Below are 56,223 nucleotides of genomic sequence, written 5' to 3'. Positions count from 1 at the left end.
CCCGGTGAAGTGGTCCGCCGTTACGTTTAGGAAACGGAGGACCGAAAATGGCAAACAAGCGACATAACGCGGAAGAGATTGTCTCGAAGTTGCGGCAGGTTGGGGTTCTGATGGGGAAAGGTTTGCCCTGTCTGGGCGCTATCAGGCGCATCGGCGTTGTCGAACAGACGTATTACCGCTGGCGCAAGCGATATGGCGGAATGGGCGTAGACCAGCTGAAAGAACTGAAGCACCTTCAGCAGGAGAATGAGCGGCTCAGGCGTGCTGTTTCGGATCTGACGCTGGACAAGCTGATCCTGACGGAAGCCGCGCGGGGACCCGTTCTGAACCGGAAGGGATTGCCTCATCCGGATCTGTCCTCGCCTGGTCAGGCCTGGGAAATCATCACATGCCGGATCGAGCTATCGGCATCCAGGCCGGAAACCGACATGTCGCAGCCATTGGCTTTCGTAACCCGATATCAGGATGATGTTTGAGAGCTGATCAGAAAGCCCCGATTTGTTTACTGCTCCGCTGGCGGAAGGTTGGCGCGCTTTTGCTGTGGCAGGCGAGATCTTTGATGGCCCGCAATCCCCGAATGATCTCTCCGGTGACCTGAGCAGCAATGAGTGACAGCGGATTACCCGGATTGTGGCCGGTGGAGGGGGCCGATGGCAGGAGGGTCAGCGGCAGGGGGCACATCCGCAGGCGAGAATAGTTGACTTTTTTACTGCGGTATCATCCAAGAGATGGGTCTCGCGAAAAGGATCAAGACTTGTACAGCTCCGGTTTCAGACGAACCCTCCTCGCCACGCTTTGCATCGCCACATTCAGTGCACCATCGCTGGTCCTTGCTGATGCGGGCTTTCCGACCCCCTTAGACTTCAAAGGCCGCATCCGGGCGGAAAGTGCTGTTCCCGGCATTCCGGTTCATGCCGGGGGCGAAGTCCGTATCTCGGCCGCGGGGCTCGCGCCGGGGCAGAAACTTGTTTTGCAGCGCGGCACAGAGGTTCTGTCCGATATGGCGCTGGTAGCAGATGAAAAGGGGAATGCCAGCCTGACCTTCACGCTGCCCTCCGATGCGGCCACTGGCCTGCATCCCCTGGTGGCGCTGCTGGAAGATCCGTCGATGACGACGACGGTCGACCTCAAGATTTCAAAGCCACTGGACTATCTGAACGAGAAGGACTGGACAGTCACGGCCGTGCAACCGGCGAAGGGACTGTATCAGTCCGCCTACAGCGCCCGCAGCGATGCGCTCTTTGTGACCGCGGCGGATTTCAATGCGGCGACCTCTGAACTGTTGCGTGTCGACCCGGAAACTCTTGAGGTGCTGGCCCGCGTCACGCCGGCGGATTTCCCCGAAGATCAGAAGCCGCCGGAAAAGGAGGGCGCTCCGAAGGGGCCGTTCAAACTGGCGCCTGCGGGTGTGTTCGGGCTTGGCCTTGACGAGGCTGCAGGCCGGATCTGGGTGACCAATACGCCGGACAATACGATTGCGGTCTACGCGCAGGATGACCTGTCGCTGGTGCATCAGTTCGCCCCCGGCACTGTTTACCATTCGCGCGATGTCATCATCGACCCCGTGCGCAAACGCGCCTTTGTCTCGTCTTCGGCCACCAGCAATGTCTATGTCTTTGACAGCGAAAGCTTTGCGCCGCTGGGTGTCATCGACATCCGTTCGGCTGAGCGCGGCGGTGACTTCTATGTCATGAGCCTTGCCATCGATCCGGCGAAAGGCGAGGTCTATGTGGTCAGCCGCGTCAGCAATGAACTGGCGGTCATTGACGCCGCCAGCCTCGAGGTAAAGAAGGTCTTCGCGCTTCCGGGGGCGAAGAATGCAACCGGGCTTGATGTCGACCCGGCGACCGGTCGCCTGTTTGTGGCCGCGCAGGACAGCAACAATCTGTTGGTGCTGAACCGCGAGACCGGAGACGTGCTTCATGATATCACTGTCGGCGCAGGCGCATTGAATGTTGTCTATGATGCGACCAGCGGGCTTGCCTGGGTTTCTTCGCGTGAGGCGGGCAGCCTGACTGCTGTGAACAATGACGGCGAGATTGTCGCGCATCTTGAGGGCGGCAGCTATGCCAACCATGTCGCGATTGATGGCAAAGGCGCGGTCTTTGCGGTCAATAAGTCGCTTGGCGCCGAGGATGCGAAAGGGGATTTCCTGCGCCGGATCACCCGCGCGAACTGATCCTTGCCAGACCAGATAAAAAAGCCCCGGATGCCATCGCATCCGGGGCTTTTTCTTTCAACTGAGCCTGGCTCAGAAGGTTTTCGAGAGGTTCAGGCGGAAGTTCCGGCCGGTTTCATTCACCCAGGGCTCACCGGGGCGTGGGCCGGTCGCGCCTTGCAGAGGCGTCATGGCATAGTGATAGGAGCGGTCGAAGACGTTCTCGACGCCGAAATCAATCACCATGCCTTCAAGATTGCCCTGCGGCACGGTGTAGCTGACTTTGAGATCATGCACGCCAAAACCGCCATGATGTGCGGTGCCGACAACAATGCCCTTCTGCGCCTCCATGCGCCAGGACACATCAATCCCGGACGCAAATTTATGGCCAACCGTCAGAGCGAGGGTGTCGCTCGGGCTGTAAGCGTCCAGATCCCAGACGCCCCCTGCCATCAGACGCTCATTCTTTGTCAGGTTCACGGTGCCGTTCAGATAGGTGCCGCTTGCCATGTTGTAATGCGCCGCGATCTCGACACCTTCACGCGTCAGCTGCCGGCCGGGAACGGAAAGGGCATACATCGTATTCCAGATTTCGCTGCGGTAAAGCGTGATCGAGCCGGTGAGCGTATCGCCCGCCGCCAGGAGATCGCTGCCCTCATAGCGAACGCCGCCTTCCCAGTTGCGCGACTGCTGCAGATTGTCGTCATAGGTGGCCAGCACGTCATAGGTCGGCAGCGCTTCGGTATAGGTGAACGAGCCAAAGACCTTCAGACCGTTGCCAAAGCCCTTTTCCAACCCGAGGCCAAGCGTGCGGGCCAGATTGTCATAGGGCCCACGCGGGGCGGTCGTGGCGCTGATCTTCTGATCTTCGAGACGCAGACCAAGGGTTGCAAGCAGCTCATTGCCGAAATCCATCGTGTCGATGGCGAAGAGGCTGAGACGCCGATCCTTGCCATTCGCGGGCGAGGTTTTCAGCCGGGTGCGATCTTCGTTTGACCATGCCAGACCTGCGCGCAGGCTGTGGCTGATGACGCCGGTGTCAAACCGCGCGGTATTGGTCAGCGTGACCCGGTCGGTTTTGGTGTTGAACAGGCCGGCCTGGGTCTGGGCAAAGCCGGGCGTCAGCGCCTCGATATTGTGATCCTGATCCGAATGCGAGTAGGTCAGTTCAAGATCAAGCAGATCATTGTCGGCAGGATTGTAGTTCCAGGTCAGCGCGGCCACATTCCCCTTGCGGTCGATATTCGCAAGGCCAAGCCCCCCGAAATCATTCAGCAGGTTCGAGAGGTTGACGTTGCTTTCCGAGCTTTCATAGCGGGTATAGCTGAGGGTGATGCTATTGGCGTCGTCCAGCCGGAACCGCGACTTGAACAGCATCGACGGCACGTTGAAACCGCGCGCGGTCTCATTGCCATCGGGATCTTCCTGGGCACCCTGTCCGCGCCGGGTATAGTTCAGCAGGAAGTCGACCGAGCTGTTCATCTGCCAGGCCAGCGTGGATGAGGTCACCCAGCCATCGCCATTGCTGTTGGCGCCGAGCATCTGGCGGATACGGAACCCGTCCTGGTCGCCGGTCAGGTCTGATCCGTTGATGGTGCGCGCGGTGACCGCACCGCCGGTAATCCCCGATCCATATTCCAGCGAGGCCAGCGGCCCGGTGGTCACATCGATCGAGCGCAACAAAGCGGGGTCTGAGATCGCGCCCGAGGAGCCCTGATAAAAGCGGCCCGGATTGTCAGCCACACCATCAACCACAATCTTTGTCGCCGGGTCGCCGGGATAATGGTGGTTGCCACCGAAACCGCGGATCGAAATGCCACCGGTCAGCAGATTGCCGCGGCGGGTGGTCGTGACCGAAGGCGCATCGCGCAACGCATCCTGCAAGGTGCTCGCCTGCGTGCGCGCGATACCCTCTGCATCGAGGCTGAAATTCGGCCCGGTTCCCGCAGTGACTGCGGGCGCGTCGGCATCAAGCACAATCACGCCCAGGTGGTTGGTGTCTGCTGTGTCGTTGTTGGTTGCTGTGGTCTGGGCAAAGAGCGCAAGCGGTGAAGTGGTGAGCGCAAGCGTTGCCGCGAATAGAAGTCTGGATCTGGCCATGCTGTCCTGCTGGAAACTGTCTGATTGGAAGCTTGGCTTGCGGACGCTGGCTTGCTTTATCCCCTAGTCCGAAAATTGACAGTTGTTGTCAACTTCTTACTGAGTACGCTCCGCCCCCCGTATCCGGCATCCATCACGCCCCGGATTGCGGCAGTTGCGGTTCGGGCATAGCGCGCCGCGCAACCGAATTGTGGCTGGCCCGGTTGCCAGAGCGACCCTCCGATTTGCCCTGGCTGGTGGCAGCAGATGGTTGCCGGGGCAAGTTTGCGCGGGATTCTCTGTTGCCGGATGGCAAAGATTGCCATACCTTGCGGGCAAGGAGAACGCCGATGAGCACGATGAACATTTCGCTGCCCGAGCCAATGAAGGCCTGGGTCGAAGATCAGGCGAAATCCGGGCGCTATGCCAATTCCAGCGATTATGTCCGCGACCTGATCCGGCGCGACCGGCAGCGGATCGAGGCGCGGGTGAGCTTGCAGGAGGCAGTGGATGCGGGGCTGGGCAGTGGCCCGGCCGAAGCCCTGGACAGGGCCGCTTTCAAGACTGCGATGCGGACCGGGCGCGACGGCTGAGATGCAGAGCGAACCGGGCTGGCTGCTGCGTCCGGCTGCACGGGCCGATCTGGCTGCGATCTGGCGCTACGGGGCCGAAAGCTCGGGGCCTGACCGGGCAGATCGCTATGCGGATGCCCTGTTCACACTCTTTGACCTTCTGGCGGATTTTCCCGATATGGCGCGTGAGCGGGCAGAGTTTACGCCGCCAGTGCGGATCCATCCCAGCGGCAGCCATCTGGTGATCTATCAGCAGGCCGGGCAGGGGATTGAGATCATCCGCCTGCTCTATGCGCATCAGAACCTGACCGATTATCTGGCGGAGGGGTGACTTTGTAACGGGCCTCGCCCGCCGGTCAGAATGGCAATGTCCCCGCCAGCCCTATCAGCGTCGGGACGCACTCCATGACCAAAGGGGCATGGCCAGCGCCGCCGCCTGCATCGAGGCGCCCGGCGCCACCCACCACTGGATGAACCTGCGCCGGCATATGGTGCCGGGCAGGAGGCCCTCATTCAGTTTGTCCCGCATCACGGACCGGAAGCCTTCGGAAAGAGCGGTTTCATTTTGTCCCCCGATCAACAGAAGCCGAAGGCCTGCGTTCCGAACCCGCCGCTGATGCCGTTTCCGTTGCTCAGTTGAATGCAGCGGGCGCCGTGACAGTGGGAAAGAACGTGACCACGGAATTCGCCTTCTTCTCACCTGGCCCGACCCGGAACGCTCATGACTGACGCGCATGCAGGAAGGGTCCTCCGGCGGATCGGCGGCCGCCGTGGCCTGCGGCTTCGTCGATATCGCCTTGGGGTCCCAGATGGTGGCCTCCTTCATTTGAACTCGCGGCTGAACTTCCGTCTCGTCATATCTGCATTCCGGTTCCCTGGGCGCGATCTTATCTTAGTGTACACCAAACCGGCAGCAGTTCACTGCCCCGGTCTTACGACCGGAGCAGTCTTTGCCTACCAGATCTGCGCAGGGGAAAGCGGGCTTGTTGTCATATTCAGCCCGCCGCGCACCCTGAGGCGCACATAGGCGGCCCGGGCCAGCGCATCACAGTCGTCAAGGCTGCGCTCCATCCAGCGCGTGCTGAAGTCCGACAGCAGGCGGCAGGCGAGACCGCGTTCTCCCGCTGCGCTCAACAGGCCCGAGGCCCGCAGCGTCTCAGGCAGATCGGCCCGGATCAGCGCCTCAAGATCGCGCCAGTGGCTGTAGATTTCGGGCAGCAGGGCCTCGCCATCCTGAAAGGCCAGATGCATGAGCTTGCGGAACTGATAGACCGCACCATCGGCGCTTTCGATCCCCTGCGGGATCCGTGACACCACCTCGGGTGATTTCGCTTCCTTGCGGCGATCGAGGAAACGGCCGCTTTCACCTTCGGTCAGATGGCGGTGCTGGCGATAGGCCGGCGGCACCTCATCCATGCCAAGGAAGACCGGCGTCAGTGGGGCGGCAACCGGGCCGATGGCGGCATGCCACATCATCCTTTGCTCGGGGAAGTCGGGTTCCGTCAGCGGCACGATCTGTCCATAACCGGCAGTATCCCCGGTCAGCTTTTCGGTCGCGATGGCCCAGACGATATCCTCGAGTCCCAGCTTTTCGGGGCGGGCGGCGCGGGACTGCATCTCAGCCTCGATCCAGGCCTGACCTTCCCAGCGACCCTTGCCATCGCCATAGACGGCATTGACGTCAAAGACACCTGCAGCCGGATCATACCAGCCCAGATCTATGGCAGTGCTGATGAAATGCTGCGGGAACAGGAAATCTTCGTCCGGCTCGGCCGGGATCTGCCCGATATAGCCCGGGCGGGAGACACGGATGCTGTGGTCCCCCAGCCGCTCGGCGACCCAGAGACGCCGTCCGCCGGCAAATTCAATCACCACCCAGGCTTCATTGCCATCCGCGATGATATGCGAATTCCCGCCATAGGTTGAATAGCCGTGGCTGGCGATCAGATCCCCTATGATCTGCACCCCTTCGCGGGCGGTGCGGGCGCGTTCCAGCACGATGCGCGCCAGATCCGAGTAATTTGGTCCGGTCTGATCCTTTGGCGTCATGGCAATCAGCCGCTCGGACGAGGTTGACCAGATATCGCGGACGGCCACCCCGTATTCGTTCAGTCCGCCATTGGTCAGCGGGCAGGGCACGCCAAGATAATGGCTGTAGCTGACCCGCATATGGCGAAATGTGCTGGCAGCCTGCGGAATCTCCGAAAGCAGGCCCGGCATCAGCGCAGCAGGCGTCACCCCAACGGTGATTGTCGCCTCGGGCGCATGGCTGGCGGCAGGAATGATCTCCAGCCAGTGGCTTGATGGCTCATCGCCATAGCCGGCCAGATAGGGAAGACCGTCGGCCGTATGGGCGCGGCCGATATAGATACCGTAACTCATGGAACGTCCTTGTCGTCTCTGCTGCTGTCCGGGGTCAGCCGGAAAGCGGGAAGTGGCAGGCAAAAACCCGGTCAGTGCCTTCGGCCTGATGGGCCGGCTTAAGCTGGTGGCATATTGGCTGGGCCAGCGGGCAGCGGGTCACGAAATCACAGCCCTTTGGCCGGTTCAGCAGGCTGGGCACCTCGCCCGCAAGACCCAGGCCGCTCTGACGCTGATCGGGATCGGGCTGCGCGATCCCCTTCAGCAGCGACGCGGTATAGGGATGGCGGCAGTCGCGGAAAATCGCGTCTGTCGGCCCTTCTTCCACGATACGGCCAAGATACATGATCGCGATGCGGTCGCTGATATGGCGGACCACCGGCAGATTGTGGGTGATGATAAGGTAACCGAGGTTATAGCTGCTCTGCAGCCCGGCCATCAGATTAAGCACCTCACCCTGCACCGAGACATCAAGCCCGGCGGTCGGTTCATCGGCCAGCAGAAGACGCGGGCTCAGTGCCAGCGCCCGTGCCACCCCGACGCGCCTCGCCTGGCCGCCCGACAGCTGATGCGGATGGCGCGACAACAATGCCCTTGGCAGCCGCACCATATCGGCAAGGCGTTCCACCTCGGCGTCAAGGCTGCGCCCTTCCTCACCATGAATCTGGAACGGCTCGGCGATCAGGGCGCGCACGGTTTTGCGCGGCGAGAGCGAGCCATTCGGGTCCTGGAACATCATCGCCATATTGCGGCGGAGGGGCTTGAAGGTGCGTTCGGGCATGTTCTGCACCTCGGTGCCGTCGAACAACACCTTGCCCGAGGTCACGGGCACCAGGTTCAGAATGGCCCTGCCAAGCGTGCTTTTGCCCGAGCCGCTTTCCCCGACAAGGCCCAGCGTCTCTCCCGCGCGAAGCCGCAGGCTGACATCGAGCACAGCATCCAGCCCGCGCGGGGCCCGCCGCGCAAGTTTTGCGGCGAGCTGGCTGCCGATCTGGAAGCGAACGCCCAGATCAGACACTTCCAGAAGCGGCGCTGCGCTGTCCTGCGCTGCTACCGGCGCGCGCGGCGGTGACGTGATGACAGCAGCCGGTACCGGTGCCGGTTGTTCACTGCGCCAGCAGCGCACCATTGCGGTCGCGTCGCGTCGCACTTCCGGCGGCGCGCTCTCACGACATTCCGCGACGGCCTGGCCGCAGCGGGGGGCAAAGATGCAGCCCGTTGGCAAGGCAATCAGATCGGGCAGATCGCCCGGAATGATCGGCAGCCGGCTGACCCGTTCGGGGATCCGCGCCGGATCGCATTCCAGCAATGCGCGTGTATAGGGATGCTGCGGCGCATGGAAAATCTGCGAAACGGTGCCGGTTTCGACCACTTCTCCCGCATACATCACCACAACATCGTCGCAAAGCTGCGCAATCAGACCCAGATTATGCGAGACCACCGCCATGGTGGTTTCGCTGTCCTGCTGCAGATTGCGCAAAAGCTCGATGATCTGCGCCTCCATCGTCACATCAAGCGCGGTGGTCGGCTCATCCGCCAGCAAAAGATTTGGCCCGGTGAGCAGCGCCATAGCGATGCCGGCCCGCTGCCGCATGCCACCGGAAAACTCATGCGGATAGCGGCCCAGCCGATATCCCGGATCCGGAATTCCCACCTTTCCCAGCATTTCCACAGCAGCCTTGCGCTTGGCGCTGCGGCTCATCCTGCGGCGCCGGTAAAGCAGGTCGCGCATCTGGGTGCCATAGGTCAGCAAGGGTGCCTGCGAGGTCATCGGGTCCTGGAAGACGACCGAGATTTCCTCTCCGCGCAGCGCGCGGCGCGCGCGCTCGGACAGGCGCAGAATGTCACGGCCCTCATAGCGGATCGTGCCGTCAGTGATCTCGGCATTAGCCGCAAGCAACCCCATGACAGACCACAGGACCGAGCTTTTTCCCGAGCCGCTTTCGCCGACAATGCCGGTGATGCGGCCCTTGCGCAGATCAAAGCTGATATTGCGCAGGGCCTTCATGCGGCCCTGGCTGGTCTGGAAATCGACCGAGAGCCCCCTGATCTCAAGCAGGTTTTCCATCGTCAGCGTGCCTTGTTCATGCGCGGATCGAAGGCATCCCGAAGGCCTTCGGCAAAGAATGTGAAGCCAAGCGTGGTCAGCACCAGCGGCAGGCCCGCCATCAGCACCATCCAGGGCGAGTCGCGGATCACCAGATAGCCGTCATTGAGCAGCGTTCCCCAGCTGGCCAGCGGCGGCCGCACCCCCAGTCCGAGGAAGGAAAGCCCCGCCTCCAGCGCAACCACCGCCGGCACATCCATGGCGGCAAGGATCAGAAGCGGCCCCATGATATTGGGCAGGATATGGTGCAGCATGATCCGGAGCGTCGATGCCCCCAGCGAGCGTTCAGCCATCACGAAATCGGTGCCGCGCAGCGCCAGCGCGGCTGTCCGCGTCACCCTGGCATATTGCGGGATCGAGGTCAGGATGACGATCGCCATCACCAGCGCAAGGCTTGGCCCGGTCAGTGCCACCATGGCAAGACCCAGAATGATGGTCGGGAAAGAGCGGATCGCGTCGAACAGCAACAGCAGCAGCTGATCGAGCCAGCGCGGTCCGAAGGCCGCCATCATGCCCAGCATCAGCCCCAGAACCAGCGAGATCGTCACGCCGACGGTTGCGATCAGCAAAGCAATGCGGCCGCCATAAAGAATGCGCGACAACGTATCGCGTCCCAGCTGGTCGGTGCCGGCAAGATGCTGCCAGCCGGGGGCGGACAGCCGGGCTGGAATATCCATCGCATTCGGATCATAGGGCGCAATCAGGGGCGCCAGCAGGGCGGAAAGGCAGAACAGCAGCACCAGCGCCAGCCCAATCATGGCCTGACGGTTTGACAGAAAGGCGGCAATCTGGCGGCGGCGCTCATTGCGGGCACCGCGCCCCGCAGCAAAGCCGGAATCAGAGCGAGTTTCGGACACGGGGGTCGATCCAGCTGATAAGAAGGTCTGAGATAAGCACGACCAGGATGTAAAGCGCGGTGGTCACCACCACGGTGCCCTGGACGATCGGAAAGTTTCGCGCCTGCACGGCGTCATAGAGCAGTTTGCCAATGCCCGGTCGGGCAAAAATCACCTCGGCGAAAACGGCGGAAGACACCAGGCCTCCGAAGCCCATGCCGATCAGGGTGATCGTGGGCAGAACGGCCACCGGCAGGGCATAGCCAAAAACGATGCGCAAAGGCCGCAGGCCGAAGGCACGGGCCGAACGGATATAGGGCTCGCCCATCACCTCCAGCATCGACGCGCGCACCATTCGCGCCAGATAGCCGACCCAGCCCACCCCGACCGCGAAAGCGGGCAGAATAAGATGACGCAGCTGGCTGGAGATATTGCCGGACTGGCCCGCGCTCATCGCCGGCAGCCAGTTCAGCTGAACCGAAAGGATCAGCAGCGACCAGATCGCCATCAGAAAGGAGGGGATTGCAATGGTTCCGACCGAAAGGACGCCGGTCACCCGGTCCAGCCAGCCGTTCGGCCGCACCGCAGCCAGACAGCCCAGCGGAATGCCGATCACAATGGCCCAGCCCATCGCACCGGCCATCAGGGCCAAAGTATAGCCGATCTGCTCGCCGATGATGGCCGAGACAGCCCGGCCCGAAAAGATATCCTCGCCCAGATCGCCGGAAAACAGGCTGCGCGCATAGGTGAGGAACTGCACCCAGACCGGCTGGTCGAGATTCATTTTGGCAGTATAGCGCGCAATGGCCTCGGGCGTCGCCTGGGGCCCGAGCGCAATCGTGACCGGATTGCCCTTTACCAGCCGCAGCAGGGCAAAGAGCGTGATCACAACCGTCGTCACAATGGCAAATGCCAACCCGACGCGCTTTATGAGATATGCAATCATCAGAGTTCCGTCGAATTCGCCTGCCCCCGCCGGAATGGCGGGGGCCACAGTCAGCTGTCATCGCCGCTCAGGCAGGCTGAAACAGCCGGTAGTCCTGCTGCCCCGAAGGGGAGATCCGCACTGCAACATCGGTTTTGTGGATGTAATAGCGCGGCTCATGGCAGAGCCAGACATAGGCACCAGTCTCTTCCATGAGATCCTGGAGCCGCAGATAGATGTCATTGCGGATCGCCGGGTCGGTTTCGGCAATCCCCTTCTCGACCAGGGTGTCATATTCCGGATTGGTCCAGCGTTCCCAGTTCCATTCGCCGACCTGAGACGAGACGAACCACTGCGTCGCTTCATAGGGATCGGGAACGCTGCCAAACCGCATGATCCACAGCTGCAGATCTTTCCAGGTGTCACCGGCAGATTCCATGCCCATTTCCCAGAAGCTGCCGCTGTCCATCGGGATGATTTCCAGCGTGATCCCGATCATCGCCAGATTGGCCTGGATGATCTGAGCCGCAAGCATCGGCTGCTGCTGGTTCAGCACTCTGAGGCTGAGCTGCAACGCGCTGACACCGGCTTCATCCAGCAGCGCCTGCGCTGCCGCGACGTCAAATGTGTAGAACTTTGTCTCGCTGCGATGGCCGATCAGCCCCGGGCAGACCACCCCATAGGACCGGCTCGCGACATTCGAATAGGCGGCCGCAATGATCGCGTCGCAATCCACCGCATGCTGGATCGCGCGGCGCACGCGAATATCCTGCAGAAGCGGATGTTCGGTGTTCATCCCCAGCCACATGAAATTCAGCTCGCCGGCCTTGGTCAGCGCCGAATTCTCCGGAACAGATGTCTGGTAGCGCGCGACGGCATCCGAAGCGATCTGCGTGATATCCAGCTCGCCGGCCTCATAGGCCAGTTCGGTCGCCTTGACCTGCGAGATGATGTAAGACTGCACCTCATCAAAGGCAGGCTTCGGCCCGGTCCAGTCAGGATTTGGCAGGAATTTGACCATCTGGCCGGGGATATTCTCGATCCGGTAGGGGCCGCAGATGGCGGGGAATTCGGTGGTGAAGCGCCCCCCCACATCCGCCATCGCCTTTTCGCACAGAATGGCCCCCGGTCCGTGGCAGAGCGTTACAAGGAAGAAGGGTGCGAAAGCGTTCTTCAGAACGATCGTCCCGGTACGCTCGCCGGTGACCTCGACATGGTCGAGCACCTCGAAGTAGCCGCCCCATTCGGAATCTTTCATCCGCTCATAAGAGAATTTGACATCCGAGGCGCGCAGCGGGCCATAGCCTCCAGACCAGTTCAGTCCCTCGGTCAGCTCAAAATCGATATGGGTCGGGTCACGCAGCTCCAGCCGGGTCACATAGTAGGTCGGCTCCCAGTCCAGCACACCGTCTCTGGTGACATATTGCGCGAGGAAGGGCAGACATTGCTTCTGCACCTCGATCTCGAGCCCGCCGGTCATATAGCCTGGATCAAGGATCTTGATATCCCCGTCCTGGCGTACCCGCAGCAGTGGGCGGGTCGAAGTGCCAGCCTCCTGAGCCATGGCATGCCGCATGGGCAGTCCGATGCCGGCAAGCGCGGAAAACGCAGTGCCCGTTGCGAGAAAGCCCCGCCGTGTAAAGCCGAAACGACTCATGATTCTCATTCCCTGGATATTATTTTTTAAGGAAACTCGCATCAGACCCTCCTCTTTTCCAGTCTGTTGTCCTTCGCGACTTGACGCGAATTACGCTTCAATGTGATGTAGAATCATGGAAGACGATTTCCCGCGAAACCTGTCACTGCTTTGCAGCTATCACCATTCGGTTGCGGAGGCTTGCCGTCGGTTGAAAATGAACCGGCAGCAGTTCAACAAATATCTCAACGGCCAAAGCCGGCCTTCGCGGCGCAACATGCGCCGGCTCTGCGATTTCTTCGGGGTAACCGAGACTGAGATCCTGATGGAGCCATCGCAGCTTGAGCAGATCATCTCGTTGCGGCGCGTACCCGATCCCCAGCCGCAACCGGGTGAAGCCAGCGCGCATGTCGAGGCGCTTTACCGTCACAGCCAGTCGCTCGAAAAATATGTCGGCTATTACTACAGGTATTTTTATTCTTTTGGCAACAATGGCTTAATCACGAAGTCTCTCGTCTCGGTCTATCGGCGCAATGACCGCTATTACTGGAAGAACATCGAGATCATGCGCGATCCGGTGACCGGGAAAGTCGTCGGGCTCAGCAAATACAGCGGTGTCCTGCTCTATCTCGCCGACCGTATCCATGTCATCGAATATGAGACGCTCGACTTTAAATCCCTGACCCAGGTCACGCTCTATCCCAGCTATCGTCACCAGCTGCTCCGGCTGATGGGCATCCAGACGGGTGGTCCAACCCGCCGCGGGCGCAAACCCGGGGCGTCAAAAGTGGCGCTTGATTACCTCGGTCGCAATATCGATCTGCGCAAGGCCCTGCGCGCGGTGGGCGTCTTCCCGCCGCAGGCCGCCGCATTGCCGGCCGATATCCCCGATCTGGTGATGAACCGGATCGAGCCAGGCACCTATGTGCTTGAAGTGGACGAACCCTGAGCCCCGCGATCAGCGCCGCGATCACGGCTTTTCGCGCGGAACGAAGTGCAGGTCATTGTGGCAGGCCACTTTCGGGCGCTGCGCGATCTGCCTCCGACTCGAGGCAGATGCACGCTCTGAACGGATCCGCGCAGCCAGGTTGGGTCAGGTCTTTGCGATGCAGCGATAGGTCACATCAAAGCCAAAGGTCGATTTCTGTTCCATTCCGGTCAGAACAGCATGCCTCCCTGAACGCGCACACTCGCTTTGTGCCAGCATGTCATAGCGCTCGGGCGGGCTCTTCCGCGTGGCGTCAATCAGCCCGTGCAGCACAACTCCATCGGTGGTGCTTCGCAGAATTCTCACCGGCTCTTCGGGCCTGGGGCCGCTGACGCAGGCCGCCTGTGTTGCGGCAAGCAACAAAATCAGCGGCAGTCGGGTCAGGGTCCTGGTCATCTGATACCTCTCTCATTCGGCAGGTTCGAAACGGAAAGGCTCTGCAGCGACAAATTCCGCCGAGACCTCGCCCGAGCGGATGCTGCCCATATCCACGCCCAGATCCAGCTGACGTACACCGCTGTCACTGTCAAAATCCAGCTGCTTCAGATCAACCCAGAACACATTGGGCGAGATCGCGGATTCGACGTAGAACAGCCGGTCCTTCTGATCCGCCACCACCCGCCAGCGTGTGGTCGAAAGGTTCGGCGCATCCGGCGTCGAAATCCCATAAGGCACCGAGGCATTGCGGATCACGCTGAAGGCCGCTGCCGCAGCCTCGCGCGGGTCATCCGATTGCACGACCATGTCGATATAGGTGCCGGCGCGCACGAAACGGTCAGCGGCGCGGGTGGTGCCGGGCAGCACCTCGCGCGGGTTGACACCCTTCCAGTAGGAGGCCAGCGCGAGTTGCTCATCATAAGGCGGGTCATTGGTCATGACGTTGAATTCTGGCCCGTGATGGATCACCAGTTCGCCATTGAGCCATTCCAGAATGGCACTGTCACCGCTCGCATCCGACAAAGACAGATGCACGGTCGTCAGCCGTCCCGGCTGCATCGGCACATCCCTGGTCAGGACATGAAAGGGCTGCGCCTCCAGATCCTTCACTGCCTCGGCAACGGTTGCGTAATTATCCATGAAATACTGCGCCCAGAGCGAAAGCGACATCTGCGGTGTCTGGCCATCATCCTCGGGATAGTCCGAGGCCACCAGCCAGAGCATATTGGCAACCAGCCCCGCCTCGTTCATGCCGTCGACGGTCGAGATGTCATAGCCTGAGACAATCAGGCTGCCATATTTCGAGGTCCATTCCAGCGAGCGTGGACCTGCCTCGCCGGTGCGGGTCATGCCGCGCGGAAAGACCCAGAGATTCGAGACCATCGGCAGGCTCCAGTCCATGGACCGTGCGGTCAGGACGCGGCCTTCGGGCCCGTGATAAACAACACGGGTGCAGGCCTCGGCAATCGGGGCTGCCGCGACTGCGAGCGCAAGCGCGAGGGTAAGGGATCTGATCATGTGTTTCTCCTCAGAATCGCCAGGTCGCGCCGAAAAGCGGCCCGCCCATGCGCACATCGACCGCTGTGCCGCCACTGCGGTAATCGACATTCAGCTGCCGGTAGCCGAAAGACAGCCAGAGATTGTCATTCACCTCATAATTAACCGTCGCAAGAATCTGGCTGGTGCTTTCCGAGCCAACTCCGAAGCCACCAAAATCGGCATAAACCACCGCAGACCATTGCGGGGCCAGCGCGATATTGGCGCGGGCCGCGAGGATCGGATCGACGAAATCCTTTCCCGGCGATGCCTGCATCATTCCGCCCGCAACGGTGACGCTGCTTTTGATGCTGAAGGCCCGGGCACCGCCCAGGAGGTCTAGGGTAAAGGCCTCATTCTGCACCGCCCGCCAGCCTGCCAGCAGGGTCAGAGAGCGTTGTGTCAGCTTGCCCTCGGCCGGCAGACCCGGCGGCACATGGCCGGATTTCGAACTTGAGGACCAGCTCAGATCCCCCGTGATCACCAGGCGGTCACGCCGCGCATAGCCCGAAAGAAAAAAGGCACCGTCAACATCTTCGATGACGTCGGAGAAACCCTTTTTGAAGGACAGCGTCGGTGCGCCCGTAAAGGGGGTGACATCGCCGCCAAACCCTGCGGCCCAGACATAGGGGGTGACCTGGCGTGACCAGCCCTCGGCCAGAGCCGCGGTTGATCCAAGGGCGAGAATGGCCATAGCCCCCAGCAGGTTGCGGATCATGTCATGCTCCTCACAAGGTATTTTTAAACAGGCGGCCATCCTTGAGGATGACCCTCAGATTGCTGCTGTCAGAAAGCCAGTCGAGCCCGGCTTCAGCATCGCCATCAACCACCAGAAGATCGGCCAGCACTGCCTCGGCGATCACGCCAAGCCGTCCGTCATAGGGCGCGCGTGCCCCCGACAGTGCCAGAAGATCACCCGCCGCCCCGGTTGCCCGGTGCAGCGCCGCCAGCGGCGACATGAAGCGGGCCAGCTTGGTCAGCTGCTTCGCCTGGGTTTCGCCGCCGCCGTAAAGGATATCTGTGCCGAACGCCCAGTTGACCTTGTGCTTGTCGGCCCATTCAAAGGCCCGCATCGTGCCTTCAGCGACCATTTTCTGCGCGGCGATGGCCTTGGGATCGGTGTATTTATTCGCATCTTCATCGGCGAGGAACGGCTGGATCGACCACCAGGTGCCATTATCCGCCATCATGCGGACGGTGTCCTCATCCGCCAGCTGGCCATGTTCGATCGATTTCACGCCTGCTTTGATACAGCGCTGGATGCCAGCCGAGGTATAGACATGGGCGCAGACATAGGTGCCCCAGTCGCTCGCGGCATCGACTGCGGCGCGCATCTCTTCCAGCGTGAACTGCAGCGATTCCAGCGGGTCATATTGTGAGGCGACGCCGCCGCCCGCCGCGATCTTGATCTGGCTCGCGCCCTTCATCAGCTGCTCGCGGGTGCGGCGCAGCACCTCGGGGACGCCGTCAGCCAGCGCCGACATGCCAGCTTTGGTCGCGTAATCGGGCTGGTCGACCGGCATCATCGGCAGCGTGTTCTGAAAGCGGAAATCGCCATGGCCCGAGGTCTGGCTGATGATCGCCCCGGCGGGGAAAATGCGCGGGCCGGTCACCACACCGCGATCCACCGCGGCCTGCAGGCCAAAGGCCGGTCCGCCGACATCGCGCACCGTGGTAAAGCCGCGCATCAGCGTCGCGCCCGCCTCTCTCCCCGCCATCAGATGCAGGAAGCCGATATCCTGGGTCATCGCGGCCAGCTGGCTGACCGAGGCAAGCGTCGTATGCCAATGGCTGTCGATCAGACCAGGAATGACAGTCCGCCCGCCGCAATCGATCCGTTCAGCCTCTGCCGGGCCCTGGCCCGCCGCCGGCAGCGCAGCAATCCGGCCGCCCTCAACCAGAATGTCGACGCCACTGTGAAGGTTCAGCCTTGTACCGTCGAAATATTTCAGATTGGTCAGCAAAAGAGGCGCGCCAGGCGTCTGCGCCCGCACCTCCTTTGGGGCAAGGCCAAAACCTGCGAACATCCCGACGACCGCTGACATCCCTCCGAGCATCTGACGACGCGAGATATCCGCCTCAATCCGGCGCATTGCGGCCAGGGTATCGGGGCTGCCGCAATGGCAAAAGTGCATTAGTCCTGTGTCGGCAAGAGATGCACAGCAGGTTTGACACATGCGATTGCTCCATGACGAAAAAAGGCAATAATTCAACGATCTGCAGAATCCCAAGCAGATCGCAACTCTGGAATGAAAGTCAACTGCCCATGCAAGCCTGAATTGAGATCTCCAGCACGAAGCGCCAGCATTCAGGATAACCGGCATCCTGTTATGGGCTGGCTCCACCGCGTCATTTGCTGCCCGCGATATGATAATGATAGTCAGCAGATCCCGCCAGAACGTGGTTAGGTCAGCAAACCACAGCAGATCCTCATTCCCTGCACCCTGAAAGATATGCGGCTGCCTGGGACCCCGTGTCGCTGGTCCAATCATAAGAGCCTCCGACATAGCCACCGACCGGCATCAGGGTCCTTTCGCGCTTCCATGCACCAGAGAAGGACGGCTCGCCTCTCGCATCCCCGATGCGGACGACTGATCGTCGCGGCCTTCCGGTCGGACAGCTCGCGCATATACCAGAAGTGGATCAGCCCCGAGTGGGCGAGGGGTGGCTGACCCGGATCGTCACCCTCACAGCATCGTCATGAACCCCGTGAGCTTGTCGCCCGTTATCTCTTCGGAAGGAGAACAATAATGGCAAACGCATCGCACAAAAAATTCGGCAAGGGTGTCCAGGGCAAAGGGGATGCCTCAGGCGCTATGACCATGTCCGACATCGACAGGATCCCGCCGAACGAAGTCTTGTCCAACCGCGATAAGCAGCAGGATCCGCGCAAGGGCGGGCATGACGGCAAACACGTGCAGACAGAGCAGTACGAGGATCACTCGGCAAACCGGATCCCGAAAGAAGAGTGACCGCCGGCGCCTCAGCCACCGTGATGTAACCCCCTGTTGCGCCCGCTGTAGTCATATGGCGGGCGTCAGCCTGTGAGAGAGAGGAGGGCGGCCAAGAGCTGTCGCGAAGTGAAGGCAGAACTTCGGGGATCCGGATGGCGCCGCCGGTGATTCCGGAGCGGTTCTGCGGACCATGCGTAAGGAAAATGGGGGCGTCAACGATGGGGGTGATGGGCGGTGGATCCGTTCATATTTCGCATTAGATCCTTGTTTTTAAATGGTAAAAACTCGACTCAATGCTGGCTAGCGGCAAAATAATGGGTGCAAGCGCAAAGTAATGATTCTGCTTAGACACCGACTTTGGCAACAACCCCAGGTGGCTCATAAGCATAATTATGTAACACAATATCGAAGCCGTGCCAGGCACGCGAGGTCATGTTGACAAATGGCGGAACCATATCCTGATGCAGGCGACGTGGACGAAGCCGAGAGAGTTTTCGGTGGTTTTGTCGTAGCGGTTTGCCAGCCGACGGCTGTTTTTTCAGCTTGTTGAAGCAACGCTCGCCTATCTTGCGCCGGGTGTAGATGGTTATGTCAACAGACTTGAGCACCCTTCGGTTCTTTCGCATCGGTATTATGGGCAGGGCGTTGAGGCACTTGATGTCTTCACGAATTTTATCAGACACGTAGCCCCTGTCGGCGACCGGAACGGTGGGCTGTGGCATATTGTCGGCCATCACCAGATCGTAGCCGGTGTAATCGGGATCCTGCCCAGGCGTGATCTCGGCCCTCATCGGGAGGCCTGCGCCGTTGACGAAGGACGACGGATCCTGGTCGAGAACCCAGCTCTCGAACGGCCAGGAGCCTCTTGTCAGCAGTCCCCTCTTGCGCCCGCCGCATGATGATGGGCACGGATCACAGTGCTATCAACCAGCTGGAGCTTGTCTGACGCGATCCCGGCGTGGTTCAGCGGAATAAGGATATCCTCCCACAGCCCAGCCAAAGTCCAGCGTCGGAACAGACGGCAGACCGAGGACCACTTGCCGAACTCTTCTTGCAGATCACGCCATGGCGAACCACTCCTTGCGATCCAGAAACTTCCATTCACAAAAAGACGAGGTCCGCAGGTTTCTGCCCGTTCGGGTGCCGGATGGCACGAATGAAGCCCTGGAAGAAGGTCCACTCATCGTCGGATATCAGGCTGCGCGCCAAGTTCATCTGCCACGCCGCGATGAGCTTGAAGCATAGGTCACAGAACAGTGGAATCCATTTTTTCAACACGCCTAGCGCGCCAAGGCCCGCGTCGACAGCCGATGCTGGCCGCCGGTCAGCTGATGGCCAGCATGGGCGGAATCCCCTGCGGGCCATCTGGTCAAAGGGCGACAGGCGGATCGAACCGTCCGCGAAAATCAAGCGCGGTGATGAACGTGGCACCGGCCTCCGGCAGGGCAATTCGGTCCGCTTCCGGAATGCCGTGAAGCGCCGTGGTGACAAGCATGTGACGCGCTTCTGGCCCAACGAAGGCCGGGCAGGTGACATTGGCGGCTGGTACAGAAAGTGAACCGATTTCCCGACCATTCGGCGTGTAGCCGTTCACCTTGCCAAGCCCATAAAAAGTCACCCAGATATTGCCATCTGCATCTGTGACAGCGCCATCAGGGCTGCCGGCGAGCGGGCCGAGAAAGGTCTCGGGCGCGGCCAGCGGGCGGCCATTCCGGGGATCGGTTGCAACCCGCATGATGGTGCGGCTGGGCGTGTCGCAATAATAGGCGATGGTTCCATCGGGCGAAAAACAGATCGCGTTCGGGATCGTGATTCCCGCCCACAGCCGCTCCAGGCGCCCCCTGAAATAGTGGTAGAAGCTGCCGACGCCTGGCTCGCATCTCCAGCCCATGGTGCTGATCCAGAAGGCCCCGGACGGGTGGACCCGCGCATCGTTCGAGCGGGTGACCGGATCATCCGCCTCGATGGCGAGATGCAGACTCAACGCGCCGGTCCGCGGATCACGCAGGTAAAGGCCCTTTTCAGCCAGCAACAGCTGCCGGCCATCTGTCGTCACCGCCATCGCGCTGGCTGAAAAGGGCAGTTCATGCACTTCGGTCTCGCCTCCGTCCATCTTGCGGGTGAAGAGGCGATTTCGTTCGATATCGAACCACCAGGCGAGATCGCGCGCCGGGTCGTAACCCGGGCCCTCGCCCAGCTCCAGCCGGTGGTTATCAAGCATTTGCATGGGGTGTTTCTCCTTTTGCGGGATAAGAACAGACGCATGGCCCGCCTGTTGAGAAGGCGGGGTAGAACGGGTTGTGCAACGCCTGCCCAAAGCCGCGAGCCAGGATCCCGTCTCGAAAGCTGAGTGCTGCCGGGCTGAGCTTATGCGCATGCACCTCGCATGGCTGGCAGAAGCAAATAGGTCTCTATTTGTGGTGGGCTGACGCAGCCGGATCGCTTCCAGAACCTCGCGATGTGTTCCCAGCTTTCCAGCGTAATTCTCCGAGGCCAGGTTGGGCATGCGGAACGCGGTTCGCCGTGCCGTACCAATCATCGCCCCGAATTTCGCCAGGAACGGATTGAGGCTTGCGCGAAGGACCACGGTAAGAAATGCGGCATCAGCGGCCACGCGGCTTTCTATATCGGAAACATCCGCGCAGCAGATTTCTTCACGCCAGCCCAGCGGCCAGGGGTCGAGGTGGATCCAGCTTTCAACCGGCAGGGTGACGGTGCCAGAACGGGTGCGGCATTTGATTGGCCCCTTGCCCGCCAGCGTCCGGATCGCCTCGCACAGCGCGGTGGGGCTGACGCCGGGACTGCCGCTCAGGTCGGCCTCGGTCGACACGCGGTCCCCGGGCTCAAGCGCATCCGAGAGGACCTGCCCTGCCAGCATCAATGTCACCTGATCACGCGGCTTCTCACGCGGGGTCTCAGCAGTAACAGTCCTCGCCCGGGCCATGGTCATCCGCTTCGATTAAGGCAGTATTCCGCCTGCAACACCGCCAGGATCAGACGGCTGCCTTTCGCCAGAACGTGACAGAAGGCGGCAAGTGGGGGCGGGAACATACCTTTCTTCAAAACGCCGATGACAGCCACACCGCGCAAAGCCCCAATCACCGTGCCACGCCCGCCCTGCAGTGAAAAGCCGCCAGGGAAGGTCGCCGTGATTGCCTCAGGCTCAATCCCCTGGCCTTCCTTGCGGCTGTGGTGCGTGTCATCGTACCCGAGGTTCTGTTGTGGCGCAGGCGCGCCGGTACATGCCTGATCGCCACCATATTCCGCGAGGATGCCGCTCTTGTTGCCGGGATTGCCACCGGCAGGGTTCGCTTCTTCGCCTATCTGTCTCGCGGCTTCATGGCCGGGATCGCGGGTTTTCTGGTTGGCGGCGCCGTCGTTGGTGTCTTCTTCGCGGCCTGCCTGCGGATGATCCTCCAGAATGCAATGAGCCACCTGCAGGTTTCGGTCTATTGGCAGAATAACTTCACCGGCTTTCGGACCCTGATCGCGACCGGAGGTTATGCCAACGCGGCTCGGTTGCGGCGGGATGGCCCGCGCTCTGATTGCGCATAAGGAAACAGCTGTTTCCGGCGCCTCCCCCCAAAACAGCTGACCTGTCTGGCGGAGCGACATTGGCGCAATGCCGCAAAAGGGCCGCATGCGGTCAGGCAGGATCAGACCTTTCGCGCCCGGTCATAAGCCTCGACCAGCGCGCGCGCCCTGGCGCGGACCTGATCCGCGCTGTCGCCGGGGCGGTAGACGGCAGTGCCGAGACCAAAGGTCACTACGCCCGCCCTGATGTAATCCCCCATATTCTCGGGGGTGACACCGCCCACCGCGCCAAGAACCGTGCCTTTGGGCAGCACGGCCATCAGCGCTGCGATGCCACCCGGCCCCATCAGCGAGGCGGGGAAAAACTTCAGCCCGGCGGCGCCCGCCTCCAGTGCGTCGAAAGCCTCGGTCGGGGTCAGCACGCCGGGCATTGTCACCATGCCGCGCGCAACCGCATGGGCGATCACCGCAGGGCGCATATTAGGGCTCACCATCAGCCGCCCGCCCTGCTCCGCCACCTGATCGACATGCGCGACCGTCAGCATGGTACCGCCGCCGATGAGCGTGGTCTTCCCGTGGCGGCGCACCATCGCCGCGATGGAGTTCAGCGGATCGGGCGAGTTCAGCGGCACTTCCAGCGCCTCGAACCCTTCCTCGACCAGCACGTCCGAGACGGCATCGGCCTCGTGCGGGGTGATGCCGCGCAGAATGGCGACAAGACCGCGTTTCTGCGCGGGCCAGCGGATGGCTTCAGTCATGTCAGGCTCCAGATTTCTGTTGCGGCGGCCAGAAGACCGGCACGGGTGGCGGTTTCCGCATCGGCAAGGCGCGGCTCGATCCCGGCGCGGCGCAAAGCGGCCAGGTAAAGCGCGCCGAGGCCCTGTTGCCCCAGAAGGGTGACGCCTTCGGTGCCGGCTTTCGGCACCATGCGGCCGATCTCGGCCCCGATCACCAGACCAGAGAGACGGGCGCGGGCGGCTTCCGGGCTGGCAAAGCCCAGCAGGCCACTGGCCCGGATCCCGAACAGCGCCTCGAACAGCAGGCCCGGATCGGCCAGCGCCGCCTCTGCCGCCTGCAGGAAGGCGGGGTCATCAGGCGTGGGATTGCCGGTGTCCGGCAGGCCAAGCCGCAGAATGCTGTTTTTTGACAGGAGCTGATACAGCTCGCCGGTCAGGAAGCTCTGGAAATCGCTGACGGCACCCTGCTCCAGCCGGGCCCATTTGCAATGGGTGCCCGGCATGCAGACCAGCCCCTGATAGCCAAGCTGCGCCAGACCCAGCAGCTGGGTCTCTTCGCCGCGCATTACATCGGGGCGGGCGGGATCGCGCCGGGCCAGACCCGGCAGGATCCGGATGTCACGCGTCCCGGCCTTTTCCGGCGGCAGGCGCAGGGCTTGTGCCGCCAGCGCGGCTACCGGTGCGGGCAGATCGGCATAGGGCGCCTCGGCCCAGCCCTGCCTGGCCCCCGCCATGCCACAGATCAGCACAGGCCAGCCGGCAGGAGCCGTGGCAGCGGCCAGATGCGCGTCCAGCACCGGCGCGAAGCCTGCGGTGACGCAATGCGACATGCCTTCCGGCCCCCGGCTTTCGCCCAGCACCGTGCCGGCTGCATCCACCACCCAGAGGCGGAAGCTTGATGTGCCCCAGTCGACAAGGATCGCGCCGCTCATGCGTGTTGCCGCACGCTCAGGCCGCCATCCACCGTCAGGCAGGTGGCGGTCATGAAGGGGCATTCGTCCGAAATCATGAAGACCGCCGCCCGGGCGATTTCCTCGGGTGTGGCAATGCGACCCTGCGGGTGCAGCGCCATGGTTTCGGCGCGCGCCGCTGCAGGGTCGGCATGTTCGTCCCACCAGTCCAGCACTTTCTTTGTCCTGACATAGCCGGGGGCCAGCGCATTCACCCGCACGCCTTCGCCGGCATATTCCAGCGCCAGCGATTTCGTCAGACCCAGAAGCGCGTGTTTCGCCACCGGATAAGGGAAGGTTCCTGGGATGATCGTGAAGGAATGGGTCGAGGCGATGTTCAGGATCACCCCGTGTCCGGCCGCAATCATCCCCGGCAGAACCGCACGGGCGCAGGCCCATGCGCCATCCAGATTGATCGCGAAGGCCCGGCGCCATTCGGCCTCGGTTGTGTCCAGCGGTGTGTGGAAGACATTGACGCCCGCATTGTTCACCAGCCCATCGAGGCTGCGGCCGGCCTGTGCCGCCGCATCGGCAAAAACCTCCGCGACCCGGCCGGGATCGGCGATATCGGCCGCCGCCTGCAGAATGCAGCCGCCGGGGGTGGCGAGCAGATCCGCCACCGTTGCCGCCAGCAGATCCGCATCCAGATCCAGTAAGAAGAGATCCGCGCCTTCGGCCCGGAAATCCGCAGCAATCGCCCGCCCGATGCCCTGTGCAGCGCCCGTTACCGCGATGAAACGCCCGCTCAGCCTGCCTGTCATCTCGTCACCACTCTGCCACGGAGCCGTCTTCATGACGCCAGACCGGGTTGCGCCAGCGATGCCCGATCCGGGCCGCCTCGATCACGGCCTCTTCATTCACCTCGATGCCCAGACCCACGCCCTGCGGGATCGTGACCATACCATCGGCATAGGTGAAAACATCGGGATCGACCAGATAATCCAGCAGATCGCGCCCGGGCCCGTTGTAATGGATGCCCAGCGACTGTTCCTGGATGAAAGCATTGTAGCTGACCGCATCGACCTGCAGGCAGGCTGCCAGTGCAATCGGCCCCAGCGGGCAATGCGGCGCAAGGGCAACGTCAAAGGCCTCGGCCATAGCTGCAATCTTGCGGCATTCGGTGATGCCCCCGGCATGGGAGAGGTCGGGCTGGATGATATCGACCACCCGGCTTTCCAGCACATGGCGGAAATCCCAGCGGGAATAGAGCCGTTCACCAAGCGCGATCGGGGTGCTCGAGCCCTTGGCAACCTCGCCGATCGCATCGAGATGTTCCGAAAGCAGCGGTTCCTCGATGAACATCAGCCGGAACTGTTCCAGCTCGCGGATCAGCGCCTTGGCCATCGGCCGGTGCACCCGGCCATGGAAGTCGACGCCAAGCCCGATATGCGGGCCGACGGCGGCACGCACCGTCGCCAGGGTCTCGACCACAGCGTCGATCTTGGCATGGCTGTCAACGATCTGCAGCTCTTCGGTACCGTTCATCTTCAGCGCCTGGAAGCCGCGCGCCACCGCCTGCTGCGCCGCCTTGGCCACATCCGAGGGGCGGTCGCCGCCAACCCAGGAATAGACCTTGATCCGGTCGCGGCACGGCCCGCCCAGCAACTGATGCACAGGCTGGCCGTAAGCGCGACCCTTGATGTCCCACAGGGCCTGATCGATACCCGCGATCGCGCTCATCAGGATCGGGCCGCCGCGATAAAAACCGCCGCGATACATCACCTGCCAGTGATCCTCGATCTTCAGCGGGTCCTGCCCGATCAGATAATCCGCCAGTTCCTGCACCGCCGCCTCGACGGTATGGGCGCGCCCCTCGACCACCGGCTCGCCCCAGCCCGAAATGCCCTCATCGGTTTCGATCTTCAGGAAGCACCAGCGCGGCGGCACGATGAAGGTTTTCAGCGCAGTGATCTTCACGACTTTTCTCCGGAAACGGCCCCGGCTGCGCCGGGCAGGGATGAGGGAACAAGGGTGATGCTGCCCGCAAGGCTTTCGCCGGGGGCAAGCGGGGTCAGGCCGCCGGGGCCGGTCCGCGACAGCGCGTCGGGCAGATGGCTCATCGGCTCGAAAGCGAAAGGGGCGCCGTCCTGCGGAGCGTAAAGCTGATAGCAGCCAAAGACCGGATCGGCGCTGATGCGCAGGGACAGGCCACGCTGCGGCCAGTCGATCCTGGCGTGACCGCTCCATCCATCAAAGGCATTGTTGATCCAGCGGCCGGGCAGCGGGCGCGGCTGCGCGAAATCCAGATCTTCGGGCAGGACGGTACGGCCATCCGGCAGATGGCCGGGGCCTTCGGTCCAGACCCCCTGTGCCGGCGCGGTCAGCACCGCCCCCGGCAGAAAAAACGGATGCCAGCCAATGCCGAAGGGCAAGGTGTCGGCCCCGATATTGGTCACCGACATTGTGATCGTCAGCGACCCGGGCGTCAGGGCAAAGCTTTGCACAGCCTCATATTGATGCGGGAGATCGGGGCCGTCATAGCGGTGGGTCAGCCGGGCCGAGCTCTGATCGGAGCCGGCCAGGTCCCAATCGGCCTGCCAGCCGGCACCATGCAGATGCAGCGGCTCGGGCAGGGCATTAGGGGTTACGCGGTAGGTCTTCCCGCCAAAGTCAAAGCGGTTGTCGCGGATGCGGTTGCCCAGCGGCACCAGCGGAAAGCAGGCGCTGTCGCCCGGGGCCGCGCCCTCTGGCGTGGGGCGCATCAGGGCCCCTGCCCCAAGGCGAAAGTCAAGGATCACCCCGCCCCGGCAGCCCAGCCGCAGCGCAAGATCCCCCGACCTCAGCGTGATGGTCTTTGTCATTGCAGCACCCCTTCGCTCAGCGACGAATGCCGCTGGAGCTGCGCAGATTGTCGAGCAGCACCGCGAAGAGCAGGATCAGGCCGCGCACGACATATTGGTAGAAGGCCTGGATGTTCAGCAGGTTCATCACGTTTTCTGCGATGCCAAGGATCAGCACCCCGACGATCACGCCGGTCATCGTCGCGCGCCCCCCGGCCAGCGACACCCCGCCCAGCACACAGGCAGAGATCGCCGACAGCTCCAGCCCGGTCGCGGCATTCGGCTGCCCCGAGGTGATCCGCGAGGCCAGCAGGATCCCGGCGATGGCACACATCACGCCCTGGATGGCGAAGATGGTCACCCGGGTCCAGACCACCTTGACCCCGGCCAGCCGCGCCGCATCCGGGTTGCCACCGATGGCCAGCGTATTGCGGCCAAAGACAGTGCGGTTCAGAACCACGCCGAAGATGATGAAGGCCAGCGCCAGCACGATGATCGGCGTCGGGATACCAAAGACACTGGACAGCGCGATATTGTAGAAGGCGGGTTCCTTAACCCCGACCGCGCGCCCGTCCGAAATGATAAGGCCAAAGCCGCGCACCAGCTGCATCGTCGCCAGCGTGGTGATCAGGGCGTTGATGCCGATCTTCGCGATGATCACCCCATTGACCAGACCGACCGCCGCGCCGGCGGCAATCGCGCCCAGGATGCCCAGCGGGATCGACCCGGTGGCATTGGTCACCATCACTGCCATCATGCCGGTAAAGGCCACGGTCGAGCCGACCGAAAGGTCGAAGTCGCGGGTGGCGAGGCACAGCATCATCGAACAGGCGACCAGCCCGACCGTGACCACCGCCTGCAACAGGCCGATCACATTGCGGGTGGACAGGAAGTTCGGCACGAAGACCGACACCAGCACCAGAGCGATGGCGAAGATCACCAAAAGCCCCTGTTCGCCGAGCAGGATTTTCTTCAACGTCGTTGTCATTGTCTGATCTCCGGGCCTCAGGCGGCGGTGGAATGGTCCTGCCCATCGGGCAGCGCGGCGGCCAGCAGAGCCTGCTCGCTGAAGGTCTCTCGGGTGAATTCGGCGCGGATGCGGTGCTGGCACATCACCAGCACCCGGTCGCAGATCCCCATCACCTCCGGCAGTTCCGAGGAAACGACAAGAATGGTCATTCCCTGTTCGGCCAGTTTGTAGAGCAGGTCGTAGATCTCGGACTTCGCTCCGACATCGATGCCGCGCGTCGGCTCGTCCACGATCAGCACGCGGATGCCCTCCTCGGCCAGCCATCGGCCAAGGATCACTTTCTGCTGGTTGCCGCCCGAGAGGTTCACGATGTCCTGGAACCGCGACGGGGTGCGCACCCGCAGCTGTCTGATCTGCTCTTCCGCCACCTGCGCCTCGCGCTTCAGGCGCAGGAAACCGCCCTTTGACCACAGGCGGCGCGCGGAAATGGTGATGTTTTCTTCGATCGAACGGCCATTGAGGATGCCGTCATGTTTGCGGTCTTCGGAACAGTACCCAATGCCGCGCCGGATCGACTGGCGCGGATCGGTGGCGGTATAGCTTTCGCCATCCAGCGTCACGCGCCCGGCCTTCGCAGGATCCGCACCATAGATCAGCCGCATCAGCTCGGAGCGGCCCGCCCCGATCAGGCCGAAAAAGCCAAGGATCTCGCCTTTTTTAGCGCTGAAACTGCCCGGGATGGACAGGCGCGCCCCGCTCAGGCCCTCGACCGTCAGCCGGGTCTCGCCCAGGGGGCGGCCACGCCAGTTCCAGATATCGGCAATCTCGCGCCCGACCATCTCCGAGACGATCTGCGCGCGGGTCACGCCTTCCAGCGTGTCATGATGTGCGGCCAGCCTGCCATCGCGCAGCACGGTCATGGAATCGCAGAGCTGGAAAATCTCATCCATGCGGTGCGAGACATAAAGGATCACTGTCCCTTCGGCCTTGAGCCGCGCGATCATGCGAAACAGCACCTCGCTTTCGCGCGAGGACAGCGACGAGGTCGGCTCGTCCAGCGCGATCACGCGGGCCCTGACCATGGCGGCCTTCGCCACCTCGACCATCTGGCGCGCGCCCAGAGGCAGGCTGGCCACGCGGGCGCCCGCATCGGCGTCGATGCCGTAATCATCCAGTACCGCCTGCACATCGGCGATCATCCGGCGGCGCGAGACGAACCCCGCGCGCGCCGGAAACCGGCCAAGGCAGAGGTTTTCGGCGACTGTCAGATCCGGCACCAGCTGCAATTCCTGATGCACCACCATGACCCCATTATCCGAGGCATCGCGCACTGAGGTGAAGTTCTGCTCCGCTCCGTCGATCAGGATCGTCCCGGCATTGGCCTGCTGGTCGCCCGAGAGGATGCGGATCAGCGTGGACTTGCCGGCGCCGTTCTCTCCCATCAACCCGTGGACTGCACCCCGGCGCACGCCGAAGCTGACATCCTCCAGCGCCCTGACACCGGGATAGGTCTTGGTGATGCCGCGATATTCGAAGAAGTAGCTCATGGTTGCGCCCATAGCTGATGCGGGAAAAGGATGGGCCGACCCGGAGGCCGGCCCGGGGTCAGGCATCAGTTGACGCCCAGATCGACCAGCACCTGCTTATAGTCGTCGCGCCTGGCCAGCGCGCCTGCGGTCAGGGTCAGCTTTTCCGGCTCGACGCCATTGGCAACCCATTCATACATGTTCAGCGCGGTTTCATAGCCGTGCCGCTTGGGCGAGATCACCACGGTGCCGAAGAAGCCGGTCGCATCGGGCTTTTCAAACTCGTTGATCGCCGAAGCCGCGCCGCCGATACCGACACCGATGATGTCAGCCGATTTGATGCCGACGCTTTCCGCTGCGCGCACCGCGCCCAGAACCGCCTCGTCATTCAGGCCAAAAGCGATCCAGTGCTTGACCTCTGGATGCTGGTTCAGCACCACGGTGGCCGCGTTCAGTGCCGCTTCGGTATCGGTGCGGGTTTGCGGCGCGTCATAGATATTGGCCTCGGGGAAGCCTGCCGCCTTCAGCGCATCCACTGCCCCGCCGGTACGATCAACCGCCGTCGGCAACTGGTCATAGGAGATTTTGAGCGCACCCACTTCGGCCGGGTTCCAGTCGCGCGCCTTGATCTCTGCCGCCAGCGCTTCACCGACGGTTTCGCCGATCTTGCGCGCAGAAATGCCCATATGCACGACCGAGTCGATTTCCGCACCCGATGCATCGACCAGACGGTCATCGACGGTCATCAGCTTCAGCCCGGCGGCTTCGGCGCGGGCCACAATGGCCGGGCCAAGGTTCACATCCGGCGTGCAGACGATGAAGCCTTGCGCACCCTGTGCCGCCAGATTGTCGATGGCCGCCATCAGCTGTTCGCCATCGGTGGCCCCAATTTTGACCACCTCGAAGCCTTTCTCGGCGCCGGCCTGATCTGCGAACTTCCATTCGTCCTGGAACCACGGCTCCTCGGGCTGCTTGACGATGAAGCCGATCTTTACCGTATCGGCCATGACCGAGGTGGCCAGACCAGCAATAGTGCTCAGCCCGAGGCCAGCAGCCAGGGCAATGGAATTCAGGAAACGCATGAGTCCTCCCACGGATCAAGGTCGATATGACCCCGACAGGCTAACACAAATATCAGTGCAGTCAATTCTGTGGTATGATAATTAAATTCACTGGCCAGACATGCGAAAATCGTGTTGATATATCGCAGCTTAATGCGGCGCCGGACATATTGCCGCCGCAAGGATGGACGGAAAACCGATGCAGGCCAGCAGCCCCAGGCGCCCCCGCGTGCGCAGCGACATTCAGGCCGATCTGGCAAGGCTGATCGCCTCCGGCGCCGTGATTCCTGGCCAGAATCTGCCATCCGAGGCCGAACTGTCGCTGCAATTCGGCGTCTCTCGCACCGTCGTGCGCGAGGCGATCAAGGGGCTCGAGGCAAAACATCTGGTCCGCTCCCGCCCGCGGGTGGGCACCATCGTGCTGCCGCGGGAAGACTGGGCCTTGCTGGATGCCGAGGTTCTCCACTGGGTGGCGGATTATCTGGATGTTGCAGAATTTGCCGATAGCGTGCTGGAAGCCCGCCGCGCCATCGAACCCGCAGCAGCGGAGCTGGCCTGCAAGCGCGCAAGTCTCGCCGACCTTTCCCATATAGAAGCCGCGGTGAATGACATGGCCAGGGCAGGAAACGACCCGGAGGCCTTTACACGCGCCGATCTCGCATTTCACGAGGCCCTGCTGCGCGCCAGCCATAACGCGGTCTTTCTGCAGTTCATCCATTCAATCCGGGCGGGGCTGAACCTGATGCTGCTGGCCTCGAACAAATCGGTCGATGATTTCTCCCGGACAGTAGCATCGCATCGCGCCCTGCTGGACGCCCTTGTCGCGCGGGATATAGATCGGTCGAGAGAGTGCAGTTTGACGCTCATTCAGCATGCGATGGACGATCTGGGAAGATCCGGAGCCACGTCTGGCCCGTAAGAAATCAGCGCAATCGAACCGAAGGGTTGCGATGGCGCGGATCGCCTGGTCTCCCCAGCCCCTCCGGCCGACCGGTCTGCCACTGGGCGAGAGTGACAGTGCCACCGTTTGAGCCGCCACTGGTCCATGCAGGTCTGGTGGCAATCGGCGCCTGCTCGCCGCAGTGGATCTGGCCGCAAAAATGCCTGGCGCGAAGCCCGGCAGCCAGTGGCTGCGGTGACTGGGATGGCCGAATTCTGGCGGAAAAAAGCAAGCTGAGCCCGGTGCACTTCGACAACCGTCAGGTGGTCAATCAGGCTCAGGAAGATACGGACGCGCTGACAAAGCGGGCAACGCACACAATAAATCTGCACTACTACCTTCAGCATATGCCCGATGCTGCGCCCTGCCCCACGTCCAAACAATTCTTCCGAAGAAACTAATCCCTTTCGCAGAGCAGCCTCGGAACAGGAAGGGTACGCCGGGGGTCGGATGGATCTCGGCCATATGTGGTTGCTCAGTGGACCCTCATAGGCTGCAACAAGTATTCAATGAGCGTCAGGGACTCTCGATGCTTCGCTTACGATCCATCGTCACTCCGTTTCCTCACATGCCGGGCCGGAGACCCGGGACGTGTTGACAAAAGGGATCCCCGCTTCCGATGCCCAGTCACTCAAGGTCATATCAATGTGGGAGATGACGCTGGCGCCCAATCTGACAGTTGTGCGAGGCCATGCCTGGCCCTCCAGGCCATGCCGGCGTTTCGTCGGCCCGGGCGATATTTTTGCGGTGATCTTCATGAAGGCGAGACAGGTCGCTGCGAGTTTGGCTTGCATCGAGGGTAGAATTCTTGTTTATGCACGTTTATGTCAGATACCGCACGAATCCCAAAGCATCGAAAGCACCTGATCCGTGATCGGCTCGACGCCGGGCACGCGGTCATATCAACCGATCTGGCCGCAGAATTCGGGGTCTCTGAAGATGCGATCCGCCGCGATCTGCGCACGCTCGCCGCCGAGGGCGTTTGTGAGCGTGTTTATGGGGGGGCATTGCCGCTCTCGCCAGCAATCGGGGCCCTGTCCGAGCGAGTGTTGCAGAACTCAGACGAGAAGACCGTGCTGGCACAGGCTGCTCTGCCCTTGATCCGGGCCGGCCAGACCGTGTTCCTGGATTCGTCCTCTGGCAATCTTGCACTGGCACGGATCCTTCCGGGCGGGGCGCAGTTGCATGTCATCACAAACTGCCTTGCCATCGCGTCAGAACTGCTCTCGCGCAGCGACATTGTCACATCCCTGCTCGGCGGACGTCTGTCCCCTGAAACAGGTGGCTGCGTGGATGCCAGGGCGATCAAGGATCTTCACGATTACAGCATTGATCTCGCCTTTGCCGGTGTCTGCGCCTTTGATCCTGTCGAAGGGCTGGCCGGCTATTTTGCCGATGACGTGCAGTTCAAGAAGGCGCTGATCCGTTCAGCGCGCGAAACAGCTGTGCTGCTGACCACAGATAAGATCGCCACAACCGCGCCCTATCGTATCTGCGCAAGTGACAGGATCACGACTTATGTCCTGACGCATCCGGCCACGGAACGCATTGGCCTGACGCTGCGTGAAGAAGGCCGCAACGTTCTGACAGCCCCCCCGTAACAAGCGCGACGCTCTTCCATCATGTCCGGCAATCTCCCCTCTGCACGCCTTGCAACCCGGCTCGCTTTTGTCGTCGCGGGCTTTTCCATCGCGGCCTGGGCCGCTACTGTGCCCTATGCAAAAGCCCGTGTGGGCGTGGACGAGGCCGGGCTGGGCATTCTGCTCCTCTGCCTTGGCGGCGGCTCTATCCTTATGATGCCCGCGACGGGCGGGCTTTGCGCCCGCTTCGGCAGCCGCAAAATCATCCTGGCAGGCGGGATCGGCGTTACGCTGTTCCTGCCCATGCTGGCACTTGCCGATACTCCGGCTTTGCTGGGCCTGTTCCTGGCCGCATTCGGCGCCTCGCTTGGCGCACTGGAAGTGGCGATGAACATTCACGCCAGCGAGGTTCAGAGCGATTCCCCGCACCCGCTGATGTCGGGCTTTCACGCGATGTTCAGCGTGGGCGGCTTTATCGGCGCAGGCGGGATGGCCCTGCTGCTCTCTTTCGGCCTTCAACCCGTAAAGGCCCTGATGATAGGCAGCCTTGGCATGGCGCTGGCCCTATTCATAGCCTCCCCCCGCCTGCTGGCCTCGCGTCAGGGGGAGCCCGTGCGCTTTGTGCTGCCGCGTGGCAGCATCCTGCTCTTCGCCTTCCTCGCCTGGATCGCCTTCCTGATGGAAGGTTCGCTGCTGGACTGGAGCGCGCTGCTGATCGTGCAGAAAGGGCTGGTCCCGGTGGAACAGGGGGGCGCCGGTTACATGGTCTTTGCCGTGGCAATGACGCTTGCCCGGCTGACCGGAGACCGCATCGTCGCAGCAGCCGGCCCGCGGCGGGTGCTGATCGCCGGGGGCAGCGTGGTCGTGCTTGGTGTCGCGCTTCTGGCGGCGGCCCCGGCGCTGTGGGTCGCGATGGTCGGGCTTGTCTTGCTGGGGCTTGGCGCGGCGAACATCGTGCCGGTGCTGGTCAGCCTCTCAGCGCAGGAAGGCACAATGGCGCCGGGGCTTGCCATAGCTGCCGTGACGACCGCGGGCTATGCGGGTGTGCTGCTTGGCCCTGCGCTGCTGGGTGGCCTTGCGCATCACAGCTCACTGCCTGTCGCTTTCGCGATCCTTGCCGCCATCATGGTTGCGATCCCGGTTGCCGCACTTGTCGCAATCCGGAGCAGCCGCTGAAACTCGCCCATATCGCTTTGCAGGCCCCCGATATTGAAGCAGATCCCGCCTTTTGGGCGCCACATTTTGCCGCAGAGATCGGGGAGCGCTATGCAAGCCGCACCCGCCCCGTTTTCGTCTCGCGGTTTGTAACGCTGCCAGAAAGTGGTCTGCGTCTGGAACTGATGCCCGCCCCCCCGTCGCCGCTCGTACCGCCGAAGCCACCGGATGGACCCGGATCCTCCTCTCGCCTGGTTCCGAGGCGCCGGTAAATGAAGTGGCCTCCCATTTTGACCGACTGAGGCTACTGGTCTCACAGTCCCGCATAACCCGGGACGGCTAATATGCGGTGGTCATCTCGACACCCGATCCCATGCTTGTCGAACCGCTCGCATAAACTGCCAGCCGCCAACGGCCTTGCCCCCGCCCGCAATCTCCGGATTGGAAAAGCCGCATCCGGCCTGGTTTAGAGTGCCAATCTTGATCTCGCCATTCCGGAGCCGAGGCGCACGGCAATAGGCATCCTCCATGAACTGAACGGATTGCCTCCTGGCAACTGTCTCTGTCAGGCCGCTGCAGAAGCCCAGTTCTGACGGTGCTTGCAGAGCACGTTTGCGATAGTGACCAGATTTCTGGCGACCGCGGTGAGGATGACCTTGTACGGTCCTCCGGCTTTGCTCCGGTGATCTGCGAAGGATGTCAGCCGCGGGCTGTGACGCGCCGCGGCCAGGGCCAATCCCTGGGACAGAGCGGAGAGGACAGGCGATCTCAGCCAAGTGTTCACCTCGCGCGATGGCGAGGGCAATGCGGTCTTCCGGTCCTTTGATCAGGCTGGCGTTCCGGCGCTTTAACCCGGTATCGTGACCCTCAAACATCGCGGTGGCTTTAGGTCCTTTTGCGAGGCGCAGTTTCATGGCGCTGCCTTTCTGGTTATGTGCTGGTGCCGGGACCGTCACGACGATGCGCGCCGCGCGGCCGATATTGGCTGCAAGGTGACGATGCATCTCTGTGGCATTACGACGGCGGTGCTGGCCGAAGTGACAGAGGGCGGCCGGAACATGCGCCAATGCGGGCGGCAGAAGCGGTCATGGCCGCGAACGGGAGAGGACAGAATGACTGAGAGGATCAGGCTTGAGAATGGCTCTGTGACGGCGGAAATCGCTGTTATGGGGGCCGAGCTGCGGTCGTTGAAACACGGCCCGCGCGAGGTCTTGTGGCAGGCCGACCCGGCATTCTGGGGCCAGTCGAGCCCGCTGCTCTTCCCGATCTGTGGCCGGGCCATCGACAATCGCGTCAGCGTTGACGGGGTCGATTACCCGATGACCATCCATGGCTTCGCGATGGAAAGCCGGTTCACGCTGGTTGAAAGCACTCCCGACAGCTGCACTTTCGCCCTCGTGGCCGATGAAACCAGCCGCCGTCTCTATCCTTTCGCGTTCCGGCTGGAGCAGAGCTACCGGCTGGAAGCCGACCGGCTTGACTGCCGGACACGGGTTGAAAACACCGGCACCCGGCCGATGCCCTTCAGCTTTGGCTATCACCCCGGCTTTGCCCTGCCCTTGCCGGGTGTGGCTGGCGCTCATGAGGTGCGGCTCCTGAACGGTGCCGCGCCCGCGCCTGCGGAACAGCGCGAGAATTTCCTGACCGGCGGTCAGATTGCCACACCATTTGACGCCGGGCGGCTCGAGATCCGGGACGAGACCTTCTTCCCGTCCTCCTCGATCATCCTCGCCCGGGGTGCAGGCGAGGGGCTGTTTTACGGCTCGGGCGACCGGGGGCTGGTGATCCGCTGGCAGGGCCTGGAGAATCTGGTCCTCTGGCGCCCGCAGCAGGCCGGGTTTCTCTGTGTTGAGCCCTGGCAGGGCCTGCCCGGCCAGATTGGCGCCGGGCCAGAGCTGGCAGCGCGGCCCTTCAGCCTTACCCTGGCCCAGGGTGAGACGCGCGAGTTCGGTCTTTCGGTCGAAATGGCGGCGCTTTAACGCCGGTCCTATCTGGCGCCACGCTCAAAGCTTTCGCCAAGGGCTGCGGGCAGGCTCGCCTTGCGGCCGGCGACCAGCAGCACCAGCATGACCATGGCGAAGGGCAGCATCTGGATCACATCGACCGGCACATTGACGCCCGCGACCTGCAGCGCGGTTGTCATCGAAAGGCTTGCGCCAAACAAGAGCGCGCCGCCCAGCACCCAGAGCGGGCGTCCCCGCGCCAGCATCGCAAGCACGATGGCGATGAACCCGTTGCCATGGCTCATGAAGGGAATGAAGACGCCCGCCACTGCAACTGACATGAAGGCCCCGCCAAGGCCGGCCAGTGCTCCGGTGGTCAGCACCGCCAGCGCGCGGGTGCGGATCACATCGACGCCAGCCGCATCCAGCGCGGCCGGCTTGTCGCCCGCCGCCTGCAAAGCCGATCCGAGATGGGTCATGCGGTAGATCCAGGCGAAAACCGCCACCAGGATCACCGCAAGATAAACCACCGGATTATGGCTGAAGAACATCGGCCCGAGGACCGGGATCTCAGCGAGGCCGGGGATGCGCCAGCTCTGCATCCCGTCAAGCCTGGGATAGGATCGCGAGAATTGCACGAAATGCAAAAGCGCGGTGAGGCCCTGGACCAGCAGCGTCAGCGCGATGCCGATCACGATCTGGTTCAGCCCCAGGATGACGCAAAACAGCACCATCAGGCTTGCCACCAGCGCCCCCGCCCCCGCACCGCCGGCAAAACCGAGGGCGGAGCTGCCGCTGGCCCAGGCAGTGAGGAACCCGGCATAGGCCCCGGCGAGGATCATGCCCTCAAGGCCGATATTCAGCACGCCCGCCTTTTCCGAAAGCTGCTCACCGAGGCCCGCAAGCAATAGCGGGATCCCCGCCATGACGGCGCCAAGGAAAAGCGTGATGAGGAAGGTTTCCGTAAACATCAGGTCCTCAGTCTCTGGCACGCGCGCGGCTGCGCTTGTCGGCATATTCGGCAAGGCCGAGGGTGATCAGCAACAGCGCCACGATGACGAGCGAGAAGAAGCTCGGGACACCGAGGCGGCGTGCCGCACTTTCGCCGCCGATGGTCAGGGCGGAAAAGAGGAAGACATAGGCGATGGATCCGAACCCGTTCAGCCGCGCCAGGAAGACCAGCGGCACCACGGTCAGGCTATAGGCCGGGTTCCAGTCGGCGCGCACATTGCCTTGCGTTCCAAGAATGTCGACCGCGCCCGACAGGCCCGCAAGCGCGGCGGAAATCGCAAAGACGGCGATGGTCAGTTTCGGAACCGACAGCCCGGCATGGATCGCCGCGCGCGGGTTCGCCCCCACGATCCGCAAGCGCATCCCGAAGGCCGTCCGCGTCATCATCAGATGCACGAGGATCACCACGACCAGCCCGATGATCAGCCCCGAAGAAACCGTCGTGTCTAAAAGACGCGGCAGCCGTGCCTCGACCGGCAGGGTGCGGGTCTGCGGCGTGGTGGTGGCGGGGTCGAGAAACGCAAGCTTCACCAGCACATTGGCGAAAGAGACGCCCAGAAAGCTCATCATCAGCGTGGTGATGATTTCATTGATGCCCTGACAGGCCTTGAGGATCGCCGGCAGCACCGACCAGGCGGCGCCAATCACCGCCCCGATGACAAGGCCCGTGGCCAGAACCAGCCAGACCGGCATACCGGCGGCAAACATCAGCGGCGTCAGCGCGGCGACCAGCACGGCGGCCAACAGAAACTGCCCGTCGCCGCCGAGATTCCAGATCCCGGCCCGGAAGGCAACGATCAGGCTCGCTGCAATCAGAAGCAGCGGCCCCATCCGGGTCAGTGTCGCTTCCAGCCCCGAGGGTCTGAAAATCGAGCGTTCTACCACAAAAGCGTAGTAATCCAGCGGGTTGACCCCCATCGCAATCAGGATCAGCGCGCCAAGCGCCAGCGCCGCCAGCAAAGGCCCGATCAAAAGGCTCAGCATCCAGAGCCAGTCGCGGCCCGCGCGCGCCGGCGTGGTCAGGCTTGTGTCGCTCATGCGCTGTCTCCCGCGCTCATCAGCCGGCCAATGGCGTCGCGCGCGCCGGGTCCGTTTTCCACAATGCCGCAGATGCGGCCCCGGTCGATCACCGCGATACGGTCGGCCAGCTCCAGCAGTTCATCGAGATCGGTCGAGATCAGCAGGACGGCCTTCCCCGCCTCGGCCGCGTCACGGATGCGGGCGCGGGTCGCGCGGATATTCTGCACATCAAGACCATAGGTTGGCTTGGCGAAAATCACCGCCTCGGCAGCACCCGTCAGCTCGCGCGCCAGAAGCACTTTCTGGATATTGCCGCCCGAGAGCTTGCCCACCGGGGTCTGAACGCCCGGGGTGCGGATGTCGAAGGCCCTCACATGGTCTTCGGCCTGGGCGCGGATCGCCTGCGGGTTCTCGACCCCTTTCTTCCAGAAGGGCGAAGACCCTATCTCTTTCAGAAGGAAATTCACCGCGACCGGGAAAGTGGCGACCGTGCCCTCGCCCAGCCGGTCATCGGTCACATAGCGCAGCCCTGCCGCGCGGCGCCCGCCGACGGTCAGCGCGCCGATCTCGCGCCCGTTCAGCCGCACCGACCCGCACGAGGGCACCTGGCCTGACAATGCCTCCGCCAGTTCTTTTTGCCCATTGCCGTCAATCCCCGCGATGCCGAAAATCTCGCCCTGATGCACCGCGAATGTCATATTTTGCAATGGGATACGGCAAGATCCGGCGGTCAGGCCTGCGACCTCCAGCACGACCGGCCCAGGCGTGCGCGGCGCGCGCAGCGCCGCCTCGCCCTGCTCCGCGCCGCTGCCGAACATCAGCGCGATGATCCGGGCCGTGTTTTCCGCATCCGTATGCGCGCGCAATTCCTCTGGCCCGATCTCGCCCGCATTTTTCCCCAGCCGCAGCACTGAAATCCGGTCACCATAGGCCAGCGCCTCATTCAGCTTATGGGTGATGAAGATGATCGCCAGCCCCTCTGCCACCAGACGGCGCATGAGTTCCCCCAGCGACACCGCCTCCTGCGGCGTCAGCATCGCAGTCGCCTCGTCAAGGATCAGACAGCGCGAACCCCGCATCAATGCGCGCAGGATCTCGACCTGCTGGCGTTCGCCAAGCGACAAAGTCGCGACCAGAGCGAAAGGATCGACCCGCAGGCCAAGCCGCGCGGCGGTCTCAAGGATGCGCGCCGCCTGGCCCTCGCGGTCGGGGCGCTTCCACCAGGCACCGCCAAGGGTGAAATTATCGACAACCGACAGCGACGGCACCAGCATCGAATGCTGAAACACCGTGCCGATGCCCAATGACAATGCATGGCGCGGCGAGGTTATGGTAACGCGCTTCGCCGCGATCTCGATATGCCCCTCATCGGGCTGTTGCAGCCCGGACAGCATGCCGACCAGGGTCGATTTCCCCGCTCCGTTTTCGCCAAGAAGAACATGGACCTCGCCTGCGTAAATACTGGCGCTGACATTGTTATTGGCGATCACGCCCGGATATCTTTTCGTCACGCCTTTCAGCGCAACAACCGGGCCGGGGGTTGCAGATGACGCATCCGCCATCGCCCCGACAGGTGCCTGCATGGAGTGATCCTTCATGAAAAACCCGCAGCCCCGATCTGGCCTCGCGGGGCATGTCGCTGGCGGACAGGGCCTGACCGGCCCCGTCCCTGCAGTCGCAGCTTACTCGACGGTTTTCACCAGGGCATGTACGCTTTCGGCATCATATTTGGCCTCAACCTTGATCGCGCCGGAAATGACCTCGGCTTTCAGCGCCTCGATTTCGGCCCAGACATCATCGGGGATATTCGCGGTCTTCAACAGCCGCAGACTGTCATCCGAGAGCTTGATGTCGTAATTCTTTTCGCCGTAAGTGCCCGCCTTCAGATCGGCGATCATCGCGGAATAGACCGGGGTCAGATCCCAGACCACCGAAGACAAGAGATGCCCTTTGTCGATCGAGGTTTTGTCGCCGATCACGTCGATGAAATAGGCTTTGCCGCCATCGGTCGCAGGGGTGGTTTCCACCGCCTGGAGCATCCCGAACGAAGATCCGTTACCCTGACCGAAGATGATATCAGCGCCAGAGGCGATCACGGTTTCCGTCACGCGCTTGCCGCCCGCCGCATCGGCGTAGGCTGCAGGCCCGATCACCGCATAGCGCACTTCGACCGCAGGCTTCTCGGCCTTGACGCCTTCGGCGAAGGCGATGGACATATTGTTCCAGGACGGCGGTTCGCCTGACACCACGATACCGACCACGCCGGTGCGGGTCATCTTGGCGGCCAGACGGCCGGCAAGATAGGCGCCATCAGAGCCGGTCGCAGTGTAATCGGCAACTTTGCCCTTCGAGAGCTTGTCGGGCATATCGACAATGGCCACCGGCACGCCCAGCTCTTCGCCGATCTCGGGCGCAGAGGTGTTATAGCCCGAAGCGTGCCCGATCAGAAGATCGGCGCCGTCTTCGGCCAGTTCACGCAACGTGGGGCGCACATCGCCATAGCCGAGGTTCTCGGCCACGATGACCTCGATCCCTGCCGCCGCAGCCGCGGCTTTGGCCGCATCGACCCCTTGCTGGTTCCAGCCCATATCGGTGCCCATCTCGGGCGCCAGAATTGCGATGGAATCAATCTCATCCGCCGAAGCAACAGCCCCCCAGCCCACAAGGGCGAGTGTAAGAACTGCGCGGCTGACAGTGCCGGTTATCGTCTTTTTCATCTCATCATTCCTTGTTGTCGTTTTACAGTTGACAGTCAGCCGCCGCCCGGATGCCATCCGGTCAGTTGAAACCCGAACACACGGCTTATGATGCAGTTGCCCCGCATTCGCTCTGTTACGACCCCTGCTCTGGCGTTTGTCACCAGTCTGGCCGGAGCGATGACTGCACCGGCATTTGCTGCGCAGCATAGTGTGGAAATCGCAATAACCAATACCGGAGATGCGGGCCTCGACTGCGGCGCCGCGCTTGCGCATTGGTTTTCCGAGGACCTGGGTCGTGTTGCGCCGGGCGAGACGCTGGAATTCAGCTTTGGATATGACCTTGCAACCGGCACGGTGTTTCGCCTGAACGATGTTGGCGATGAAATGGCGGTGCAACGGGTCTGGTGCGGGCTTGCGGGCAATGCCTGGCCCACCCGCGCCGAGATCCCGCTGGAGCGGCGGGCAGGCGAGTTCCCTGCCCCGGTCGCGCTGGACTGCGCGGCGGTGGAGGGCACGACCCGCTGTACGGCCAAAGCGGCTGAATGACCGCGCGCACCCGCATCTCTCGCCGCAAAGCTGTTCATCAGACCCCTTCCGCTTGAGGGACATCGTGGCAGGCATCGTTCAGGGGAACCCATCTGCCGGCTGCCTCAATCGAGGGAATTCTCCCCACGGCAGCACAAGAAACCAGGTCCCCGATTGACAGCACAAGAATACGATAACATTATCATACCGTAATACAATGTGAAAAAATCCTACACCTGCAGGCCTGGCTGAAATTTCCGTCACGAGACTGAAATTTCATCATATTCCCGGAGCGGGTGCCGCAAATTTATCCGGTCACGCCGGAGGAAACGGGAGAATGCCATGCGCAGCGCCATCGTCACCGGAGCAAGCCGGGGCCTCGGAAAAGCCTTTGCCATCGGCCTTGCCCGGGACGGATTCGCGCTGTCGCTCGCAGCGCGCGACGCGGCTGCGCTGGAGGAAACCGCGCGCGAGGCACGGGCCGCCGGGGCGCCGGAGGTGATCATCACCGCGACCGATCTCTCTGAGCCCGGCGCGGCAGGCGAGGTCGTGACGGCGACGCTTGCTCAGCTCGGCCGGATCGACGCATTGGTCAACAATGCGGGCGCCACCAAACGCGGCGATTTCCTCGCACTGACGGATGAGGATTTCCTCGAAGGCTTCGCGCTAAAATATCACGCAACCGTCCGGTTCTGCCGCGCGGCATGGGAGGCGCTGGAGGCGTCAAAAGGCGTGATCGTCAATATCTCGGGCGTCGGCGCTCATACGCCCGAACCCGATTTCACCATCGGCGGCTCGGTCAATTCGGCGCTGATCAATTTCACCAAGGCGCTCTCGAAACGGGCACAGGGTGCAGGCATCCGCATCAACACGCTCTGCCCCGGCCATATCGTCACCGACCGCCTCGCCCGCCGGATCGGGGCCCGGGCGGCGGAACGCGGCATCAGTTTCGCTGAAGCCCAAGAGGAAATGCGGGTCGAACATGGCATTGCCGCATACGGCCAGCCGGACGAGGTCACCAATGTGCTGCGCTTCCTGTGCAGCCCGGCCGCAAGTTATGTCCATGGCACGGTGATCAATGTCGATGGCGGGGCGACGCCCGGAATCTGACCGGGCGGGGTGACGCGCGGTCAGCCTTCAGCCGCTTCCTCGGCGAGGCGTTTCTTCAGGATCCCGATCGCCACCTTGCCGGCATTCATCACATGGCGCGCCGCGAGTTTACGCGCCTCTTTCCCGCGCCGCGCCGCGAGATGGTCGACCAGCTCTGCCAGTTCCAGCAGGCTTTCGGCGGTGCGGCCGGGAGCCGCCAGCGAAGTCGCGCGCAACACCATGACCCTCGCATTCAGCGAAGACAAAGTATGGCCAAGCGCCTCATTATGGGCGCCGAAGATCAGGCTCTCGTAGAAAGCGTTTTTCGCGGTCAGCCGCTCCAGCGGGTCGGTCATATTGCCGATGCCCTTGAGCACCTCGAACGAGGCTTTCAGCGCGGCGATATCTGCATCGGTCGCATTGCGTGTGAACAGCTCGCAGGCGAGGCCCTCCAGCTCGATCCGGACCTGGTAAATGCCCTCGGCCTGTTCCGGCGTCAGCACCGCCACGATCGGCCCGCGATGCGGCACGACCTGAACGAGGCCTTCGCTTTCCAGCTGGCGCAGGGCTTCGCGCACGGCGGTCCTGGACACGCCGGTCATCTCGCAAAGGTCACGTTCGGTAATACGCTGCCCGGCGGTGAAATAGCCAAGCGCGATCGAATTGCGGATGCTCTCGGTCACCGAATGGCGCACCGGGGCGGCGGCCTTGGTCACGCGAAATTCCAGCGGAAGGGCTTTGCCGTTCATTCCATACCATCATGATCGGGGCTGCAGTACGGTGTCGCGCCGCCAGCCATATGACAATGTTACTATACGACAATCGCCTCTGGTGAAAGGACCGACTCTCCGGTGGCGTCGATCACCGAAAGTGCCGCCGCAACTCCGGCGCCCGGGTCGATGCCTTTGACCCCCATCGCGCGCATCCCCCCCGCCATGGCCGCCACTGCGACCAGCGCATAGGTCGGTTCCGCGGTCGGCCCCATATGGCCGATCCGGGTCAGCCGGCCCAGCGTCTCGCCGCGTCCCGAAGACAGCATCACCCCGTAACGTGCCCGGATCAGGGCGCGCAGCGCCGCTTCATCGACGCCATCCGGCGTGGCCACGGCGGTACAGGTCGGCGAGGCGATCTCTTCGCGCGCCGGCCAAAGCCGCATGCCAGCGGCAATAATCCCGGCACGGCAGGCTTTCGCGGTCAGCGCATGACGCGCCCAGACGGCCTCTTCGCCCTCGGTCAGGTAGACATCCAGCGCGGCATCCAGCGCGTTGATCTCGGAGACGGACGGGGTGAAGGGAAAGCCCTGCCCCGCCAGATGCGCCTGCCGCCAGTCGGCAATCGAGAGGATCGAGTCTTTCGGTGCATCGGGATTGGCGGCGATCTTCGCCCAGCCGCGATCTGACACATGCAAAAGCGACAGACCCGGCGGGCAGCCGAGGCATTTATTCGGCCCGGTGATGAAAATATCCGCCCCGCAATCTTCGGGCAGCACCTTAACGCCGCCGAAGGCCGAAACCGAATCGACGATAAAGATCTTCCCCGCCGCCCGGACCACCGCGCCGATCTCATCAACCGGGTTCAGCGTGCCCGAAGGCGTGTCGTGATGGCACAGCGACACCACCGCCACATCGGGCCGGGCCGCCAGGGCATCCGCCACAGCCCCCGCCGTCAGCACCTCGTTATAAGGCACCTCAAGCTCGATCACCTCACCGGCATAACGCGCCGCCCAATAGCCAAAACCCTTGCCATAGACCCCCGAGACGAGGTTGAGCACCACATCGCCTTTGGCGATGACCGAGGCGGCGGCTGCCTCCAGCCCCAGCACCGGCTCGCCCTGCAGGATCACCGGCGGCGTCCCGGTATGGAAGGCGCGCTGGACCTTCGCATTGACGCTTTCATAGAAGTCCAGAAACGCCGGGTCGTAATCATAAAGCACCGGGCGCGAGAGGGCGCGCAGCACCTCGGGATAGGCATCGACCGGACCGGTGGTCAGGGTCATAACCGGCGGGGCAATCGGTTTTCTGGGCATTTCAGACTCCTTTTGGCGGGCGGGTCATGGCGAGGAAGGCGGCGGCATTGTCAGCCTCTTCGATGGCGGTCAGCGCATCAACCAGCGTGCCAGCATCCAGCGCGGCGCCGTTATGGCGGATCTGACCGGCGAGTTTTGCAGCAAGGTCTTCGTCGGACAACGGATATGCAAGCCCGCCTTTCGCGGCCTCGACGCGGCGGGTGAGACTGCGGCCATCGGCCAGGTCCAGCCTGACCTCCGCCGCCTCCAGCGAAAAGCCGGGATCATCGCAAAAGACCAGCCTGGCCCCAAAATCGCGCAAGACCGGGTCAGTCACCGCCGCATCGGAAAACGCCGCAAGCCCGGCCTCGCCACGGATCAGGCTCACCGCCACCGCATGCTGCGCCGAGACCTGGGCGAGCCGCCCCTTGGTCACGCCGGGCCGGTCGGTGCGCGCTCTGAGCAGCGGATGTCCGGTCAGGGTGACACGGGTGATCTGCGCCGCGTTCAGGTCGTGATGCAGCGCCAGACAGGCCTCGATCACCGGGTTCAGCACCACACCACAGGGATAGGGTTTGAACGTATTGTGCAAAACCTCCCACCGCTGGCCCAGATCTTCAAAAACGGTCAGATCTGGGGCATCCGAATGCAGCGCCAAAAACCCTTGCCGGCCCTCCAGCGGTGCCTCCGGGCCGGTAAACCCCCGCTGCGCCAGCAGCGCCCCCATCAAGCCCGCCCGCGCCGCCTGCCCGACCGAGAGGCTTTTTGACATGGTCCCCAGCGTCTCGACCGAGCCGGCATTCTGCGCCAGCGCGTGCCCCATCGCATCGACCATCTGCGCCCCGGTCAGCCCAAGGATCTGCCCCGCAGCCAGCGCCGCCCCGAACGTCCCGCAGGTCGAGGTGATATGCCAGCCGCGCGCGTAATGCACAGGATGCAGCGCGAGGCCAAGGCGGCAGGTCACCTCCATCCCCGTCACAAAGGCCCGGATCAGCGCCTGACCCGAAACCGGGCACCCCTGCCCCGCCAGGGTTTCCGCCAGCGCCAGCACCGCCGGCCCGACCGGCGCGGCAGGATGGATCACGGTCGGGATATGGGTGTCGTCATAATCGAAAATATTCGCCGCCGCCGCGTTGATATACGCGGCCCAGAGCATATCGGCGCGTTCCTCCCGCCCGATCAGACTGGCGGTGGCGGGGCCGGAAAATGCCGGCAGCAGCGCGGCCAGCCGGTCGATCGCGCCCTCGCGCGCGCCGCCGATCGCACAGCCGGTCATATTCAGGAACGCCCGCCGCCCCGCCGCCCGCACTGCCTCTGGCAGCGGGCCGGGATCAGTGGCAAAGGCGGCGATCCGGCGGCTGAGGGACATCAGCCAGCAGCCTTGCCGCGCAGTTCGGTGCCGGCCCAGGCCTCCAGCGGGCGGATGATCTCGGTCATATCGGCATCGGGGCCAAGCTGAGCTTTGGTGATGGAAAACAGCGTCCTGACCGCATTGCCGACCAGCATCTGACAGCCCAGACGTTCGGCCTCCTCAAGTGCGAGCCGGATGTCTTTCAGCGAGAGCGCAATCGCAAAACCGAAATCGAACCCGCGCGGCAGCACGAAACGCGGGATCTTGTCGGTGCTGGCCGAGGTCCGCCCGGATCCCGCATTCAGCACCTCGATCATCACATCAGCATCCAGCCCCGCCCTGGCGCCCATCACCATCGCCTCGCATGTGATCGCGAGCGAGGCGGCCGAGCAAATATTGTTGATCAGCTTCATCACCTGGGCCTTGCCCGGCTCATTGGCCACGCGAATGACCTTGCCCAAAGCCAGCAGCAGGGGTTCGACCCGTTCGAAATGCGGCGACGGCCCGGCGGCCATCAGCGCGAGCGTCCCTTTCTTCGCCCCCGCCACGCCGCCCGAAACCGGGCTGTCGATCAGCGCGATGCCGGAGGCCGCCAGCACCTCGGCCAGATCCATCTCGGCCTTGGGACCAGTGGTGGAAAGATCAACCACCCGCTTCACGCTACCGGGATGCGAGGCGATCTCACGGCCGACCGCCAGCACCACTTCCGGCGTCGGAAGCGAGAGGAAAACTGTCTCTGCGCGGGCGCAAAGTGCCTTGAGGGAACCGGCATCCTCTGCCCCCTGCGCAACCAGCGCAGCCACCGCGCCTGCATCGCGGTCATTCACCAGCAGCGATGCACCGGTGGCGATGATATTCGCGGCCATCGGCCGCCCCATATTGCCCAGGCCTACAAATCCAAGGCCCGCAAAACCCGTCTCAGCCATCTCGCTCTCCTGTTGCGGCCCCGCCTCTCAGGCAAAGGACCAGCCATTATCCACCGGGATCGCTGCCCCGTTGACCCCCGCGCTCGCGGTCCCGCAAAGGAACACCGCCAGCGCCGTCACCGTTTCCATCGGGATGAATTTGCCGCCCGGCTGCCGGGTCGAGAGAAAAACGCGCCCGGCCTCGGCCTGACTGATCCCGCGCGCCTCCGCCAGCGCGCTGATCCGTGCCAGCGCCGACTCTGTCGCCATCAGCCCGGGGCAGATCGCGTTGCAGGTGATCGCGGTATCGGCGAGTTCCAGCGCCACCGTCCGCGTCAGCCCGGTGATCGCGTGTTTCGTGGTGACGTAATCGGCCCGGCCCGGAGCGGCGATCAGACTATAGACCGAGCCCATATTGACGATCCGCCCCCAGCCCTTAGCCTTCATCCCCGGCAGGCAGGCTTTGATCAGCCGGAAGGGCGCCGAAAGATTGACCTCGAGCGCGAGGTCCCAGTCTGCATCGGGCAGATCCCCGACGCCGGCCATCCGCCGGATCACCGCATTGTTGATCAGGATATCGACGCCGCCAAGGTGATCCGCCGCCCGCGCGGCAAGGTCCGCCGCTGCCCCGGAAACCGCCAGATCGGTGATGAAACTGGCCGAACCGAGGCCCGCTGCCGCATCAGTGACGGCAGGGGAAATATCGGACAGAAACACCCGGTCGCCCGCAGCGGCAAAGGCCTTCGCCAGATCCAGCCCAAGGCCAAGCGCCGCACCGGTGATCAGTACACCCCGGCTCATGCGCAAAGCCCGGCAAAGGGGATCAGCGGCGCCACATCAAGGCGCACGGCGATACCGTCGAGCGCCTCCGACACGAGTGGATAGGCCCGCATCACAAGCGGATCATGACCGGGGACAATGTGATCCAGCGAGGGCGCGAGTGTCGCCAGGCGCTCAAACCCCCGGCGCAGCTGCGCCTCATCCCAGAGGATCGGGAAGGGATTGCGCCGCGCGAGATTGGCATAGAGATGCGTCGCATCCGAGGCGATCAGCACCCGCCCCCGCGCGGTCGGGACTGACACCGCCTGAAGCCCGGCGCTGTGGCCGGGTATTTCATGCAGGAGGAGGCCATTGCCCAGATCGTGATCCCCGCGATGAAACCGGATGCGCCCGGCGTAAAGGCTGCGGATGTAATCGACGATATTTTCCACATCAAACACACCCCGCGCGGCCGGGTCACAGATGCAGGGACCGGTGGCATAGGCCGCTTCGGCCTCTTGCAGATGGAAGGTCGCTGCCGGGAAATCGCCAAAGCCGCCCGCGTGATCGTAATGCAGATGCGTCAGGATCACCGTCTTCACCTGATGCGAATCGATGCCCATCAGCGCCAGCGCCTCGCGCGCGGTCCGGTGCAGGCGCCGCCCCCGCCGAACAGCGGCCTCCGGCCCGAATCCGGTATCGATCACGACGACCTCATGCCCGCGCCGCGCCAGCCAGATGAAGTAATCCAGGTTCGATCCCGCCTCATGCGGATCGGCGGAAACGGCGGCGGCATCCAGGAAATTCTCGCCCGACTGGCGGGCCGCATGTTCGGCATATCGCAGTGCAAAAAGCTCGAAAACCGCCGCCTCGGCCGGAGGTAAGTGCTGATCCTGCATCGCGGCCCCGCCTCCTCTTTGCGGCTGCCTTATTTGCGGGCAGCGGTGTTTTGTCTATCAGTATGACCGTAATCCTGTCATACAATCTGTTGACAGGTCAAGCGCGCCATGCCTAACCTGAGCGCAGTTCAGCAGGCCCGTCCAACCCGACTGTTTCGGCCCGCGCCCCATCCCCAGCGGAGAATGACATGACCCGTCCCGAATTCGAGGGTGAGCAGTTTCAAAAAGGGCTGCAGGTCCGCCGTGAGGTGCTGGGCGACGCCTATGTCGCGCCCTCCCTTGCCAATGCCGATGAGCTGACCGCGCCCTTGCAGAAACTCGTGACCGAATGGTGCTGGGGAGAAATCTGGACCCGTCCGGGGCTGGAGCGCAAGACCAGATCCTTTCTGAACCTTGGAATGCTGATCGCGCTGAACCGCCCGCATGAGGTCAGGCTGCATGTCCGCGGCGCGCTGAACAATGGCGTGACGGAAGCCGAGATCATCGAAGTGATCCTGCAGGCCGCGATCTATTGCGGCGTGCCGGCGGCGCTGGATGCGATGCGGTCGGCAACCGAGGTGATCCGCCAGATGCGCGATGAGAAATCCGCCGCCGAAAAGACCTGACCTGCTTTCGCCGCAGCCCCCGGCACGAGGGGCGCGGCATGTCATCCCAACAGGAGAACACCCCCGTGACACAGGGAAAACCAGATACGATCAACGGCAGGCCGCATCGGCTGAAGACCGGTGCGGAATACAAGGACTCGCTGAAAGACAACCGGCAGATCTGGGTCGGCGGTCGCAAACTGACCTCTGTCTATGACGAACCGGCGCTGGCGAAAGGCATCGATACGCTGGCCTTGATGTTCGACGATCAGTTCGACCCGGAATACCAGGACGCGACCACCTATTATGACGACAGGATCGGCGCCGTGATTTCCCGCGCCTGGCAGGTGCCGCGTTCGAAAGAAGACCTCGCCGCGCGGCGCAGGATGATCGAATATACCTCGCTGAAAACAGCTGGCACCTTCGGCCGCCCGCCGGATCTGTCGCCGGCGATTGTCGCCGGGCTTTACGCTTACCTCCCGACCTTCCGGCAGAAGAAATCGATGATCGACGGCATCGACCCCGATTTCGGCGCCAATATCGAAGCCTATATGGAATATGGTCAGAACAACAATCTGACCGCCTCGGAAAGCCTTGCCGGGCCACAGGCCGACCGCTCCTCGCCGAAAGCGTCCGAAGCCTCGATGCTCAAGGTGAAAAAGGTCACGAAAGACGGCGTCTATATTTACGGCGCCAAGACCGTGGGCTCGATCGCCGCCCAGGCCAATGACATCTTCTTCACCAATCTCGGCGGGCTGATGGAGACGCCGCCCGAGGCCTGTATCTGGGGCTCGGTGCCGATTGACACCGATGGCATCAAGATGATCTCGCGCGAGATGGTCTCGCAGCCGGAGGCGTCGAAATTCGACCATCCGGTGTCATCGCTGGGCGAGGAAGCCGACCAGTTCATCGTCTTCGACAATGTCTTCGTCCCGAAAGAGCGGCTCTTCAACCTGGGCGACCCGACCGGCATGTCCTGGTATGGCCCGGTCTGCGTCTATGCCCATTGGCATGTGCTGACCCGCCTTGCGGTCAAGGCTGAACTGTTTGTCGGCGCGGGGCAGATGGTGCTTGACTACCTTGGCACCGGCAAGATCCCGGCAGTGCAGATGATGCTGGGCCAGCTGGTGGAATATGCGCAGACGCTGCGCGCCTTTGTCACCGCAGCCGAGGCGCTGGCGGTCGAACTCGAAGGCGGCGTGGTGCGCCCCGATGTCGGCATGCTGACGGCAGGGCGGCTCTATTCCATCGAAAACTATCCGAAGATCATCCATATCCTGCAAGAGATGTGCGGCCAGGGTCTGGTGATGCGCTTCGGCAAGAGCGCTTTCGACAACCCCGAAGTTGGCCATTTCCTGCATGAGCTGCTGCCCGGCCATGGCGTTTCTGCCATGGTCAAGGAACAGCTGATGAACTTCATCTGGGATATGACCTCGGGTTCGCTCGCCGGTCGGGTGGCTTTGTTCGAAAACGTCAACGCGACGCCTGCGCCGGCCCTCCGCGCCCGTCTCTATAATGAGGTGAAGCGCGACACTTACGTCGCCCAGGTGAAGAAGATCGCCGGGATCGAGTGATCCCTGATTTCCCCGCCCGTTTCAGCCACGGGCGGGGCCATTCCGGATTCTGGCCCGGGTGCTGCCATGCAATACGTAGACCTGATCAACCGCTTTTACGCCGCCTATGCCGCGCACGACGCGCAGGGGGCTGCCGCGCTCTATGCGGCTGATGGCCGCCATGACGAAGTCGCCATGGGCAAATCGCGGCAGGGCCATGAGGCGCTGGCCCAGGGGCTGGAAGGCTTCTGGCGCATGTTTCCCGATGCCGCCTGGGTGCGGCGAGGACTTATCCGCGCGGGGGATCACGTCGCGGTGCCCTATCATATGACCGGCACCTTCACCGGCAAGGATGGCCGTCCCCGCCCCATTGCGCTTGACGGGCTGCATCTGTTTGAAATCCGGGATGGGGTCTTGCGGGTCACCAAAGACCTTTGGGACCTCGACCTCTTCAAAGCACAGATGGGCTGAGGCAATGCAGGAACTCTCCACTCTCGACGGCATCGCCACCGCAAAGCTGATCGACGATTTCGAGGTCACCCCCTCCGAGGTTCTGGAGGCTGCGATTGAACGGATCGAGCGGCTGAACCCAAAGCTGAATGCGGTCGTGCATGAGCATTTCGACCTCGCCCGCAGGCAGGTCGCTTCATATGCATCCGCCAAAGGCTTCCTGCCCGTCAGCCCGCTGGCCGGGGTACCGATGCTGTTGAAAAACACCGGGTTCGAAGCGGAGGGAATGCTGCTTTCCTCTGGCTCGGAGCTGTTGCGAGGCGTGGTCAGCCAGCGCGATTCCACCATCACCGCGCGTTACAAGGCCGCCGGAATGGTGATCCTCGGCAAATCCAACACGCCGGAATTTGCGCTTTCCTTCACCTCGGAACCCGAGGCCTTCGGCCCGACCCGCAACCCATGGGATCTGTCCCGCACGGCGGGCGGATCATCAGGCGGGTCCGCCGCTGCTGTCGCCTCTGGCATGGTGCCGCTCGCGAATGCGTCAGACGGCGCCGGATCAACCCGCCTCCCCGCCAGCCATTGCGGGCTTTTCGGGTTCAAACCCTCGCGCCTTGTGAACCCGGTGGGCCCCATGGCCGCCGAGGCCATTGGCGGCATGTCGACGCCGCATGCCGTGACCTGGTCGGTCCGCGACAGCGCGGCGATGCTTGATATCACCGCCGGGCCGGATATCGGCGACCCCTGGGCCTCGCCTGCGCGCCCGGGCTATCTTGCCGCGCTTATAGAGCCAACCGGGCATCTGAAGATCGCCCTCGTGACCAAAGCGCCCCTTGGCGAGATCATCGACCCCGAGATGATCCGTGTCACCAATGAGGCCGCGCGCTTCCTGAAAGACTGCAACCATACCATTATCCCGGTCCCCGATATGGGCTATGATGCGCTCGCGCTGAAGACCGCCTGGCGCCAGGTCGTCGGCACGAACGTGGCGCTTGGCGTGACCGGCGGCGACCCGAGTTCGCCCCGCCTCGCGCAGCTGGAAGAGGTCAACCGCGAATGGGTGCGCGAGGCGCTCTCGCTGCCCGCGACCACCTATCTTGCGGCGGTGCAGACCCTGCACGGCGCGGCCCGCGCGCTTGGCCGCTTCTTCGCACAATATGACGCTGTTCTGACCCCCGCCGCCGCTGAACCGGCACCGCCCATCGGAAAGCTTGCCGGCAGCGGTCAGAGCCTCGACGCCTTTTATGACCAGTTCTGGTCGCATTCCCCCTTTACCGCCGTCTTCAATGCCTCGGGCTGCCCCGCCATGTCGGTGCCCTTCGGCAAAAGCGGAAACGGGCTTCCGATCGGCATTCATATCGGCGCAGGCTTCGGCGAAGACCTGATGCTGCTGCAACTGGCGCATATGATCGAAGAAGCGCGGCCCTGGGCTGGCCGCCGCCCCGGTGTCTTCGGGTGAGCGCGATGAAACCAGAGACGATCCTTGCCCTTTCCGCCCGCGAGATCGCATCCCGCGTCGCTGCAGGCGAGCTGAAAGCGCGTCAGGTGACCGAGGCGCATCTTGAACAGATCGCCGCCACCGACAGCCCGGTCATGGCCTGGCAGCATCTCGACCCGGATCAGGCCCGCGCAAGCGCCGATGCGCTGGACCGGCGTGGCGCACAAGGCCCGCTCGCGGGTGTGCCGGTTGGCGTCAAGGATGTGATCGACACCGCAGATATGCCCACGGGATACGGCACGAAGATCTATGATGGTTTCCGCCCCCCCTGGGACGCGGCAGCGGTCTCGCTGACCCGATCCGCGGACGGGCTGGTCCTTGGCAAAACCGTCTCGACTGAACTCGCCATGGCGAGCCCGAACAAGACCCGAAACCCGCATAATCCGGCCCATACGCCAGGCGGCTCCTCTTCGGGATCCTGTGCCGCTGTCGCCGCCGGCCATGTGCCGCTGGCTTTTGGCACCCAGACCTCCGGCTCAGTGATCCGCCCGGCGAGCTATTGCGGCGTCACTGCGCTGAAACCCTCGTTCGGGCTGATCAATACGGTGGGGATCAAGGTGCTCTGCCACAGCCTCGACACGCTGGGGATCCTTGCACGCGGCATTGAAGACGCCGCGCATGCGGCCTCGGTGCTCTCGGGGTATAAGGCCCTCGCGACCCTTACCCCCCCTGCCCGCCCGCGCCTCGCGGTTCTGCCCGGCACGCGGCTTGAAAAGGCCGATCCGGCAAGCACAGAGACGGTTTTACGCCTCAAGGCCCGGGCAGAACAGGCCGGGGCCGAGGTCACCTTTCTCGACCCGCCCGCCTGGTATGACGGTATTTTCGACCTGCATGAAGCCGTGATGGGCTGGGAGGTGACGCATTCCCTCGCCCCCGAGATCCGCGACCACTGGCAGGGCCTGACCCCCGTCACCCGCGCCATGCTGGAAGATCAGGCCCGGGTGACGGAGCCGCGCTACCGCGCCGCGCGGGAACAGCTCCCCGCCCTTAGCACCCGGATGGACGATCTGCTGGCGCGGTTCGACGCCGTGCTCACCCTCGCAGCCCCAGGCGAGGCGCCGGAAGGCACCGCCACGGGTGATCCGATCTTCAACCGGCTCTGGAGCGTCTTGCAGGTGCCGCTGATCAACCTTCCCGGCGCGACCGGGCCCAGGGGCCTGCCGATCGGCGTGCAGCTTGTGGGCGCGCGCGGCGCCGATCACCGGCTGGCCTCTGCGGCGCTCTGGCTGGAACAGATGCAAAAGGCGCTTCCATGACCCAAGGCCCAGACCCGACCCATGGAACAGATCCGCTGCCAGACGATTTCCGCGCCGCGATGCGGCTGCTGGCGGCCACGGTCACCATAATCACCGCAGGCGAAGGCCCCGCCCGGCGCGGCCTCACCGCCACCGCCGTCTGTTCGATGTCGGTCACGCCGCCTTCGATGCTGGTCTGCGTCAACCGGGGCGGCGCGGCGCATCGCGCCATTTCAGACGCAGGCAGTTTCTGCGTCAATATCCTCGCCGATGACCAGCGCGAGGTGGCACAGCGCTTTGCCGGCCAGACCGGTGACCAGGGCGAGGACAGGTTCGCCCCGCATGGCTGGACGCATCTCGCCACCGGCGCACCTGCCCTCGACGGCGCGCTGGTCAATCTCGACTGCCAGATCGCAGGCGCGACCGAAACGGGCAGTCATTCGATCTTTATCGGCGAGGTCCGGGCCATCCGCTTTGGCGCCGCGCCGTCGCCTTTGCTGCATTTCAACCGCAGCTTCTTCACCCTCGCCCATACGACCGCGCTCTGACAGCGCCCCATCAGGAAGGATCCCCCCATGGCCATCAGCGACGCGCATTTCCTCAGGGGCTGGAAAGAGGTGCTGACCATGTGCAGGCTGAAACCCGGCGAGCAGGTGACGGTTCTTACCGGCGACGACAGCAACCGCCAGATTGCCTATATTGCCAAACTGGCAGCCTCGGATCTTGGCGCGGTGGTGACCGAGCTGAACCTGCCGGTGATGAATGGCGAGAAGGCTCTGTCGCCGGATAAATCCGGCTATGTCGGCAAAACCGCGCTGGAGCTGAACTCGGCCGCCCTCGCCTGCCTGAAGGCGTCCGACCTGGTGATCGACACGTTGCAACTCTTGTTTTCCAAAGAACAGGAAGAGGTGCTGAAAGGCGGCACCCGCATGTTGCTCGCGGTCGAGCCACCCGAGATCATGATGCGCCAGATCCCGCGCCCGGAAGATAAGCTGCGCGTGCTGGCGGCGGCAAAGAAGATCGGGCAGGCGAAAGAAATGCACGTGACATCCGCCGCAGGCACCGATTTCCGCTGCAGGCTGGGGCAATATCCGGTGCTGACGCAATATGGGCTCGCCGATGAGCCGGGCCGCTGGGATCACTGGCCGTCCTGCTTTTCGGCGCGCTGGCCCGATGAGGGCAGCGCCGAGGGCACCATCGTGATCGATGAGGGTGACATCATCCTGCCCTTCAAACATTACGCCCGCGAACAGGTTTTCGTGACCATTGAAAAGGGCATGATCGTCGATATCAAAGGCCGTACCGAGGCCGAATTCATGCGCAAGTTCATGGAAAGCTTCAATGATCCGCGTGCCTATGCCATGGCGCATGTCGGCTGGGGGCTGGAAAACCGCGCGCATTGGACGGTGCTGGGCCTTTACAACCCGCAATCGCAGCTCGGCATGGATGCGCGGTCTTTCGCAGGTAACTTCCTCTGGTCTTCCGGCCCGAATACCGAGGCCGGCGGCGACCGCGACACGCCCTGCCACCTCGATATTCCGCTCCGGAACTGCTCGGTTTCGCTGGATGGTGAGGCGATGACGATTGATGGCGTGGTGCAGCCACCGGACCAGAAGTAACCCATGCGCTTTGACCTCGCGATTGTCGGTGGCGGCTCTGCCGGCGCCCTGCTGGCGGCACGGTTGTCGGAAGACCCCACGCGGCAGGTGGTGCTGATCGAGGCCGGGGGCGAACCCACCGACCCCGACATCCTCAACCCGCAGATGTGGCCCGCGATCCAGCATCGCGACTATGACTGGGATTACCGCACCACGCCACAGCCAGGGCTTGCCGGGCGCGCTCTTTCCTGGGCACGCGGGCGGGGGCTTGGCGGCTCGTCGATGCTGCATGCGCTTGGCCATTTCCGGGGCTGCCGCGAGGATTTCGCCATCTGGGAGGAGGCGACCGGCGATCCCCGCTGGTCCTGGGAGGGTCTTATGCCTGCGTTTCTCGCCATCGAGGATCATAGCTATGGCGGGGATGGTATCCATGGCAAAGGCGGCCCGATGCCGGTCTGGCTGCCCGGCGACGAGGTCTCCCCCCTTGCCCGCGCCTTTATCGAGGCCGGGGCCGGACTGGGGCTGAAACGCCTGAAAGGGCATAACACCGGCGAGATGATCGGGGTCACGCCCAATTCGCTGATGATCCGCAACGGGAAACGCGTTACCACAGCCGAGGCCTGGCTGACACCTGCCGTTCGGGCGCGCACGAACCTGAGACTGCTCACCAGGACATTGGTGACCCGCCTTACCATAGCCGGATCGCGTATCACCGCACTGGAAACCTCTGCGGGCCGGATCGAGGCCGATCAGATCCTCCTCTCTGCAGGCGCGCTCGAAAGCCCGGCCCTTCTGATGCGTTCCGGCATCGGTCCGGAAGCGGTGCTTGCAGCTGCTGGGATCCCCTGCCAGCTGGCGGTGCCGGAGCTGGGGCGGAACCTGATGGACCACCTGCTTGGTGCTGGCAATCTCTATGCGGCAAAACGCCCTGTGGCGCCCTCAAGGCTCCAGCACTCCGAAAGCATGGCCTATATGCGGGCAGAGGGTTTCACCGCCACCGGCCAGCCAGAAATCGTGGTTGGCTGCGGCGTGGCGCCGATCACCTCCGAAATGTTCGACGCGCCTGCCCCAGGCACCGCCTACAGCCTGCTGTTCGGGGTCACCCATCCGACCAGCCGGGGCGAGATCCGCGTCACCGGCCCCTCGCCCGGCGATCCGCTGGTGATCGAGCCGCGCTATCTTTCAACCGGCAATGACCGTCGCCTCTTCCGCGCGGCGCTGAAAGCCGCCCGCGAGATCGGTGCCAGGCCCGAACTCGACGCCTGGCGCGATCACGAGATCCTGCCGGGCCCGGTATATACGGATGCGGATCTGGACGCCTTCATCGCGCAGGCCGCGATCACCCACCACCATCCATCCGGCACCTGCCGCATGGGGCGCGACGCGCGGGCGGTGACCACGCCCGATCTGAGGCTGATCGGCACCGATAATCTTGCGGTGGTCGATGCCTCGGTGCTGCCTGCCCTGACCGCCGGCCCGATCCATGCCGCCGTCCTGGCCATTGCTGAGAGCTTTGCGCGGGGCATCGCCGGAGCAGACTGAACTCGCGACCGACCACGATCCTTATCGCGGCATAGGCAACCAGCCCCACCAGACAAGCGCAAGCGGAGCATCCGGCGTCTTTTGACAGATCCTTTCGCCATCCGGGTCACCCCGCAAGGCGAACCAGGACCGGCGCCTTACAAAGAAGGTGCCTTACGAGCAATTGTGTCTATTGATTGAGCTGTTGACGCCATACCTCTCCTGTTTTCAGGATTGCATTTGCGATGGTGATCAG

The 56,223-nt window shown here is 63.1% G+C and carries 52 protein-coding genes and 3 pseudogenes; 22 read left to right on the top strand and 33 right to left on the bottom strand.

Annotated features, from left to right (window positions below; all coding sequences use genetic code 11):
- Positions 1–47: 47 nt before the first annotated feature.
- Positions 48–329, top strand: a pseudogene (locus AC4FS3_RS23900) (transposase); the annotation flags it as partial.
- Positions 330–754: 425 nt separating this feature from the next.
- Positions 755–2,179, top strand: a complete 1,425-nt coding sequence (locus AC4FS3_RS23895) for a YncE family protein (RefSeq protein WP_491022583.1) — start codon at positions 755–757, stop codon at positions 2,177–2,179.
- A 72-nt stretch (positions 2,180–2,251) separates the two neighbouring features.
- Here the strand turns inward: AC4FS3_RS23895 and AC4FS3_RS23890 are convergent, their stop codons facing one another.
- Positions 2,252–4,258, bottom strand: a complete 2,007-nt coding sequence (locus tag AC4FS3_RS23890) for a TonB-dependent receptor (protein ID WP_491022582.1) — start codon at positions 4,256–4,258, stop codon at positions 2,252–2,254.
- Positions 4,259–4,587: 329 nt separating this feature from the next.
- Between AC4FS3_RS23890 and AC4FS3_RS23885 the strand changes: the two genes are divergently transcribed.
- The 3 genes from AC4FS3_RS23885 (at position 4,588) to AC4FS3_RS23875 (ending at position 5,639) form a co-directional block, all read left to right on the top strand.
- Entirely contained in the window at positions 4,588–4,830 is a 243-nt protein-coding gene (locus AC4FS3_RS23885) for a type II toxin-antitoxin system ParD family antitoxin (RefSeq protein ID WP_283179838.1), read from the top strand.
- 1 nt (position 4,831) lies between these two features.
- Positions 4,832–5,140, top strand: a complete 309-nt coding sequence (locus tag AC4FS3_RS23880; RefSeq protein ID WP_491022581.1) for a type II toxin-antitoxin system RelE/ParE family toxin — start codon at positions 4,832–4,834, stop codon at positions 5,138–5,140.
- 403 nt (positions 5,141–5,543) lie between these two features.
- Positions 5,544–5,639, top strand: coding sequence for a hypothetical protein (locus AC4FS3_RS23875; protein WP_491022580.1), 96 nt, complete (start codon positions 5,544–5,546; stop codon positions 5,637–5,639).
- Between the two features lie 124 nt (positions 5,640–5,763).
- On the opposite strand, the gene AC4FS3_RS23870 is transcribed toward AC4FS3_RS23875, so the two are convergent.
- From AC4FS3_RS23870 to AC4FS3_RS23850, 5 genes are all read right to left on the bottom strand, one after another.
- A complete protein-coding gene (locus tag AC4FS3_RS23870) occupies positions 5,764–7,191 on the bottom strand; it encodes a C69 family dipeptidase (protein WP_283179836.1) in 1,428 nt (475 codons plus the stop codon).
- Between the two features lie 34 nt (positions 7,192–7,225).
- Positions 7,226–9,238 (bottom strand): dipeptide ABC transporter ATP-binding protein, encoded by a 2,013-nt coding sequence (locus AC4FS3_RS23865; RefSeq protein WP_491022579.1) that lies wholly within the window; start codon positions 9,236–9,238, stop codon positions 7,226–7,228.
- Between the two features lie 2 nt (positions 9,239–9,240).
- Positions 9,241–10,134: an ABC transporter permease gene (locus tag AC4FS3_RS23860; RefSeq protein WP_249499359.1), complete on the bottom strand. Its 894-nt coding sequence runs from the start codon at positions 10,132–10,134 to the stop codon at positions 9,241–9,243.
- On the bottom strand, positions 10,115–11,059 hold the full coding sequence (locus AC4FS3_RS23855; RefSeq protein WP_283179834.1) for an ABC transporter permease: 945 nt from the start codon (positions 11,057–11,059) through the stop codon (positions 10,115–10,117). Before AC4FS3_RS23855 ends, AC4FS3_RS23860 begins: the two co-directional genes overlap by 20 nt.
- 67 nt (positions 11,060–11,126) lie before the next feature.
- Positions 11,127–12,695, bottom strand: coding sequence for an ABC transporter substrate-binding protein (locus AC4FS3_RS23850; protein WP_491022578.1), 1,569 nt, complete (start codon positions 12,693–12,695; stop codon positions 11,127–11,129).
- Between the two features lie 115 nt (positions 12,696–12,810).
- Between AC4FS3_RS23850 and AC4FS3_RS23845 the strand changes: the two genes are divergently transcribed.
- Entirely contained in the window at positions 12,811–13,623 is an 813-nt protein-coding gene (locus AC4FS3_RS23845; protein WP_283179832.1) for a helix-turn-helix domain-containing protein, read from the top strand.
- A 144-nt stretch (positions 13,624–13,767) separates the two neighbouring features.
- On the opposite strand, the gene AC4FS3_RS23840 is transcribed toward AC4FS3_RS23845, so the two are convergent.
- The 5 genes and pseudogenes from AC4FS3_RS23840 to AC4FS3_RS23820 all read right to left on the bottom strand — a co-directional run.
- Entirely contained in the window at positions 13,768–14,058 is a 291-nt protein-coding gene (locus tag AC4FS3_RS23840; protein ID WP_283179831.1) for a hypothetical protein, read from the bottom strand.
- A gap of 12 nt (positions 14,059–14,070) precedes the next feature.
- The gene (locus tag AC4FS3_RS23835; RefSeq protein WP_491022577.1) at positions 14,071–15,117 is read right to left on the bottom strand and encodes a linear amide C-N hydrolase; all 1,047 of its coding nucleotides are present in this window, start codon (positions 15,115–15,117) and stop codon (positions 14,071–14,073) included.
- A gap of 10 nt (positions 15,118–15,127) precedes the next feature.
- On the bottom strand, positions 15,128–15,853 hold the full coding sequence (locus AC4FS3_RS23830) for a hypothetical protein (protein WP_491022576.1): 726 nt from the start codon (positions 15,851–15,853) through the stop codon (positions 15,128–15,130).
- Between the two features lie 10 nt (positions 15,854–15,863).
- Positions 15,864–17,180 carry a metal-dependent hydrolase family protein gene (locus tag AC4FS3_RS23825; RefSeq protein WP_491022605.1) on the bottom strand — a complete coding sequence of 439 codons (1,317 nt, stop codon included), beginning with the start codon at positions 17,178–17,180 and terminating at the stop codon, positions 15,864–15,866.
- A 270-nt stretch (positions 17,181–17,450) separates the two neighbouring features.
- Positions 17,451–17,627: pseudogene (locus AC4FS3_RS23820) on the bottom strand (SOS response-associated peptidase family protein); the annotation flags it as partial.
- 258 nt (positions 17,628–17,885) lie between these two features.
- Between AC4FS3_RS23820 and AC4FS3_RS23815 the strand changes: the two are divergent.
- A complete protein-coding gene (locus AC4FS3_RS23815; RefSeq protein ID WP_283179826.1) occupies positions 17,886–18,107 on the top strand; it encodes a hypothetical protein in 222 nt (73 codons plus the stop codon).
- A gap of 412 nt (positions 18,108–18,519) precedes the next feature.
- Here AC4FS3_RS23815 and AC4FS3_RS23810 read toward each other — a convergent pair.
- The 11 genes and pseudogenes from AC4FS3_RS23810 to AC4FS3_RS23760 all read right to left on the bottom strand — a co-directional run bounded on the left by AC4FS3_RS23810 (position 18,520) and on the right by AC4FS3_RS23760 (position 29,668).
- Positions 18,520–19,304, bottom strand: a pseudogene (locus AC4FS3_RS23810) (IS5 family transposase).
- 154 nt (positions 19,305–19,458) lie between these two features.
- Positions 19,459–21,033: an SMP-30/gluconolactonase/LRE family protein gene (locus AC4FS3_RS23805; protein ID WP_491022575.1), complete on the bottom strand. Its 1,575-nt coding sequence runs from the start codon at positions 21,031–21,033 to the stop codon at positions 19,459–19,461.
- Positions 21,034–21,035: 2 nt separating this feature from the next.
- The gene (locus AC4FS3_RS23800) at positions 21,036–21,704 is read right to left on the bottom strand and encodes a hypothetical protein (protein ID WP_491022574.1); all 669 of its coding nucleotides are present in this window, start codon (positions 21,702–21,704) and stop codon (positions 21,036–21,038) included.
- Positions 21,705–21,745: 41 nt separating this feature from the next.
- The gene (locus tag AC4FS3_RS23795) at positions 21,746–22,381 is read right to left on the bottom strand and encodes a 2-dehydro-3-deoxy-6-phosphogalactonate aldolase (RefSeq protein WP_491022573.1); all 636 of its coding nucleotides are present in this window, start codon (positions 22,379–22,381) and stop codon (positions 21,746–21,748) included.
- Entirely contained in the window at positions 22,378–23,292 is a 915-nt protein-coding gene (locus AC4FS3_RS23790; RefSeq protein ID WP_491022572.1) for a 2-dehydro-3-deoxygalactonokinase, read from the bottom strand. The genes AC4FS3_RS23795 and AC4FS3_RS23790 overlap by 4 nt, the downstream gene beginning before the upstream one ends.
- Positions 23,289–24,071, bottom strand: a complete 783-nt coding sequence (locus AC4FS3_RS23785) for an SDR family oxidoreductase (protein WP_491022571.1) — start codon at positions 24,069–24,071, stop codon at positions 23,289–23,291. Before AC4FS3_RS23785 ends, AC4FS3_RS23790 begins: the two co-directional genes overlap by 4 nt.
- Before the next feature lie 4 nt (positions 24,072–24,075).
- Entirely contained in the window at positions 24,076–25,227 is a 1,152-nt protein-coding gene (gene dgoD, locus AC4FS3_RS23780; protein WP_491022570.1) for a galactonate dehydratase, read from the bottom strand.
- Positions 25,224–26,111, bottom strand: coding sequence for an aldose 1-epimerase (locus tag AC4FS3_RS23775; RefSeq protein ID WP_491022569.1), 888 nt, complete (start codon positions 26,109–26,111; stop codon positions 25,224–25,226). Before AC4FS3_RS23775 ends, dgoD begins: the two co-directional genes overlap by 4 nt.
- A gap of 16 nt (positions 26,112–26,127) precedes the next feature.
- Entirely contained in the window at positions 26,128–27,078 is a 951-nt protein-coding gene (gene araH / locus AC4FS3_RS23770) for an L-arabinose ABC transporter permease AraH (RefSeq protein ID WP_491022568.1), read from the bottom strand.
- Positions 27,079–27,095: 17 nt separating this feature from the next.
- Positions 27,096–28,607, bottom strand: a complete 1,512-nt coding sequence (gene araG / locus AC4FS3_RS23765; RefSeq protein ID WP_491022567.1) for an L-arabinose ABC transporter ATP-binding protein AraG — start codon at positions 28,605–28,607, stop codon at positions 27,096–27,098.
- Positions 28,608–28,672: 65 nt separating this feature from the next.
- A complete protein-coding gene (locus AC4FS3_RS23760) occupies positions 28,673–29,668 on the bottom strand; it encodes an arabinose ABC transporter substrate-binding protein (protein WP_283179818.1) in 996 nt (331 codons plus the stop codon).
- A gap of 208 nt (positions 29,669–29,876) precedes the next feature.
- Between AC4FS3_RS23760 and AC4FS3_RS23755 the strand changes: the two genes are divergently transcribed.
- From AC4FS3_RS23755 to AC4FS3_RS23740, 4 genes are all read left to right on the top strand, one after another.
- Positions 29,877–30,566 carry a FadR/GntR family transcriptional regulator gene (locus AC4FS3_RS23755; RefSeq protein ID WP_491022566.1) on the top strand — a complete coding sequence of 230 codons (690 nt, stop codon included), beginning with the start codon at positions 29,877–29,879 and terminating at the stop codon, positions 30,564–30,566.
- Positions 30,567–30,703: 137 nt separating this feature from the next.
- Entirely contained in the window at positions 30,704–30,988 is a 285-nt protein-coding gene (locus AC4FS3_RS23750) for a hypothetical protein (RefSeq protein WP_491022565.1), read from the top strand.
- 423 nt (positions 30,989–31,411) lie between these two features.
- Positions 31,412–32,188, top strand: coding sequence for a DeoR/GlpR family DNA-binding transcription regulator (locus tag AC4FS3_RS23745; RefSeq protein WP_491022564.1), 777 nt, complete (start codon positions 31,412–31,414; stop codon positions 32,186–32,188).
- Positions 32,189–32,209: 21 nt separating this feature from the next.
- Entirely contained in the window at positions 32,210–33,343 is a 1,134-nt protein-coding gene (locus AC4FS3_RS23740; RefSeq protein ID WP_491022563.1) for an MFS transporter, read from the top strand.
- A 332-nt stretch (positions 33,344–33,675) separates the two neighbouring features.
- Here AC4FS3_RS23740 and AC4FS3_RS23735 read toward each other — a convergent pair whose 3' ends face one another.
- Positions 33,676–34,326, bottom strand: coding sequence for a hypothetical protein (locus AC4FS3_RS23735; protein ID WP_491022562.1), 651 nt, complete (start codon positions 34,324–34,326; stop codon positions 33,676–33,678).
- A gap of 108 nt (positions 34,327–34,434) precedes the next feature.
- On the opposite strand from AC4FS3_RS23735, the gene AC4FS3_RS23730 reads away from it, so the two are divergent.
- Positions 34,435–35,301 (top strand): aldose epimerase family protein, encoded by an 867-nt coding sequence (locus AC4FS3_RS23730; RefSeq protein WP_491022561.1) that lies wholly within the window; start codon positions 34,435–34,437, stop codon positions 35,299–35,301.
- 8 nt (positions 35,302–35,309) lie between these two features.
- Here the strand turns inward: AC4FS3_RS23730 and AC4FS3_RS23725 are convergent, their stop codons facing one another.
- The 4 genes from AC4FS3_RS23725 to AC4FS3_RS23710 all read right to left on the bottom strand — a co-directional run bounded on the left by AC4FS3_RS23725 (position 35,310) and on the right by AC4FS3_RS23710 (position 40,013).
- The gene (locus AC4FS3_RS23725; RefSeq protein ID WP_491022560.1) at positions 35,310–36,236 is read right to left on the bottom strand and encodes a putative B6 ABC transporter permease subunit 1; all 927 of its coding nucleotides are present in this window, start codon (positions 36,234–36,236) and stop codon (positions 35,310–35,312) included.
- A 7-nt stretch (positions 36,237–36,243) separates the two neighbouring features.
- Positions 36,244–37,314, bottom strand: coding sequence for a putative B6 ABC transporter permease subunit 2 (locus AC4FS3_RS23720; RefSeq protein ID WP_491022559.1), 1,071 nt, complete (start codon positions 37,312–37,314; stop codon positions 36,244–36,246).
- Positions 37,311–38,879 (bottom strand): putative B6 ABC transporter ATP-binding protein, encoded by a 1,569-nt coding sequence (locus AC4FS3_RS23715; protein ID WP_491022558.1) that lies wholly within the window; start codon positions 38,877–38,879, stop codon positions 37,311–37,313. Before AC4FS3_RS23715 ends, AC4FS3_RS23720 begins: the two co-directional genes overlap by 4 nt.
- 99 nt (positions 38,880–38,978) lie before the next feature.
- A complete protein-coding gene (locus AC4FS3_RS23710) occupies positions 38,979–40,013 on the bottom strand; it encodes a putative B6 ABC transporter substrate-binding protein (protein WP_283179869.1) in 1,035 nt (344 codons plus the stop codon).
- A 192-nt stretch (positions 40,014–40,205) separates the two neighbouring features.
- Between AC4FS3_RS23710 and AC4FS3_RS23705 the strand changes: the two genes are divergently transcribed.
- Positions 40,206–40,541 (top strand): hypothetical protein, encoded by a 336-nt coding sequence (locus AC4FS3_RS23705; RefSeq protein ID WP_491022557.1) that lies wholly within the window; start codon positions 40,206–40,208, stop codon positions 40,539–40,541.
- A gap of 321 nt (positions 40,542–40,862) precedes the next feature.
- Positions 40,863–41,630 (top strand): SDR family oxidoreductase, encoded by a 768-nt coding sequence (locus AC4FS3_RS23700; RefSeq protein WP_491022556.1) that lies wholly within the window; start codon positions 40,863–40,865, stop codon positions 41,628–41,630.
- Between the two features lie 20 nt (positions 41,631–41,650).
- Here AC4FS3_RS23700 and AC4FS3_RS23695 read toward each other — a convergent pair whose 3' ends face one another.
- From AC4FS3_RS23695 to AC4FS3_RS23670, 6 genes are all read right to left on the bottom strand, one after another.
- Positions 41,651–42,358 carry a GntR family transcriptional regulator gene (locus AC4FS3_RS23695; protein ID WP_198838760.1) on the bottom strand — a complete coding sequence of 236 codons (708 nt, stop codon included), beginning with the start codon at positions 42,356–42,358 and terminating at the stop codon, positions 41,651–41,653.
- Positions 42,359–42,420: 62 nt separating this feature from the next.
- A complete protein-coding gene (ppaT, locus tag AC4FS3_RS23690) occupies positions 42,421–43,635 on the bottom strand; it encodes a pyridoxamine--pyruvate transaminase (RefSeq protein ID WP_491022555.1) in 1,215 nt (404 codons plus the stop codon).
- 1 nt (position 43,636) lies between these two features.
- Positions 43,637–44,983, bottom strand: coding sequence for an MmgE/PrpD family protein (locus AC4FS3_RS23685; RefSeq protein WP_491022554.1), 1,347 nt, complete (start codon positions 44,981–44,983; stop codon positions 43,637–43,639).
- Complete coding sequence (locus tag AC4FS3_RS23680) at positions 44,983–45,891, bottom strand: NAD(P)-dependent oxidoreductase (RefSeq protein ID WP_491022553.1); 909 nt, start codon at positions 45,889–45,891, stop codon at positions 44,983–44,985. The genes AC4FS3_RS23685 and AC4FS3_RS23680 overlap by 1 nt, the downstream gene beginning before the upstream one ends.
- A 27-nt stretch (positions 45,892–45,918) precedes the next feature.
- Positions 45,919–46,671 (bottom strand): SDR family oxidoreductase, encoded by a 753-nt coding sequence (locus tag AC4FS3_RS23675; protein ID WP_491022552.1) that lies wholly within the window; start codon positions 46,669–46,671, stop codon positions 45,919–45,921.
- Positions 46,668–47,528, bottom strand: a complete 861-nt coding sequence (locus tag AC4FS3_RS23670; protein ID WP_491022551.1) for an N-acyl homoserine lactonase family protein — start codon at positions 47,526–47,528, stop codon at positions 46,668–46,670. Before AC4FS3_RS23670 ends, AC4FS3_RS23675 begins: the two co-directional genes overlap by 4 nt.
- Positions 47,529–47,716: 188 nt before the next feature.
- On the opposite strand from AC4FS3_RS23670, the gene AC4FS3_RS23665 reads away from it, so the two are divergent.
- From AC4FS3_RS23665 to AC4FS3_RS23630, 8 genes are all read left to right on the top strand, one after another.
- The gene (locus AC4FS3_RS23665; RefSeq protein ID WP_092902376.1) at positions 47,717–48,133 is read left to right on the top strand and encodes a carboxymuconolactone decarboxylase family protein; all 417 of its coding nucleotides are present in this window, start codon (positions 47,717–47,719) and stop codon (positions 48,131–48,133) included.
- 65 nt (positions 48,134–48,198) lie between these two features.
- Positions 48,199–49,686: a 4-hydroxyphenylacetate 3-hydroxylase N-terminal domain-containing protein gene (locus AC4FS3_RS23660; protein ID WP_491022550.1), complete on the top strand. Its 1,488-nt coding sequence runs from the start codon at positions 48,199–48,201 to the stop codon at positions 49,684–49,686.
- A gap of 66 nt (positions 49,687–49,752) precedes the next feature.
- Complete coding sequence (locus tag AC4FS3_RS23655; RefSeq protein ID WP_491022549.1) at positions 49,753–50,136, top strand: nuclear transport factor 2 family protein; 384 nt, start codon at positions 49,753–49,755, stop codon at positions 50,134–50,136.
- Positions 50,137–50,140: 4 nt separating this feature from the next.
- Complete coding sequence (locus AC4FS3_RS23650; protein WP_491022548.1) at positions 50,141–51,574, top strand: amidase; 1,434 nt, start codon at positions 50,141–50,143, stop codon at positions 51,572–51,574.
- A 5-nt stretch (positions 51,575–51,579) separates the two neighbouring features.
- Positions 51,580–52,869: an amidase gene (locus AC4FS3_RS23645; protein WP_491022547.1), complete on the top strand. Its 1,290-nt coding sequence runs from the start codon at positions 51,580–51,582 to the stop codon at positions 52,867–52,869.
- Positions 52,866–53,396, top strand: a complete 531-nt coding sequence (locus AC4FS3_RS23640) for a flavin reductase family protein (protein ID WP_491022546.1) — start codon at positions 52,866–52,868, stop codon at positions 53,394–53,396. The genes AC4FS3_RS23645 and AC4FS3_RS23640 overlap by 4 nt, the downstream gene beginning before the upstream one ends.
- 27 nt (positions 53,397–53,423) lie before the next feature.
- A complete protein-coding gene (locus tag AC4FS3_RS23635) occupies positions 53,424–54,467 on the top strand; it encodes a 2,5-dihydroxypyridine 5,6-dioxygenase NicX family protein (protein ID WP_491022545.1) in 1,044 nt (347 codons plus the stop codon).
- Between the two features lie 3 nt (positions 54,468–54,470).
- Positions 54,471–55,988 (top strand): GMC family oxidoreductase, encoded by a 1,518-nt coding sequence (locus tag AC4FS3_RS23630; protein WP_491022544.1) that lies wholly within the window; start codon positions 54,471–54,473, stop codon positions 55,986–55,988.
- The last annotated feature ends 235 nt before the right edge of the window (positions 55,989–56,223 follow it).

The organism is Pseudogemmobacter sp. TB195 (genome assembly GCF_058313095.1).
Note: the sequence above shows the minus strand (reverse complement) of the source record. Positions and strands in the feature narration are given on the sequence as shown.

Bases quoted from the DNA above. Each gene is read 5' to 3' on its own strand.
- AC4FS3_RS23890 (WP_491022582.1), bottom strand. From the start codon at position 4,258: ATGGCCAGATCCAGACTTCTATTCGCGGCAACGCTTGCGCTCACCACT.
- AC4FS3_RS23885 (WP_283179838.1), top strand. From the start codon at position 4,588: ATGAGCACGATGAACATTTCGCTGCCCGAGCCAATGAAGGCCTGGGTC.
- AC4FS3_RS23880 (WP_491022581.1), top strand. From the start codon at position 4,832: ATGCAGAGCGAACCGGGCTGGCTGCTGCGTCCGGCTGCACGGGCCGAT.
- AC4FS3_RS23875 (WP_491022580.1), top strand. From the start codon at position 5,544: ATGCAGGAAGGGTCCTCCGGCGGATCGGCGGCCGCCGTGGCCTGCGGC.
- AC4FS3_RS23870 (WP_283179836.1), bottom strand. From the start codon at position 7,191: ATGAGTTACGGTATCTATATCGGCCGCGCCCATACGGCCGACGGTCTT.
- AC4FS3_RS23865 (WP_491022579.1), bottom strand. From the start codon at position 9,238: ATGGAAAACCTGCTTGAGATCAGGGGGCTCTCGGTCGATTTCCAGACC.
- AC4FS3_RS23855 (WP_283179834.1), bottom strand. From the start codon at position 11,059: ATGATTGCATATCTCATAAAGCGCGTCGGGTTGGCATTTGCCATTGTG.
- AC4FS3_RS23850 (WP_491022578.1), bottom strand. From the start codon at position 12,695: ATGAGTCGTTTCGGCTTTACACGGCGGGGCTTTCTCGCAACGGGCACT.
- AC4FS3_RS23845 (WP_283179832.1), top strand. From the start codon at position 12,811: ATGGAAGACGATTTCCCGCGAAACCTGTCACTGCTTTGCAGCTATCAC.
- AC4FS3_RS23840 (WP_283179831.1), bottom strand. From the start codon at position 14,058: ATGACCAGGACCCTGACCCGACTGCCGCTGATTTTGTTGCTTGCCGCA.
- AC4FS3_RS23835 (WP_491022577.1), bottom strand. From the start codon at position 15,117: ATGATCAGATCCCTTACCCTCGCGCTTGCGCTCGCAGTCGCGGCAGCC.
- AC4FS3_RS23830 (WP_491022576.1), bottom strand. From the start codon at position 15,853: ATGATCCGCAACCTGCTGGGGGCTATGGCCATTCTCGCCCTTGGATCA.
- AC4FS3_RS23825 (WP_491022605.1), bottom strand. From the start codon at position 17,180: ATGTCAGCGGTCGTCGGGATGTTCGCAGGTTTTGGCCTTGCCCCAAAG.
- AC4FS3_RS23815 (WP_283179826.1), top strand. From the start codon at position 17,886: ATGGCAAACGCATCGCACAAAAAATTCGGCAAGGGTGTCCAGGGCAAA.
- AC4FS3_RS23805 (WP_491022575.1), bottom strand. From the start codon at position 21,033: ATGGCCCGGGCGAGGACTGTTACTGCTGAGACCCCGCGTGAGAAGCCG.
- AC4FS3_RS23800 (WP_491022574.1), bottom strand. From the start codon at position 21,704: ATGTCGCTCCGCCAGACAGGTCAGCTGTTTTGGGGGGAGGCGCCGGAA.
- AC4FS3_RS23795 (WP_491022573.1), bottom strand. From the start codon at position 22,381: ATGACTGAAGCCATCCGCTGGCCCGCGCAGAAACGCGGTCTTGTCGCC.
- AC4FS3_RS23790 (WP_491022572.1), bottom strand. From the start codon at position 23,292: ATGAGCGGCGCGATCCTTGTCGACTGGGGCACATCAAGCTTCCGCCTC.
- AC4FS3_RS23785 (WP_491022571.1), bottom strand. From the start codon at position 24,071: ATGACAGGCAGGCTGAGCGGGCGTTTCATCGCGGTAACGGGCGCTGCA.
- AC4FS3_RS23775 (WP_491022569.1), bottom strand. From the start codon at position 26,111: ATGACAAAGACCATCACGCTGAGGTCGGGGGATCTTGCGCTGCGGCTG.
- araH (WP_491022568.1), bottom strand. From the start codon at position 27,078: ATGACAACGACGTTGAAGAAAATCCTGCTCGGCGAACAGGGGCTTTTG.
- araG (WP_491022567.1), bottom strand. From the start codon at position 28,607: ATGAGCTACTTCTTCGAATATCGCGGCATCACCAAGACCTATCCCGGT.
- AC4FS3_RS23760 (WP_283179818.1), bottom strand. From the start codon at position 29,668: ATGCGTTTCCTGAATTCCATTGCCCTGGCTGCTGGCCTCGGGCTGAGC.
- AC4FS3_RS23745 (WP_491022564.1), top strand. From the start codon at position 31,412: ATGTCAGATACCGCACGAATCCCAAAGCATCGAAAGCACCTGATCCGT.
- AC4FS3_RS23740 (WP_491022563.1), top strand. From the start codon at position 32,210: ATGTCCGGCAATCTCCCCTCTGCACGCCTTGCAACCCGGCTCGCTTTT.
- AC4FS3_RS23735 (WP_491022562.1), bottom strand. From the start codon at position 34,326: ATGCATCGTCACCTTGCAGCCAATATCGGCCGCGCGGCGCGCATCGTC.
- AC4FS3_RS23730 (WP_491022561.1), top strand. From the start codon at position 34,435: ATGACTGAGAGGATCAGGCTTGAGAATGGCTCTGTGACGGCGGAAATC.
- AC4FS3_RS23725 (WP_491022560.1), bottom strand. From the start codon at position 36,236: ATGTTTACGGAAACCTTCCTCATCACGCTTTTCCTTGGCGCCGTCATG.
- AC4FS3_RS23720 (WP_491022559.1), bottom strand. From the start codon at position 37,314: ATGAGCGACACAAGCCTGACCACGCCGGCGCGCGCGGGCCGCGACTGG.
- AC4FS3_RS23715 (WP_491022558.1), bottom strand. From the start codon at position 38,879: ATGCAGGCACCTGTCGGGGCGATGGCGGATGCGTCATCTGCAACCCCC.
- AC4FS3_RS23710 (WP_283179869.1), bottom strand. From the start codon at position 40,013: ATGAAAAAGACGATAACCGGCACTGTCAGCCGCGCAGTTCTTACACTC.
- AC4FS3_RS23700 (WP_491022556.1), top strand. From the start codon at position 40,863: ATGCGCAGCGCCATCGTCACCGGAGCAAGCCGGGGCCTCGGAAAAGCC.
- AC4FS3_RS23695 (WP_198838760.1), bottom strand. From the start codon at position 42,358: ATGAACGGCAAAGCCCTTCCGCTGGAATTTCGCGTGACCAAGGCCGCC.
- ppaT (WP_491022555.1), bottom strand. From the start codon at position 43,635: ATGCCCAGAAAACCGATTGCCCCGCCGGTTATGACCCTGACCACCGGT.
- AC4FS3_RS23685 (WP_491022554.1), bottom strand. From the start codon at position 44,983: ATGTCCCTCAGCCGCCGGATCGCCGCCTTTGCCACTGATCCCGGCCCG.
- AC4FS3_RS23680 (WP_491022553.1), bottom strand. From the start codon at position 45,891: ATGGCTGAGACGGGTTTTGCGGGCCTTGGATTTGTAGGCCTGGGCAAT.
- AC4FS3_RS23675 (WP_491022552.1), bottom strand. From the start codon at position 46,671: ATGAGCCGGGGTGTACTGATCACCGGTGCGGCGCTTGGCCTTGGGCTG.
- AC4FS3_RS23670 (WP_491022551.1), bottom strand. From the start codon at position 47,528: ATGCAGGATCAGCACTTACCTCCGGCCGAGGCGGCGGTTTTCGAGCTT.
- AC4FS3_RS23665 (WP_092902376.1), top strand. From the start codon at position 47,717: ATGACCCGTCCCGAATTCGAGGGTGAGCAGTTTCAAAAAGGGCTGCAG.
- AC4FS3_RS23655 (WP_491022549.1), top strand. From the start codon at position 49,753: ATGCAATACGTAGACCTGATCAACCGCTTTTACGCCGCCTATGCCGCG.
- AC4FS3_RS23650 (WP_491022548.1), top strand. From the start codon at position 50,141: ATGCAGGAACTCTCCACTCTCGACGGCATCGCCACCGCAAAGCTGATC.
- AC4FS3_RS23645 (WP_491022547.1), top strand. From the start codon at position 51,580: ATGAAACCAGAGACGATCCTTGCCCTTTCCGCCCGCGAGATCGCATCC.
- AC4FS3_RS23640 (WP_491022546.1), top strand. From the start codon at position 52,866: ATGACCCAAGGCCCAGACCCGACCCATGGAACAGATCCGCTGCCAGAC.
- AC4FS3_RS23635 (WP_491022545.1), top strand. From the start codon at position 53,424: ATGGCCATCAGCGACGCGCATTTCCTCAGGGGCTGGAAAGAGGTGCTG.
- AC4FS3_RS23630 (WP_491022544.1), top strand. From the start codon at position 54,471: ATGCGCTTTGACCTCGCGATTGTCGGTGGCGGCTCTGCCGGCGCCCTG.